The organism is Pseudohongiella sp. O18 (assembly GCF_021729085.1).
In the GTDB taxonomy this organism is placed as follows: domain Bacteria; phylum Pseudomonadota; class Gammaproteobacteria; order Pseudomonadales; family Pseudohongiellaceae; genus Pseudohongiella.
In genome coordinates this window covers 115,344-172,114 of sequence record NZ_JAJSAR010000003.1, presented here as the reverse complement: position 1 = coordinate 172,114, position 56,771 = coordinate 115,344, and the positions used below count along the sequence as shown (strand labels likewise).

Below are 56,771 nucleotides of genomic sequence, written 5' to 3'. Positions count from 1 at the left end.
CATTCGCGTCCGTCGAATACATCATGCGTGATGTGGAATTTGGCTGGTTGATCCGCTATATCCACTCCACAGGTGCGTCCGCATTCTTTATTGTGGTCTATCTGCACATGTTCCGCGGTCTGATGTACGGCTCCTACAAAAAGCCGCGAGAGCTGATCTGGGTATTTGGCATGGCCATCTACCTGATTCTGATGATGGAAGGCTTCATGGGCTATGTTCTGCCCTGGGGTCAGATGTCCTACTGGGGTGCCAACGTGATTGTATCCCTGGTAGGCGCTATTCCGGTCATCGGTGAAGATCTGCTTGTATGGGTTCGTGGTGACTTCCTGATTTCCGGTGCGACACTTAACCGATTCTTTGCTCTGCACGTGGTCGCACTGCCGATAGTCCTGATCGCGCTTGTTGTACTGCACCTGCTGGCTCTGCACGAAGTGGGATCCAACAACCCAGACGGTATCGAAATCAAGAAGAACAAGGATGCCAACGGCATTCCTGTTGACGGCGTGCCTTTCCACCCGTACTACACGGTCCACGATCTGGTCGGTATTACCGTCTTCTTCTTCGTGTTCTGTGCAATCATCTTCTTTGCTCCGGAGATGGGTGGCTACTTCCTTGAGCCGCCAAACTTCCAGGAAGCAAACCCGCTGGTTACGCCTGAACACGTGCCGCCAGTGTGGTACTTCACGCCTTTCTACTCCATGCTGCGAGCAGTGACAGTGCCTCTGTTTGGCATTGACGCGAAGTTCTGGGGCATGATCGTAATGTTTGGTGCTATCGCCATTCTGTTTGTGTTGCCCTGGCTGGACAGAAGCCCGGTGAAGTCAATCCGCTACAAGGGCTGGTACAGCCGAATTGCGCTGCTGATTTTCATCTCCAGCTTCCTGATTCTGGGTTATCTCGGTACGCTGGGTACAAGCCCGGCGCGAATTGCCCTGGCTCAGTTCTGTACGGTGCTGTACTTCCTGTTCTTCTTCCTGATGCCCTGGTATACGAAGAAGGAGCAGGTGTTCCCTGAGCCGCAGCGTGTCACAGGGCGCTGGATCAGCAACAAGCAGCTGGTCATCACCCTGGCTCTGCTGGCGTTGCTGGTTGTTGTGCCACTGAAAGCTGTGGGTGCCGAGTCCTCCAACGTTCATCTTGATGAGATCGAGCTGGACCTGCGTGATGAAGCATCGCTTCAAAACGGCTGGAAAACCTACATGAACTACTGCCATTCCTGTCATTCGCTGCAGTACGCGCGTTACGAGCGTACAGCGACTGACCTGAATGTACCCAACAATCTCGTAATGGATCACCTGATCTTCGGTGATGCCGCTATCGGTGATCTGATGGAAAACGCCATGCCCGCGGACCGCAGCAACAACTGGTTTGGCAAAACGCCACCAGACCTGACGCTGATCGCCCGCGTGCGCAGCCCGGAGTGGCTCTACACCTACATGCGCTCGTTCTACGAGGATGAGGCGCGTGTATATGGTGTCAACAATAAGGTGTTTGCTAACGTTGGTATGCCCAATGTGCTTCACAGCCTGCAGGGTGACGTAATCTGCACGAATAATGCGGAGTCACCCGATCAGTGCGAACTGGCTCATGTCGAAGGAACCGGTGAGCTGACGCCTGAAGAGTTTGATACCGTGATACATGACCTGGTGAACTTCCTGTATTACATCGGCGAACCAGTGCGTCTGAAGCGTCAGGCCATCGGTGTCTATGTACTGGGATTCCTGGCATTGCTGTTCATCCTGGTTGTGCTATTGAACCGTGAATACTGGAGACGTATTCACTAAAAGCCCATGCACACGTGTGCAGGCTGACGGTATTATTTGAGGAAGCAATTTATGGGTGTTGTAGCTAAGCGCTCTTCCATGACGTTTTATTCTGATGGCAACAGTCAATACAGTCATCGAGTGAGAATCGTGCTGGCGGAGAAAGGTGTCACCGTTGAGACAATCAGCGTGGATCCAGCCAACCCGCCTGAAGACCTGTCTTCCCTGAATCCGTACAACAGCCTGCCCACGCTGGTAGACCGGGATCTGGTGCTGTATGAGGCGAACATCATGATGGAATATCTTGATGAACGCTTCCCGCACCCGCCTCTGTTTCCGGTCTATCCAGTTGCACGTGCCCAAAGCCGCCTCTGGATGTATCGCATCCAGCGCGACTGGTGTGCGGTGGTGGACGAGCTGTCAGTGGGCAAGGGTACCGCTGCGCAACAGGAAAAAATGCGCAAGGAACTGCGTGAAAGCCTGATTTCCATCGCTCCAATCTTCTCGGAAAAGCCCTTTTTCATGAGTGACGAATTCACCATCGTGGACTGCTGTGTCGCGCCGATTCTGTGGCGGCTTCCGTCGCTGGGTGTGGATCTTGGCAGCCACAAGGCTGTCCAGCCGCTGTTGGAATATCGCGCTCGTCTGTTCTCACGGGATTCGATACGAAGCAGCTTGTCGGATCAGGAAAAAGAGATGGTATAGGTCCGTTTATGGCCATGACTTCCAGTCGTCCGTATCTGTTACGCGCCTTGTACGAATGGATACTGGAAAACGAATGTACACCATACATCGTTGTGAACGCCTACGCTGAGCATGTGCAGGTGCCGCAGGAGTATGTAAAAGATGGCCAGATCGTCCTGAATATTTCTCCAGCTGCGGTTCATGCCCTGCAGATGAACAATGACGCAGTGGACTTTAACGGCCGCTTCGCAGGTATTCCGACGCCAGTATATGTGCCCGTTAGTGCGATTATGGGTATTTATGCCAGAGAAAATGGCCAGGGCATGGTATTCGAGACTGAGGTTCCATCGCCGCCGCCACCTGATGCGCCAGTATCGGATGACTCTGGTAAAGCCGGCAAAGCCAAACCCGCCGGCGCACCCAAATCAGAGGGTAAGCGCCCATCACTGCGGGTCGTCAAGTAAGCCTTTAGATTAGCTGTTTACAGGTATTCGAATACCGTCACCACGCGCTGAACACCACCTACACTGCGAGTGAGGCTGGCGGCGCGGTCTCCTTCTGAGCGATCAACAATGCCCATCAGATAAATCGTGCCGTTATTGGCGACCACTCGAATCCGGTTGGCATTCACATCGTCGTTGGCAACCAGCTGCGTGCGCACCTTGGTAGCCAGCCAGGAATCATTGCCTCGCGCCAGCATGCTGCGGCTGCCAGCTACTTCCAGTTCGTTGTGAACTCTGCGAACGTGCACGCTGGCATCGGCGGCGATGCGGGCGGCCTGCTCTTTTAGCGCCTCGGACTGGACCTGACCAACCAGCAGCACAACGCCGTTGTGACTTGTGACGTCAAAGCTGGCATCACGGAACTGTGGTTCCTGGGATCGCATATTGACCGCTACCTTGGTCTCAATCGATTCGTCTTCAACGATGGTGCCGGCGGTCCGCAGATACGGATCTTCCTGCAGTCCCTGGTCTCCCGTGGTTTGCGTCAGAATGGTTGTACAGGACATCATGCTCAGTATCAGGCCCATGCATGCAAAATGTTTAAGGCTCACAGTTCTTCTCCAAATATCTGAATATCGATCAAGTCGCAAAGGCAATGGCAAATAAGTACCTGAATCTCGAAACACCGGTGTGAGTGTCTGGACGGTGCCCGTATTTCGTACGACTCAGAGTTTAACACTTCGGCCAGTCCAGCGCTCTGCTCACCACTCAGCAGTATGACGGTCAAACTCCGGTCGTTGGCTGCAGTGATGGCCTCTCTCAGGTTGGCTGCCTCGGCATCGCCACCAAATATAACCAGGACATCCAGTGGCTGCGAGAGAGTCCGAATCTGTTGCGCGTAAACCGATGCCGAATCGTGGTTTTGGTACAGCCCGGTCAACTGTGTCGCATTGGCGCTCAGACAGATGGCAGGCAGGCCTGGCCGCTCGCGGATAAACCGGTTGACCAGTGCCTGTACAAAATACTGCGACAGTGCAGCGCCGCCGCCGTTGCCGCAAGCCAGTATGCGGCCACCCTGCAGTAATGCACCTGCCAGCGCCTCGGCCGCCTCGGCAATCGGGTTGGCCAGCATATCGTGGGCTTCGCGCAGTTTGTCGGTACCCTGTTGGAAGTGCTGTTGGATGCGTAGCTGCAAACTCATTGATAATACCCGGCGTCGATGGTTCTGATGTTAAGTCTGATGGCCGTCCTGAGCATTCTACCGGAATGTGCTTTCAAGGTGAGTCTCACGCAACAAGAAAATTGGTTCTTGAAGTAAATTACGTCTGGATTGCGTTTTTAATCCATTCAAACTGATAGTTGCCGGCGGAAGCGGACGAGATGCCCAGCACATCGATCCTGCATCTTGCTGAATTGCTTATCTTATTTCGTTGCAGATAATACAGGGCAGTTTTAATGATACGTTGCTGCTTCTTTCGATTGATACTGCTTATCGGATCAACGAAGCTGGTGCGGCTGCGGAAGCGGACTTCGATGAACACCACTGTGCCCTCATCCATCATGATCAGGTCGATTTCTCCAACCCGGCAATAAAAATTCTGTTGGACGAGTTGCAGGCCTTGCTGATCAAGCCAGCTGGCGGCGAGAGATTCCAGTTGGTGACCAGCCTGACGGCGGTCTGCAGGCTTAATAACATTATTTCTTGTGGCTGACATCCATGTCCTCCAGTATTGATTGGCGCTGCTCCGGGCGCTTACTCCATTAGTTGCTCGGCAGGTATGATCTGCGGAACGTTGTCGTCGAATTGTGCGACGACCAGGTCGCGCGCGATACTGCCATCAGCTCTCATGTGGAGCATTCCGGTTACGCCCTGAATGCGGGTTTCTGGAAAATTGGCGAGCTGGCCGGTGCGCGCGTGCAGTCTGAATGCATCAACTCCCATGGCGCGCAGTCGCTGCACAGCAGCCGGCGCACCTGGCCAGGTCTGTTGAGCCTGTCGATGGGCCGGGTCAGCCGTGCCCAGCATCCATGGTGCATCGATGAAGATGACATCATTGAGGTCCCGGTTGGCAACGGCGTTGAACTCGCCATTGAAGATTGATGGCATCGCAAACACCGGAAGGTCGCCAGCGAAATGAAAACCAAGGGTGGATTTAAGCTGTCGACCCTCGCTGGGGTTGCCCTGCATAAAAATGAAGTCTGTGTCCTGGCGCCGGCGGGGGATGAACTCCATGTCCTGCCTTGGCAACACACTCAGCAATCTTTCTGCGCGCGCCTCGCTGGCATCTATGTTCAAAAGCTGTCTTATGGTGTCTGAGTAGGAGCCAGGTCCACCATAAGTGGCAGAGCTGGTCACGCGTCCATTCTGTTGTTGCCACTGCAGCGTAAAGAACTCCCGGAAACGCTGGTACTCGGGCCCGGCAGGGGTGAGCAGGGCGGCTGATTGATGGCCGGCCATGGCGGCCAGTCTGGCGATCTGTCTGATTTCATCTTCGGGTGCCAGGCCGAACTGATAGAAGCCAGCGGGATTGATGACACCCTCATCACCATAATTTAGTGCCAGTGTCGGGATCTGGAGCGAGGCCTGCTGCTGCAGTTGTCGCACTGACTCTTTGCGCAACGGGCCGACCACCAGATCCACGCTGGCTTCAACTGCCTGCTGGTACAGAGGCAGCACGTCAACGACTCCACTGGTGTCAATCACGGTGACATCGGGGACCTGTTGCTGCTGGGCCACAGCCTCGTAATACGCGGCCAGAAAGCCCTCTGCGACCGCCTGACCGGCAGCCTCGGCCAGAGGTACCATCAGGGCGATACGCTGCGGTTTGTCACGGATTAACTGCACTGTATAGGCCAGGGACTCAGGCAGGCGGCCAGCGGCGCGGTGTTGGGTCCAGCGCGCCTGCCAGCGATTAACGGCTTCGACCTGTTCCTCTATATTGTCCTCGCGCGCGTTTACGACTGTGACCAGGTCGATCCAGCCGCGCAGCTCGTAGGAGTCGATAATGTTGCGCTGGGCGTTGAGGCTTTCCTCGGGTGCGGCCGACAGTATCTGCCAGATGCTGTCGATGTTCTCACCCTGTTCTGAGGCGGGCAGCATCGGCGCGACGCGGGTCAACTCCCTGGCGGCCGCCAGGTACTGGTTCAAAGTCAGGTAGAGATCGGCTCGACCGCGCATGAAGGCGATGCGCGTGTCAGTGGGCAGTTGGCTCACATCCTGTTGCTGTTCAAGCAACTGGGCAGCCGTTGCTGTATCGTTTCTGGCAAGCGCCAGGCGTGCTTGCAGCAGCAACTGGCGAGCTTGCAGTTGTCCGGACAACGGTCGAGTGTCAACAGCTTCCAGCAATTGCGCTGCAACTTCGCTGTCACCGTTGTCGAGCGCGTCGGCGGCAGCCTCCATTAACAGGATCTGAGCTTCTGGTCCGTCTGTCTGTGCTGCCTGTTGCAGAATGATGTCCAGCTCTCCCACTGCAGCTGGCATGGACGTTTCCGTGACAGTCTGTTCCGGCCGCGTATTGTCGGAGATCGGATCTGATGCACAGGCAGCCAGAATTCCGAGCGAGATGATCAGAAGGGGGCGGTGGGGTAAAAGTGTGCGGACAGTGACGGTCATAAATGCGGGCTGCTATGATAGGCGTTCAGAAAATTTAGTCGCTAGTGTCTCGAATAATGCGTTATATCTAGGCGTAAATAATCATAGCAGGCGCTGATGCCGGATGCGACATAACGCCTTCTCAAAAGTCAGGAGTTGCCATGGAAAACGCAAATGCTTCGGCAGTTGCCAAATCGACACTGTACGTCGTTGCGACACCCATAGGCAATCTGCAGGACATAAGTCAGCGGGCGATAAGCGTACTGCAGGGCGTGGATGTCATTGCCGCTGAAGACACCCGCCATAGTGCCCGCCTGTTGCAACACCTGGGAGTTTCCACCCGTATGGTCGCCTATCATGATTTCAGCAATGAAAGGCAGGAGGCTGCGCTGTTGCAGAGACTGGTAGAAGGGCAGTCTATCGCGCTGATCTCGGATGCTGGCACGCCGCTGATTTCCGATCCTGGTTACGGGCTGGTGATGCGCTGCCGGGAGCGCGGTATCGCTGTGGTGCCGATTCCCGGGGCAAGCGCGCTGATTGCTGCATTGAGCGTGGCAGGCGCACCCAGTGATCGATTTGTATTTGAGGGGTTTGCTCCGGCCAAGTCTGGCGCGCGACAAAAATACTTTGGTGCTCTGGCTGACGAAGCTCGCACGCTGGTGTTTTATGAGTCGCCCCACCGCATTCAGGCATCCATCAACGATATGGCTGCCGCGTTTGGGGGTGATCGCCAGGCGGTGATCTGCAGAGAGCTAACCAAAACCTGGGAGACCGTGCACGGTGATTCACTGGCGAATCTGTGTGACTGGCTGGCCGATGATGATAATCAACGCAAAGGCGAGTTTGTTGTCATTGTGCATGGAGCTCCCAGGCCTGAAGCTGCAGAAGTGGACGGGAACGCGCAGCGGGTAATGGGAATACTTGCGCGGGAGTTACCGCTCAAGCAGGCGGCTGCCCTGGCATCTGAAATCACCGGAGCCAAAAAGAATGCGCTGTATCAGGCGGGTCTGTCCATGGCTGCTGAATCGCAGCAGGACTAGCACCTGCTTATGGCTTTTTCACCCATTGCCCATTCGCATCTTCGACATAATGACCGGGCCGTGTCGCCTGCACCGCGCGCGCGTAAGCGAGCTGCGCGACTTCATTGACACTAATGTTGTTCTGTTGCGCGATTTGCTCGTAACGTTCGCGCCGTTGCCGATTGACGTTTTCAACCAGCGAGACCAGTTCGGGCGACACGCGCTCGGCGACAAAGCCGATATAACCATCGCTTTTTTCGCCAATCAGACCGTCGGCTTTAGCCTGGTCCAGTGTCTGTGCGCTGGCGATGCTGCCTACAGCTAGCAGACAGCTCATCAGTATCAGCTTCACAAGTATTTTCAAATGTCGGCGTGCATACATATTTGTGGCTCCAGTAAAGACGTGTGATCAGCAGCTGCAGTTATCAGAACAGATCGCTGTCTTCGGAAAAAATATCATCGAGTTCGCGATCAACCCGCACGCGTACCTCATGTTCAATGCGGACATTCAGGTTTATCGTGATCGGCTCTGTGGGCGCAGCGACCTGAACTGTCGGAGTGCATGCCACGGGCACGCCCAATACGGTGCCCGCAATCAGCAGGCTCATCCGGAAATTGCCGAGCTGGCGTGTAATCGCGCTGATATCCATGTTCAGATTTACCTCCGTTGCAGATGATCGCTTAGCGCATCCTGAACGGAACGCCCAGCCTGCAGGCTGCTTAATAGTTCAGGAACATTATCCGCTATGGTCAGGTTCAGATTAATACGTTGGCCGTTGTTGAGCAACGGGCTGATGCCCTGCAGGCTGATGTCCAGGTTCAGGTCGCCGGTTGCAGAATAGTTGATGGTGGCATCCAGCGAGCTGTAGTCGTAACGCTGCAATGCCTGATTGACCAGCTCCATATTCTGGTTGCTGCCGCCGAATCGCCCGCCCCGATAGCGAATGGAGCCGCCAGGCGGAATTGAGGTGACCTTACCGCCATTGATTACAGCGGTCGTATTGAGCAGTTCAACTGGAAGGCGGCCATCCAGGCGGCCTGTGGCCTGAACCTGTTGATAGGCACTCAGGCCCAGTATCCGGGCGACATCGATACGCTGCAGCTGAATCTCGAAGTGCTCGGGCGTGCCCGGCTGCCAGTTGATCTGTTCAGCGCTGACGATGCCGTCAAAAACCGTGGCCTGGGGGCGTATCAACTGCACGCTGGAATTGCGTGTATCCAGCGTAAAACGGGTGCTTAGATACTCCAGTTCAATACCGGGATCAACGGCGGTAAGGGCTGCAGAACCTGGCTCGCGGGTGCGGAGCTGCCAGTCAGGCAGCAGCTCTGCTTTCATGTAAACGCCCAGCCGTGTGAATACGGTATCGCCAAAATAACCACTGAGATTCTGTGCCTGAACATCGATCGGGCCCTGCAGTTCAAATTCGCCTCCAGCCGGGCGGAGCCACGTTAACTGTGCCTGTGCTGCCAGCTGACCGGCAATGATATCGGTTTCGTCTGGCAGCGAAACGAGAGCAGACAGGGGAAACAGTTCGGTGAAAACAAATCCATCCGTCGTGAATTGGCCGCTACCTCTGCCAGTGCTTATTTCGTGGCTGGCATTTATCTGCAGGCTTCGGTCGGCCGGCAGATGGGCGCTTGCATCGATCCGCAGTTCATCGCCGGTTCGGGAAACGGCCAGATCAAGCTGAACGGGCATCGATTGCAATGGCAGTGGGGGCAATGACAGGGAGTCGGCCTGCAGCGAAAGCGAGGCTGTGAATTGGCTGGCGCTGACCCAAGCTGCCCGGATCGGTTGTGTCCAGCCGAACCGCAGAGGGGTCGGATCTGATGAGCCCGGCAATAGAATCTCGGTATTGACCGAGCCGCCACCGTTCGCAACGATTTGACAGATGCCAGTGCGAGCACAGTCGACACTTACGCGGCCAGTTTGCAGGGTGCCTTCAGTCAGGCTGTCTTCGCTTTGCAAAAGCGTGACCCGGATGTCATCGATTCTGACAGCCTCAACGCGGCGCGCAATCAGGCTGGCCCAGCTGTAGGTCAGCTCAACCTGATTAAGAGTCATCTCAATTGCTGGCTCGCTCAGCACCACGCTTATGCTATCGATTGTGGCGTGTTGTGTGTCGGCGTTCAGTCCGGACATTGCAGTGATATGCGCCGGCTGGTTGCGAAGCGCTCTGTCCAACAAAGTGTTGGCGATTTCAGTCTGGTATTGATGGAGTAGAGCGCCGACGGCAATAAGTAGCAGCAAAGTGCCTGAAAGCGGGATCAGCCAGCGGCGGGTGGTCCGCCCTGTCGTTTTTGGTGTCTGGATATCCCTGTCGTTCATGCCAGTGCTCGAAGATCATCCCCTGGAATTTCAGTTTGCCATGCGGGAGGCGCGAAGGCTATGACATGCATATTGCGGTTCTGCCTTTAATTCCGCTTGAGTTTGCCAGGGGACTCACTTAAGCTGCGCTGCGAGTTGGCCAGACAGTCGCTGCCGTCATCCGCTTTTGCAATCGTGCAATCGATCGCAGAGGCCGCCGGTGGAGGAAAGTCCGGGCTCCGCAGAGCAGAACGCCAGGTAACGCCTGGGGGGTGAAAGCCCACGGAAAGTGCAGCAGAGAGTAGACCGCCGGTACGTCACTTCGGTGTCGAGCCGGTAAGGGTGAAAGGGTGCGGTAAGAGCGCACCGCGCGACTGGTAACAGTTCGTGGCACGGCAAACCCCGTTCGGAGCAAGGCCAAATAGGAACCCAATGGTGTGGCTCGCACTGGGTTCGGGTAGGCTGCTTGAGGTCAGTAGTGATACTGATCCCAGATGAATGACTGTCCCCGACAGAACCCGGCTTATCGGCTGACTCGTTTGTTTTTCCGCTTTTGCGGCCGTTCTACAGCACTGTAGAGCGGCTGCAGATGCCGGCCAAGGCCAATTCTGGCTGACTTTTGGAACTCCTGGTTACACGCCTTCCTCACAATCTACTTTAAGTTAATTTTATAGCTTTTTGATAATAAGTTTCTTTTGCTGAGACCTGCTCTCCCACTTCAGCTTCGAGTCATTTTTCCTTGAAATTTCAGGCGCTTCTAGCCGCCAAAAAGTACAAATAGTGCTTGCGCTGGGCTATTTGTGTGCATATAGTGTCGCAATGTGGAGTTTAGTGGGTCAAAGTGTGGTTCAGTGGGGAATTTTGCAGGTCCTGGATCGTTAGACTGATCTGACTGGCAGGAGCGAGCGGCGTGTTCAGAGGTGTGAATACAATCAACCTGGATGCTAAAGGGCGTATGGCGATGCCAGCGCGCTACCGCGAACTATTGTCTGACAAGTACGCCGGCCGGCTGGTGGCGACTGTGGATTTCTCGGGTCAATGCCTGCTGCTTTATCCCATTGATGAGTGGGATGTCATTCAGCAGAAGGTTGAGGGTCTGTCCAGCTTTGATCGTGCCAGTCGGCAGGTTCAGCGAATGCTGATTGGTCACGCGCATGATGTGGAAATGGATGGTAGTGGACGGATTTTGCTACCGCAGATTTTACGTGCCCGGGCGCAGCTGGATAAGCATGTGGCGCTGGTCGGTCAGGGCATGAAGTTTGAGATCTGGAGCGAAGAACGTTGGAACGAGCAGGCGGACAGCTGGTTCTCCGGTGATACCGGACAGGATGAGCTGCCGTCGGAATTACTTAGTCTGTCACTCTGATTGGTGTGATGGACATGATGTCTGAGCGGTGTGCTATGACTGCAGCGCAGGTACATGAAACCGTGTTGTTGCATCCGGCAGTGGATGCACTGGTGACAGACTGCGCCGGATTTTATGTAGATGGAACTTTCGGGCGTGGCGGTCATTCGCGGCTGATTCTAGAACGACTTAATGAAAACGGGCGATTACTGGGTATCGATAAAGATCCACGAGCGATTGAGGTCGGCAGGGATCTCGCTGCCAGTGACGCCCGTTTTGTCATCCGGCAGGGCACTTTTTCTGACATGGACGACTGGGTCAGTGAACTTGGTATGCAGGGAGATGTGGCCGGAATTCTGCTGGACCTGGGTGTGTCGTCCCCACAGCTGGATGACGCCGAGCGCGGTTTCAGCTTTATGCAGGATGGTCCGCTGGATATGCGCATGAACCCAAATGAAGGAGAAAGCGCAGCGCAATGGCTGGCGCGAGCGCCAATGGAAGATATCGCCAACGTGATGTATCAGTTCGGCGAGGAGCGATATTCGCGGCGAATTGCCAGAGCAATTGTTGAACAGCGCGACCTGGCGCCTATAACGCGAACGCTGCAGCTGGCAGAAATTGTGAAGAAAGCCAATCCAGCCTGGGAAAAGCATAAGCATCCGGCGACCCGCGCCTTTCAGGGTATCCGGATCTATATCAATCGCGAGCTGGAGTCATTGCAGTTACTGCTGGAGAAAGCGGTGGCAATGCTTCGTCCAGGTGGTCGGCTCGCAATCATCAGTTTCCACTCGCTGGAAGATCGGTTGGTGAAGCAGTTTATAAACAAGCAAAGCAAGGGCGATGACTACCCGCGCGGTTTGCCGATACCGCAGTCCGCGTTGAACCCTACACTCAAGAAAGTGGGGGGTGCGGTCAAACCGACAGCCCGTGAGATCGAGGCTAATCCTCGTGCCCGCAGTGCTGTTTTGCGAGTTGCGGAGCGCCTCGACTAAAACAAAAAAACAGACAGGAAATCCAAATAAAAGACACGATGTCATGACAACAGCAAACCAAAAAACAGCAAACCGGCAAGAAAAGGTTACTCCAGTGCAACGCTGGCTGGGCCTGTTTGTGCCTGCCAATCTGCTGGTGATGGGGCTGGCGACAGCGGTTTTATTGACGGCGCTGGCGGTTGTTGTCTACACGTTTGAATCCCGGACCGTCTTCTTTGCATTGCAGGAGGAGCGTGATCTCTACAACCAGCTTGATGTGGAGTGGGGGCAGTTGCTGATCGAGCAAAGTACCTTCGCGCTGGAAAGTCGTATCGAGCAGGTGGCCGTGGAGCAGTTGGGCATGAAGGTGCCTGACTGGTCACAGATTGTGGTTGTTCAGGATCGTTCGCTAAATGAGGTGGGCGATGAGTAATCCGGAACAAAAAAGCATCACTCAATCCTGGCGCATCTGGCTTGTCTGGATAGCGCTGGCTGTCGCCATGCTGGCAGTTGTCTGGAAGTTGTTCACGCTTTTGCTGGTGGACGGCGATTTCCTGCAGGGGCAGGGCGACGCCCGTACTATCCGCACCGAGCCGATTCTCGCGCACCGCGGGATGATCGTCGATCGCAACGGCGAGCCTCTTGCCATAAGCACGCCGGTATCCACTATCTGGGCCAATCCGCGCGAACTTTCCCCTGATGAAGCTGATATTCGGCGTCTGGCAGAAGCGGTCGGCATGGATGCAGAAAGCCTTGTCGCTACTGTAATGGACAATGCAGAACGAGAGTTCATGTACGTTCGCCGTCGAATGCCACCAGCAGAGGCGGAGGCCGTGCTGGCGCTGGACCTTCCGGGTGTCTACGCAAGACAGGAGTATCAGCGCTACTATCCGCAGGGCGAGGTCACGGCTCATGTCCTGGGGTTCAGTAATATTGATGATATCGGCCAGGAAGGTATTGAGCTGGCCTACGATGACTGGCTCAAGGGTGTGCCTGGCCGCAGGCAGGTGATCAAGGATCGTCGTGGCCGCATCATCAGTGAGCTGAATACAATCGAGCCGGCGCAGCCTGGAAAGACATTGCAGCTCAGCCTGGATTTTCGACTTCAGAATCTTGCCTATCGTGAGCTCAAAGCGGAATACATTTACCGACGTGCGCGTTCTGCTTCTGCAGTTGTTCTGGATGCCCGCAATGGTGAAATTCTGGCCATGGTCAATCAGCCGTCATTCAACCCACACAATCGTGGCGCCATCACGGATTTTGGCGCCTTGCGCAACCGTGCTGTGACGGATTTGTTTGAACCGGGATCGACCCTGAAAACATTTACCGCTGTGGCCGCGGTGGAGTCCGGTCTGTATGACCGCAACACCCTGATCAATACCAGCCCGGGTCGCATGCGTGTAGGGCGCGACTGGGTGGAAGACCGTGGTCTTAATTTTGGTGAGATTACACTGGAAGAAATGCTGGTCAAGTCCAGCAATATCGCATCGGCCAAAATCGCACTGGCGCTTGGCCATGAACCGCTGCGTGATGTGTTACTGCGTGTCGGATTTGGCGAAAGCCCTGCCAGCGGCTTCCCCGGTGAGCGCGTGGGTGTGATGCCCGATCATCGTATTTGGCACGACATAGAGGTCGCCACGCTGTCATTCGGCTACGGCATCTCCACATCCGCACTGCAACTGGCGCAGGCATATTCGGTTATTGCCAATGACGGCGTCCGGCGACCGGTTACCGTATTAAAAGACGGCAATAACGTTGATGGAGCCATTGCCGGGCAGCAGGTCATCGATCGCAATGTGATCGCTCAGGTTCAGGACATGCTGCGCTCGGTTGTCGACCCGGAAGTCAGTGGCTCCGACAGCTCGCTTGTACCGTTCTACTCTGTAGCCGGTAAAACCGGTACCGCCAGAGTCGTCGGGCCCAATGGTTACGATGCCAGTCTGCACAATTCGATGTTTGCCGGTTATGTGCCAGCAGATGATCCGCGCATTGTGGTTGTCATCATCATCAATGAACCGCAGGGTGCACAACGCTACGGTAGCCAGGTGGCTGCGCCGGTCTTTGCGCGGATCGCTAATGGCGCCATGAGAATTCTTGAAGTAAGTCCAGACAAAATTGATTCATCCAATGTCATGACGCTGACGGCCAGGTGATGTCATGAATACTCTACAGAAATCAATGAAATCGATAACACTGGGTGAACTGGTCGGCGATACGCTGCCAGCATACGAAACGCTGCTTGCTCCATTCGCGTCGATCAATGTGGAAGGCTTGACTCAGGATAGTCGTGCCGTCCAGCCAGGCCACATTTTTGTCGCCCTGTTTGGCAAGAATCACGATGCACGTGACTACATCCCGGTGGCTATCGATCGCGGTGCTGTTGCCGTACTGGCCGACGCTGGAGGCGAGTGGCAGGGCATTCAGACTATCGATGGTGTGCCAGTCATCGCCATCGACTGCCTGCGCTATCAGCTCGGCCGCCTGGCGGCGCGCTTTTATGGATATCCGTCGGATAAGTACACCGTTGTTGGTGTCACCGGCACCAATGGAAAAACCAGCTGTACGCAGTTTATAGCTCAGATTCTGACGGGCCTTAACGCCAGCTGTGGTGTTGTTGGCACTCTTGGTTTTGGTGTGTATCCGAAGCTGCACGACACCGGTTACACAACACCGGACGCGATTGCACTGCAATCAGCGCTGGCTGATCTTGCCAGTTCCAATGCCCGATTTGTGGCGATGGAGGTCTCATCGCAGGGCCTGCACCAGTATCGAGTGACAGGTGTATCTTTCCGCGTCGCGCTGTTTACCAATCTTACCCGTGACCACCTGGATTATCACGGCAGTATGCAGGCATACGCTGAGGCCAAGCGCCGACTGTTCGAGTATGAAGGCTTGCAGGCCGGCGTAGTCAACATGGATGACAGCTACGCGGTGATGATGCTGAACGCAATGCCACGACAGGCCCGCTGCATCACTTACAGCCTGGGAAATCGACACGCTGATGTTTACGCTGAAGCGCTGACTTTTACGCCTCAGGGTTTTGCTGCCCGGGTTCATACTCCATGGGGCAGCGCTCAGATTTCCGGCAGTCTGCTTGGTGCATTCAACTTCAGTAACGTGCTGGCTGCACTGACGGTGGTGATGACAGCGTCAGGCGAATTTACGCTGGAGCAGGTGGCAGCGCAGGTGGCAGCCTTGAAGCCAGTGAACGGAAGGATGGAACTGATTGGCAGTGCCGCAGGCGTTTCTGCAGTAGTGGATTACGCACATACGCCGGACGGCCTGAAGTCCGCCCTGGAGGCGATGCGTCAGCACGCCAATGGACGGATCTGGTGTGTTTTTGGTTGTGGTGGCAATCGTGATCAGGGCAAGCGGCCGCTGATGGCTGAAGTGGCGGATGAGTTGGCGGACGAGATCATCGTTACTGATGACAATCCCAGAAATGAAAATGCAGACGACATCGTGCGGCAGATCATGTTGGGCTTTTCTGACCCGGATAGTGTTCGTGTCGAGCGGGACAGGGGCAAAGCAATCAGCCTGGCAATTACTCTGGCCAAACCTGGTGATCTGGTATTGATCGCGGGAAAAGGTCACGAATGTTATCAGGATGTGGCAGGCCAGCGCATGGCATTCAGTGATGCCGCGCAAGTACGACTGGCCCTGCAGAAGCGCGCACAGCATACAACAGACACTAAAGGTAATCAGCCATGATTGGCAGCATTCGGTTATCAGACATCGCCACGCAGATGGATGCCCAATTGATTGGTGAAGACGTCAGTTTCACGGCCGTCAGCACAGACTCGCGTACCCTGAAAACTGGAGAGCTGTTCATTGCCTTGACCGGGGCAAGTTTTGATGGTCACCGATTCGTTCCGCAGGCTGTCGATCGCGGTGCTGTCGCAGTGGTTGTATCGGCCAGACAGAGCGTTGATCTGCCGCAACTGCTGGTCGACAACACGGAGAAAGCACTGGGTTTCATTGGCAGCCTGAATAGACAGAAGTCCGGGGCGACCGTGATTGCATTGACTGGTAGTCAGGGCAAGACCAGTGTCAAGGAATTCACCGGAGCAATTCTGAAGGCTGAGTTCAATGTGCTGGTCACCCAAGGAAACCTGAACAATACGATAGGTGCCCCACTGACCCTGCTGAGACTGGACAAGGGACATGATCGTGCTGTGATTGAGCTGGGTGCCAATGCCGCTGGCGAAATAGCGTGGACAGCCCGCATCACTGATCCGCACATTGTGCTGATCAATAACGCCGCTGAGACACATCTGGAGGGCTTCGGCAGTCTGCAGGGTGTCGTGCGGGCCAAGGGTGAAATCATTGATTCCGGCAAATCAACGCACACCGTGATACTCAACGCTGACGATGATAATTGTGAGGCTTGGTATGATCGCGCTATGGCAGCGGGTCGTCAGGTTCGCCTGTTTTCAATAGCCAAACCGCAAAAACCCAGGGTTGATTATCAGGCGCTCAATATTCAGGCTGATGCCGACGGATCACGCTATACGCTCACTACGCCCAAGGGATGGGTGGATTGCTTCATACCGATGCCGGGTCGGCATATTGTTGCAAACGCTGTTGCAGCTGCTGCGCTTGCGGTTGAGGCCGGCGCCAGTCTGGAAAAAGTCGCAGAAACGCTGGCATGCGTTAAACCCGTGCCAGGTCGACTCTATCCACTGATGGGTGTACAGGGAGCCCGCCTGCTGGATGATTCCTATAACGCCAGTCCATCGTCGTTCAAAGCCGCCATAGACGTATTGGCAGATGTTTGTCATGCCAGTCAGCGGCGGGCTGTAGTGATCATGGGTGACATGGCGGAACTCGGTGACAAGGCAGAAATGCTGCATGCAGAGATCGGTAGTTATGCCCGTGAGCATGGCGTCAATCAGGTATGGACTGTGGGTGCCTTCAGCGGTCTGGCGACGCAGGCGTTCGGGGACGGTGCGCATCATTTTGACAGTCAGGAATCGCTTTGTGTCTACGCTCGTGAGGCGATGGCCAACGATATGGTGGTGCTGGTGAAAGGTTCCAGAAGCGCAGGGATGGACGCCGTTGTGGCACAGCTGACAACAGGAGGACCGCACTGATGCTGGTACTGTTAGCCGAATATCTTATGCAGTACAACAGTGGCTTCGCAGTGGTGCAGTACATCACAGTGCGCGGCATTATGGGAATACTCACGGCGCTTATCGTGTCGCTGCTGGTAGGGCCCGCAATGATCCGCAGGCTGAACCGTTACCAGATTGGCCAGGTGGTGCGCACTGATGGTCCAGAGAGTCATTTCAGCAAGGCTGGCACGCCGACCATGGGCGGTGCGCTGATTCTGGTTGGCATAGCCTTCAGCACATTAATGTGGGCAGATCTGCGCAATCATTACGTCTGGGTCGTGATGGCAGTAACCCTGATGTTTGGTGCCATTGGCTGGGTCGATGATTACAGAAAAGTCATCCGCAAAAATTCGCGCGGTCTGCCTGCCAAGTGGAAGTATTTCTGGCAATCGGTGGCTGGCCTGGGGGCTGCGCTGTATTTGTATCTGAATGCCACTGACCCGGTGCAGACAGCCTACATCGTGCCGTTCTTCAAGGATGTCGCGATAGACGTAGGCCTGTTGTATGTCGTCATCACCTATTTTGTAATCGTAGGTTCCAGCAATGCAGTCAACCTGACTGATGGACTGGATGGACTGGCAATTCTGCCGACTGTGATGGTTGGCGGCGCTTTGGGCATTATTGCCTACCTGGCGGGCCATGCGGAATTCTCTGTTTATCTTCATATTCCGTTTATTGCCGGTTCTGGTGAGCTGGTCATATTCTGCGGGGCGCTGCTGGGTGCCGGTCTGGGATTCCTCTGGTTCAACACCTACCCAGCGCAGGTGTTTATGGGTGACGTGGGTGCTCTGGCGCTGGGCGCTGCACTGGGCATCGTGGCCGTCATCGCGCGCCATGAGATCATTCTGTTCATCATGGGCGGCATATTTGTCATGGAAACGGTGTCCGTCATTCTGCAGGTAGCTTCCTACAAAATGACCGGAAAACGCCTGTTCCGGATGGCGCCTATTCATCACCATTTTGAATTGAAAGGCTGGCCAGAGCCGAGAGTTATCGTGCGGTTCTGGATTATCACAGTCATGCTGGTTCTGTTCGGACTGGCAACTTTAAAACTCAGGTAAGGCCAAGAGGTCATGGCAGTGACATCAGCTCAGGTGGAAAAGTACAAGGTCATCGTCGGTCTGGGCAAGACTGGGCTGTCCTGTGCGCGTTACTTTCACTCCACTGGTCAGGCCTTTCGTGTTGTCGACAATCGCTTCAGCCCTCCCTGCCTGCCCGAATTCGAAGTCGAGTTTCCATTTGCTGAAGTCAGTCTTGGAAATTTTGATCAGCAGCTGTTGCTGAATGCTGAAGAGATTGTATTGAGTCCAGGTGTCGGCCTGAAAACACCAGAGATCGCCGCTGCTATTGCAGCTGGAGTGCCCGTTACTGGTGATATCGATATTTTCAGCCGCCAGGCGACAGCGCCGGTAGTTGCTGTAACGGGCTCTAACGGCAAGAGCACGGTCGTAACATTGCTTGCAGAGATGGCTCGCGCAGCCGGTATGGAAGTGGGAGTAGGCGGCAATCTGGATGGCAGGGCCAGCATGCCCGCGCTTGATCTGCTGCGACTGGGCCCGCGTGATCTCTATGTCCTTGAGTTGTCAAGTTTTCAGCTGGAAACCACACAGAATCTTCGCGCGGAAGTAGCGACCATACTCAATTTGAGTGAAGACCACATGGATCGCTACGAAAGCATGGACGAATATAAAGCTGCAAAACAGCGGATCTACCGTGGCTGCCACCAGGTCGTGGTCAACACCGATGACGCGGCAAGCGAGCCCGAAGGTGAGACGCAGTTCAGTCGTCGATTCACTTATGGTTTCAGTGAGCCCGCTGAACAGCAGATGGGTATCACCATGCATGAGCGCGAGCCATGGCTTGCGATGGGCGAACATCTCGTCATGCCGGCACGTGATGTGCGTCTGGTAGGGCGACATAACCTGGCCAATGTGATGGCTGCCTACTGCCTTGGCTTTGCTGCCGGAATACCGGAATCCGCCATGATCGCGACCCTGCGCGAGTTTGCCGGGCTGCCGCACCGCTGCCAGTTGGTCCGCTCCCTGCGCGGGGTCGATTACTACAATGACTCCAAGGGAACCAATGTGGGTGCCACCCTTGTGGCGATTCAGGCAATCGCCGAACGAACACGCGGTGAGTTGGTACTGATCGCGGGCGGTATCGGCAAGGACCAGGACTTTTCTCCCCTGCTGCCGTCACTGGATCGTTTCGTCAAGCGAGTCATCCTCATTGGCAAAGACGCGGACAAGCTGGCAAGCGTGATCGGCAGTGCCGTCGACATCATGCGTGCATCGAGTATGGAAGAAGCAGTTGCTGAAGCCGCTGAAAGTGCCAATAGTGGGGATGCTGTGCTGCTGTCGCCAGCCTGCGCCAGCTATGACATGTTCAAAGACTTTGCACATCGTGGCCGGGTATTTGCGGCCGCTGTGGAGGCGCTGTCATGAGTACGCTGATGACAAGAAGCCGCGGTGCCGTTCGGGTCGCTGCCAGAGAGCCGGCACAACCTGTCAACACAATGCTGTTGATGATGTTGATGCTGACCGGCATTGGCCTGGTCATGATGACTTCAGCCTCGATGGAAATAGGCAACAGTCAGATGGGTGACCCTCTGTATTTCTTCAAGCGCCAGGTGTTTTTTATTGTCGTGGGTCTTGGCCTGGTGGCTGTGGCGTTAAAAATACCGATGCGGCTCTGGTACCAGGCGAGCGCGCCGCTTCTGGCGGTAGCCATCCTGTTGTTGATTCTGGTGCTGATTCCGGGCGTGGGTACTGTCGTCAACGGCAGCGCACGTTGGCTCGACCTGGGGTTCTATCGTCTGCAGCCGTCGGAGATGACCAAAGTATTTATGGTCTTTTTTATGGCAGCCTTTCTTTCCCGTCGCCGGGAGGAAGTGCAGCTGAGCTGGTCTGGATTTCTAAAGCCGATGGTCATCATGGGTGGCGCAGTTGTCTTGCTGCACTTCGAACCTGATCACGGCGCAATGGTCATTCTGATGGCCACGACGTTCACACTGCTTTTCCTGGCGGGCGCCAAACTGCACAGATTCATGTTCCTGGTGATGCTGTGCTTTGCAGCATTTGCCTGGCTGGCGATCAGCAAACCTTACGTCATCAATCGCCTGACCTCGTTCCTCAATCCATGGGCGGCCGAGTATGTATATGGCGAGGGATATCAGCTGACTCAGGCATTGATTGCCTTCGGACGTGGTGAGTGGTTTGGGGTTGGACTTGGTAGCAGTATTCAGAAGCTGTATTTCCTGCCGGAAGCGCACACCGACTTCGTGTTGTCCATTCTAGCCGAGGAGCTGGGACTGGCGGGTGTTCTGGTCGTGCTGTCGCTGTTCTGCGTGCTCATTCTGACCGCATTCCGGGTAGGCCGCGCTGCCGAGGCGCAACAGAATTATTTCAATGCGTATGTGGCATACGGTCTGGCCATGATTTTTGCGACACAGGTGTTTATCAATTTTGGGGTGAATACCGGTCTGCTGCCAACCAAGGGGCTTACGCTGCCATTCCTCAGTTATGGTGGCAACAGCCTGTTGATCAGCTTTTTTATGATCGGGGTGCTGATGCGCATCGACTATGAGCTGACAAATGGCAGTTCTGTAATTGAACAGGAGGATGCTGCATGACGCACCCATCTGTTCTGATCATGGCAGCCGGCACCGGCGGTCACATTTTTCCAGCACTGGCTGTGGCCAGAATTCTTCAGGCCGAGCAGTACCAGGTGCACTGGCTCGGCACGCCAGCCGGCATGGAAAATGATGTGCTGTCAGGAACTGACGTGCAACTTCATAAACTGCCAGTCAGTGGTCTGCGTGGCAAAAGTCGCCTGTCGATGCTCAAGGCTCCTTTTATGCTGATGAGTTCCGTGTGGCGTGCTGTTCGATTGCTGCGTAGTTATCGTCCCTGCTGCGTTATCGGGTTTGGCGGCTATGTTGCCGGTCCTGGTGGTGTGGCGGCCTGGTTGACGCGTACGCCGCTGATCATTCATGAGCAAAATGCGATTGCCGGGACTACCAACCGACTGCTCGTACCATTCGCGAAAAGGGTGCTTGAGTCATTCCGCGGAACATTCCCGGGCAGCAGCAAGACGATATGCACCGGGAATCCTGTACGCGCCGACATCGCCAGGATGTCGGTCAGTACCGACCAGTACGACGGTCAGCGTGAGCTGAGGTTGCTGGTGTTGGGTGGCAGTCTGGGCGCCGCCTGGTTGAACTCGGTGATGGTCGAGTTTGTGTCGCGTACAGCCGATGCCAATATAAAAGTCTGGCATCAGTGCGGCAAACAGAAATTTGTGGAAACCGAGCAGGCGTACGCCAGTGCCGGACTTTCCGGATCTGATAGGGTCCGCCTGATGCCATTCATTGATGATATGGGTGAAGTGCTGCAATGGGCAGACCTGGTAGTCTGCCGCGCTGGCGCCGGCACCCTGGCCGAGCTTGCTATCGCTGGCCTGCCTTCGGTGTTGGTGCCGTTCCCGCATGCGATTGATGATCATCAGACAGCCAATGCAAAGCATCTGGTTGAAGCGGGCGCTGCCGTTATGTACCAGCAGAAAGATTTGAATGTTGACATGTTAGTGGCGCTTTGCCGCGAGTTTCTGGCGGAGCCTGCCCGTCTGGCGGAAATGGCAGTTGCTGCGCGACGTGCGGCTATGCCTGATGCAAGCCAGCATGTTGCTTCGATTTGTAAGGAGGTCTGTCATGGATAGTCATCGCTCGCGTTATTACCAGGTTCCTGAGATGCGGCGTATCAAGACCATCCACTTTGTTGGTATTGGTGGTGCCGGCATGTGTGGTATCGCTGAGGTGCTGCTGAACCAGGGTTATCGGATCAGTGGCTCCGATATCAAGTCATCAGCTGTCACGGATCGCCTTGATCAACTGGGAGCGACCATTTTTATCGGTCACACCAGCAGCAATGTCAAAGATGCCGATGTGGTTGTTTACTCCAGTGCTGTCAACAAGGAGAACCCCGAGCTCGTAGCAGCCAAGCAGAACGGCAAACCAATTATCCCGCGTGCAGAAATGCTCGCTGAACTGATGCGGTATCGTCACGCCGTGGCGATTGCCGGCACTCATGGCAAAACGACTACAACCAGCCTGGTCGCTTCCATCTTTGCGCAGGCTGATCTGGCGCCGACCTTTGTTATCGGTGGCCGACTGAACAGCGCAGGCGTGAATGCGGCGCTGGGTGAAAGCCGGTATCTGGTCTGTGAAGCTGATGAGAGCGATGTGTCATTCCTCCATCTGCAACCTATGGTGGCAGTTGTCACAAATATAGACGCCGACCACATGGGTTCCTATGACGGCGATTTCAACAAGCTGAAAAGTTACTTTATTGAGTTTCTTCACAATCTGCCTTTTTACGGTCTGGCGGTGCTCTGTATTGATGACCCGGTAGTGCGCGAAATTCTGCCGCGTGTCGCCCGCCCGGTGATTACCTACGGGTTCTCGGATGATGCGGACTATCGCGTTGCCGACTGGAGTCAGCAAAAGCAGCACACCCGCTTTGTGGTGCATCGTCCCGATGGTCACGATGCCTTGCCAATCAGCATGTCCATACCCGGGCGTCACAATGCCCTGAATGCTGCCGCGGCGATTGCGGTGGCGACTGATGAAGGTGTCGACGACGAGTCGATCTGCTCCGGCCTGGCTACCTTCCAGGGTGTCGGGCGGCGCTTCGACATTCAAGGCGAGTTCGAGATTGCCGGTGGTGGCAAAGTGATGTTGCTGGATGACTACGGTCATCACCCAAGCGAAGTCGCAGCGACCATTGCAGCACTGCGGGCTGGCTGGTCGCAGGCGCGTATCGTGATGATCTATCAGCCACACAGATACACACGGACCAAAGACCTTTACGAGGACTTTGTTACCGTGCTGTCAGAGGTCGACGTGTTGTTGATGCTCGATGTTTACTCGGCTGGTGAAGAGGCAATTCCGGGCGCTGATTCGCGCAGCCTGTGTCGCAGCATTCGGATGCGGGGCAAGATTGACCCGGTGTTCGTCAAAAGCGAGGGCAGTGTCCGGGACGTTCTTAAAGATATCGTCAAAGACGGTGATGTTGTGATTACACAGGGCGCTGGCAGTGTCGGTGCACTGGCCAGGGCTCTGGCCGAGCAAGGGTTGATGTAATGAGTGATATGAGTCGTTTTGGCAAAGTGGCAGTCCTGATGGGCGGCAAGTCGGCGGAAAGGGAAATTTCTCTTCTCAGTGGTCGTGCTGTGCTTGATGGCCTGGTGCGCGCTGGCGTCGACGCAATCGGCATTGACGTCGATGACAGCCTGCCTGCTCAGCTGCTGGATAAAAAGATCGACCGTGTATTCAATATTCTGCATGGCCGCGGAGGTGAAGACGGAAAGCTTCAGGGCATGCTCGATCTGATGGGTATCCCGTATACAGGCAGTGGTGTACTGGCATCTGCGCTGGCAATGGACAAAGTCAAAACCAAATGGATCTGGCAGCACAGTGGTCTGCCAACGCCAGCCAGTGCCGTCCTTGATGAGGCAACTGACTGGCAGGGACTGGTGGACAGTTTTGGAGAGCTGGTGGTGAAGCCCTCACATGAAGGCTCCAGTATAGGAATGTCCATGGTCGCCGATGCCGGCGCGCTGAAAGCTGCTTTCGATAAAGCCCGTGGTTTTGACACTGAAGTCATGGCAGAACAGCGTATCCGTGGCAGAGAGTTTACCGTCCCGATTATTCGTGGTGAGGTGTTCCCGGCGATCGAAATGTCCACTCATCACGAATTCTACGACTACGACGCCAAGTACAAGTCCAACGATACAAAGTATCGCTGCCCAGCGCCGCTGAGCGATGAAAAAAGCGATGAGCTGGCACGACTTTGTCTGAGAGCTTTCGAGGTGCTTGGCGCTAATGGTTGGGGACGCGTTGATGTCATGCAGGACGGCGACGAGAACTTCTGGCTGCTGGAGCTGAACACAGTCCCAGGTATGACAGACCATAGTCTCGTGCCACTGTCCGCCAAGACAAACGGGCTCAGTTTTGAGCAACTGGTAGTTCGAATTCTGGAGACTAGTCTGTGACCGGAAATCGTCGATCAACATCATTTTCTGCATACTCAGCCAGTGCTGACGTGCCGCAGGACTTTGCGCCAATTCGGGCAGAGAGTGCAGCCAGAGGAGCCTCTGCAGAGGTGTCGGCTGATGATGTGAAGCGTCGCAAACCATGGTGGTTGCTGGCTCTGGCGCTTCTGGGCTTGGCTGTGGTGCTGGCCAACCACTATCGGGGCATCATCTCCGATACCGTGGCGGAGTACGCCGCACTTGTGCCTGATTTGAATATTCCGGTGATCAACATGCCGGAGTTTGATCGCCCTGTCATAAACAGAACGATCAATACCGTGCGAATGGAGTCGCCACTGACAAACGTTACCGAGCAGGAGGTGCGAAGCCTGCTTGCACGATACACCGAGTCCGGATTTCTGGGGGTGGATGTTCAGGATTTGAAGCAGGAGCTTGAGCAGAATCCCTGGATACATCATGCCAGCGTTCGTCGGGTCTGGCCGGACGCGCTGGTAATTCGACTCGAAGAGGAGCAGGGAATTGCGCGCTGGGGTGAAAGTGACCTTCTGAATATCGAAGGTGAAATATTCAGTGCGCCGTGGCGCGGCGGAGAATCTGAGTTGCCGGGGCTGTCGGGTCCGCAGGGTATGGAGTCTCAGGTTTTGCAGCGCTACCGCCAGTATGCGGACATGTTGGCGGGTATTGGAATGAGTGTAGAGGCTGTTGCACTGGACGAGCGCGGGTCCTGGCAGATAGAAACTGCCGACGGCCTGACGCTGAAGCTGGGTAGAGCTCAGGCAGATGAGCGGCTGGCACGATTTGTCTCAATTCATAATCGGGGCATGGCTGCAGAAATAGCCGCAGCCGACATTGTCGACTTGCGGTACAACAATGGATTTTCAGTAAGTAAACGCTCGGCACCCACCGATACCGTGGCGAGCCGATAGGCAGGTAAAAGTTATGAGCGCTGCAGAGAACAGCAACATGATCGTAGGTCTGGATATAGGTACATCCAAGGTTGTCGCCATTGTGGGTGAGATCAAGGCCGATGGTGCGCTGAATATTGTTGGCATAGGCAGCCATCGCTCGCGCGGACTCAAGAAGGGCACGGTCGTCAATATTGAATCAACGGTTGAATCGATTCAACGTGCCGTGGAAGAAGCTGAATTGATGGCAGGCTGTCGCATTCACTCGGTTTACGCGGGAATCGCGGGTAGTCATATTCGCAGCATGAACTCACACGGAATTGTTGCCATCCGTGACCGGGAGGTCACTCGCGCTGATATAGACCGCGTCATTGATGCTGCACAGGCGGTTGCCATTCCGGCTGATCAGCGCGTGCTGCATATTCTGCCGCAGGAATACATTATCGACTCTCAGGAAGGCGTGAAAGAGCCGCTGGGCATGTCTGGTGTTCGCCTGGAGGCAAAGGTGCATCTGGTAACCTGCGCCATCAACGCTGTCCAGAATATCGAGAAATGTATCAAGCGATGTGGTCTGCAGACTGAAGAAATCATTCTTGAGCAGCTGGCGTCCAGCTACTCGGTATTGACAGAGGATGAGAAGGAGCTGGGCGTCTGCCTGGTGGATATCGGTGGCGGCACGACAGATATCGCAATCTTTACAGAAGGCGCCATTCGTCACACAGGCGTGATTGCTGTTGCCGGGGATCAGGTCACCAACGACATTGCCATGGCGCTGCGTACCCCGACTGATAACGCCGACGAGATCAAGATCAAGTATGCATGTGCGCTCACTCAGCTTGCCAGCGCCGGTGACATGATCAAAGTGCCAGGTGTTGGTGAAAGACCAGCGCGTGAACTTTCCAGACAGGCACTGGCAGAAGTAGTCGAGCCACGTTATGACGAACTGTTCACGATGGTGAAGGCCGAACTGCAGCGCAGTGGCTATGAGAATCTGATGGCTGCCGGTGTTGTACTGACTGGCGGTACCAGCAAGATGGAAGGCGTCATTGAACTGGCTGAGGAAATTTTCCACATGCCGGTCCGGCTTGGCATGCCGCAAAGTGTTAAAGGTCTTTCCGATATTGTACGCAACCCGATTTACTCCACAGGCGTTGGTTTGTTGATCTGGGCAATGAAACAGCAGCAGCACCAGGAAAGGAGTCACAAGCCGGTTCCGGTCAAGGAGCCGAAAATCAATGTGTTGAAGCGAGTCAAAGACTGGTTGAAAGAAAATTTTTAGAAATGAACGTTTTAAAACCGATAAATTCTTTTTGATGTAGAAATGGGGGCCAATATGTTTGAACTATTAGAAAGCGTTCCGCAAAGTGCAGTCATCAAAGTGGTTGGTGTTGGTGGGGGCGGCGGAAACGCTGTTCGCCACATGATCGCGAATCAGGTTGAAGGCGTTGAGTTTGTGTGTGCCAACACTGACGCACAGGCATTGACTGATGTGCACGCCAAAACACTGCTGCAACTGGGCAGTACGGTAACCAAGGGTCTGGGCGCTGGTGCCAACCCCGAAGTTGGCCGCCAGGCTGCACTTGAGGACCGAGAAGAAATTGCGGAGATCCTCAGCGGTGCCGACATGGTGTTTATCACCGCCGGCATGGGTGGCGGTACTGGTACAGGCGGCGCGCCGATCTTTGCTGAAGTCGCCCGAGAGCTTGGTATTCTTACAGTGGCGGTGGTTACCAAACCATTCCCGTTCGAGGGGCGCAAGCGTTCCCTGATCGCTGAACAGGGTATTCAAGAGTTGTCCCAGCACGTCGACTCGCTGATCACCATCCCCAACGAAAAGCTGCTGGCGGTGCTTGGCAAGCAGGCTTCGCTGCTGGAAGCATTCAAGGCGGCCAACGATGTGCTGCTGGGAGCTGTGAAAGGCATCGCTGATCTGATCATTCGTCCCGGTATGATCAACGTGGACTTCGCGGATGTGCGTACCGTGATGTCTGAAATGGGTATGGCGATGATGGGTACCGGCTACGCAACCGGTGAAGACCGGGCACGCGAAGCAGCTGAAGCAGCCATCCGCAGCCCATTGCTGGAAGACGTAAACCTGCACGGGGCACGCGGTATTCTGGTCAATATCACGGCTGGTGAGAACATGTCACTTGGTGAGTTCTCGGAAGTGGGCGACACCATCTCTGAATTCGCCTCCGATGACGCAACAGTCGTGGTTGGTACGGTAATCGATCCGAATATGACTGACGAAATCCGTGTCACTGTCGTGGCCACTGGTCTGGGTGAGATTCGCGCCGCAGAGCAGCGTCCTACCAAAGTGGTGGATAACACCCGTGCGGTGGCATCTGGCGCGAGCCAGCGCAGCGCGGAGCGGGCTCCAGAGCGCCCCATGGCAGCACGTTCGCGACCGGCAGCGACTGGTCACACGATGCCAGGCAGCAGCTTTGCCAAGGCTGTGGGTGCTGAGGATGGTATGGATTACCTGGATATTCCTGCTTTCCTGCGTCGCCAGGCCGACTAAGCCCGGATGGACCCGGGAGGTGGCTCCGCCCGGGTCCAGATTTGCGCCAATTCAACATTTGGGTTATTTGTTGATCTTTGCTATCATCCGGCGAAATACCATTCCCGGAAAAATTTCCCGATATGTTGAAACAGCGCACCTTAAAAAATGTCATCCGAGCCACAGGCGTTGGCCTGCACACGGGTGAAAAGGTCTATCTTACGCTCCGACCTGCACCGGTCGACACTGGCATTGTGTTTGTAAGGACAGATCTTGAGTCGCGCCCCCACATTCCGGCTCGCGCTGAGCTGGTCGGCGATACGACGCTGTCAACCTGTCTGGTCAAGGACGGGGTACGGGTTTCCACCATTGAACACCTCATGTCGGCCATGTTTGGCCTCGGCATTGATAACGCCTACGTTGAAGTCAGCGCCGGCGAAGTGCCGATCATGGATGGCAGTGCGGGCCCATTCGTATTCCTTATTCAGTCTGCTGGTATCGAAGAGCAGGATGCCGCCAAACAGTTTATCCGCGTGACCAAGCCGGTAAAACTTGAGGAAGGCGACAAATCAGTCAGCATCGAGCCATTTGATGGCTTCAAGGTAAGCTACACGCTGCTGTATGACCATCCCGTATACCGGCGCTATACCAAGTCCGCAACTATCGATTTTTCCAGCACTTCCTTCGTCAAGGAAGTCAGTCGGGCGAGAACCTTCGGCTTTATGCATGAGTTTGAAGAGCTGCGGAACCGTAATCTGGCGCTGGGTGCAAGTATGGACAATGCCATTGCCGTTGGCGATTACAAAGTCCTCAATGAAGATGGCCTACGCTACGAAGACGAATTTGTTAAACACAAAATCCTCGACTCTATCGGCGACCTTTACCTGCTGGGTTACAGTCTGCTTGGTGAATTCAAGGGCTACAAGTCAGGCCACTCGCTGAACAACAAGTTGCTGCGAGCCTTGCAGGCCAACCCGGACAGCTGGGAGCGAGTCAGCTTTGACTCGGAATCACAGGTGCCGATTTCCTACATCAAACCGGTGTTAGCCGCCTGAGCGACAATGACACGATGACACCGACCTCTCTATGAAACTGATTCTGGTAAACCAACGCTACGGACACAGCCGGACTATTGTGATCCGGGGATGGCTCAAGGGGCTGCTGTCGCTGTGCCTGCTTGGTGCGCCTGTAGCGCTGGGTTACCTGGGTTATCAGCTGGCGGTCAGTGATTCCGACGCCAATCAGCTTGTCAGCCAGGAAGCTACCGAAAAGTGGCAGCAAAAACTGGATGAGCAGTCCCAGACGCTTGCCCAGTTGAAACGTAACGCCGAAGTGCAGCTCGAAGCGCTGACCACCCGCCTGGCAACGCTGCAGGCGAGAATGCTGCGCCTGGACGCACTGGGTGAGAGACTGACCACGGTCGCAGATCTCGATACCAGTGAGTTCGACTTCAGCCAGCCACCAGCGGCCGGCGGCATCCTGATCAGTGATTCCGGCACGGTCTCGACCCCCGACTTTCTGTTTGCCATTGATCAGCTGGAAAATGATATTGCGCGTCGCAGCGAACAGCTCGAGACGCTGAGCCAGCTCATTAATGGTCAGCAACTCCTCAAAGAAGCGGAGATCGCCGGACGTCCGGTGCGCAGCGGTTGGCTGTCCTCGGGCTTTGGTCGCCGGGCCGACCCATTCACTGGTGCCATGGCCTGGCACAGTGGTGTCGACTTCGCAGGCGCTGCCGGTGGCCCAATTGTATCAGTCGGTGCGGGAGTGGTTACTTACGCTGGTGACCGCGACAATTACGGACTGACTGTTGAAGTTGATCATGGAAACGGTTACCTGACACGCTACGCGCATGCGAAAGAACTCAAGGTCGAAACGGGTGACATCGTTACCCAGGGCCAGACCATCGCATTGATTGGCAGTACCGGTCGATCAACCGGCCCGCATGTCCATTTCGAGGTTTACAAGAACGGTCGCGTCGTTGACCCATCCTCTTATATCCGCCGCACACACCGCTGACGCGGTACTCAGACATTCCCTTATTTAACAATGCCGTCGCCCCTTGATGAGCCGGCGCCGTATACCGTCATTTACGATTCAAGCAGGACACCATGAGTACATCATTTCTAAGCAGAATTTTTGGTAGCAGCAATTCCAGAAAGTTGAAGAAGCTGCAAAAAACTGTCAGGCAGATCAACAGCCATGAGTCGGAGCTGGAAAAACTGAGCGATGCCGAGCTGCGTGCCAAAACGGAAGAGTTCAAATCGCGTTACGATGGCGGCGCGTCACTGGACAGCCTGTTGCCCGAGGCATTTGCGGTGGTCCGTGAAGCCAGTAAACGAACACTTGGCCTGCGCCACTTTGACGTACAGATGATTGGCGGCATGGTGCTGAATCACGGCGATATCGCAGAGATGAAAACCGGTGAGGGCAAAACCCTGGTGGCTACGTTGCCTGCCTACCTGAATGGTCTGACCGGTGAAGGCGTCCACATTGTGACGGTCAACGACTATCTGGCCTCTCGTGACGCCAACTGGATGCGCCCGTTATATGAGTTCCTGGGTCTGACCGTTGGTGTCATCAAGAGCGGCCAGCCGCCTCAGGAAAAACGCGAGGCCTACCAGGCATCCATTACTTACGGCACCAACAACGAGTTTGGCTTTGACTACCTGCGCGACAATATGGCGTTTCGCGTTCAGGACAAGTTCCAGCGTCAATTGAATTTCGCCATCGTCGACGAAGTGGACTCCATCCTGATCGATGAGGCGCGAACTCCTTTGATCATCTCGGGTGCGGCAGAAGACAGCTCACGCCTGTACCAGACCATCAACTCTTTGGTGGACAAGCTTGAGAAAGGCGATGCTCCGGTTGAAAAGACACCAGGCATCTCCCTGGAGCGTGAGGAAAAGGTTGAGTCAGGTCACTTCATGGTGGATGAGAAGACCCGACAGGTGGAGCTGACCGAAGCAGGTCATGAACATCTTGAACAACTGCTGTCCGAGCGCAACCTGCTCAAAGAGGGCGAGAGCCTGTATGCGGCTGCCAACCTGGGCCTGCTGCACCATATCCATTCTGCGCTCAAGGCGCATTATCTGTTTAACAAAGACGTTGAGTACATCGTCAAGGAAGGCCGTATTGTGCTGATCGACGAGCACACTGGCCGCACCATGGAAGGGCGACGACTGTCTGAGGGTCTGCATCAGGCCATCGAGGCGAAAGAAGGGCTGGAGATCCAGAGTGAGAGTCAGACGCTGGCATCCACCACCTTCCAGAACTACTTCCGTCTGTATCAGAAACTCTCCGGGATGACCGGTACTGCTGACACGGAAGCGTTTGAATTCAAGCAGATCTACGATCTGGAAGTTGTCGTGATTCCACCCAACAAACCCATGCAGCGACGCGACATGAACGATCTGGTGTTCATGAGCATGGAAGAAAAATTCGAGGCGATTGTCCGCGATATCAAGGAATTCAGTTCACAGGGCGCGCCGGTACTGGTGGGTACTGCCTCAATTGAAACCTCGGAATTGCTGTCTGCCTTTCTGAAAAAAGAAAAGGTGCAGCACGAGGTCCTCAACGCCAAGTTTCACGAAAAAGAAGCGCAGATCATTGCGCAGGCGGGGCGACCGGGAGTCGTCACCATTGCAACCAATATGGCAGGCCGGGGTACCGACATTGTACTGGGCGGCAACTGGGAAGTTGAAGCGGCTGCAGCTGGGGAAGTGACGCCGGAACAGCGCGAGAAACTGAAAGCAGAGTGGCAGCAGCGCCACGACCAGGTGCTGGAAGCGGGCGGCCTGCATATTATCGGTACTGAACGTCACGAATCACGTCGAATCGATAACCAGTTGCGCGGTCGAGCTGGTCGTCAGGGCGACCCGGGCTACTCACGTTTTTATCTGTCGCTGGAAGATAATCTGATGCGTATTTTCGCGTCAGAGCGCGTGAAGAACATCATGCAGGCGCTGGGTATGGAGCGTGGCGAGGCGATTGAGCATGGCATGGTCTCCAAGTCCATTGAAAAAGCGCAGCGCAAAGTGGAAGGTCGAAACTTCGATATCCGCAAACAGTTGCTTGAATACGACAACGTGGCGAATGACCAGCGAACCATTGTCTATCGTCAGCGCAATGAGATCATGGCCAGCGACGACATCAGTGAACTGGTCAGCAACATGCGCGATGACGTGGCGGATGAAGTGATCAGCAGCCACGTACCGCCGCAGAGCATATTTGAGCAATGGGATATCCCGGGTCTGGAAAAGGCGATTGAAGCAGAGTTTGCCATTCACCTGCCGATTGCCCAGTGGCTGGAGGAAGACGAAAAGCTTTACGAGGAAACCCTGCGCGAAAAGATCAAGGTGGCGCTGGCGGATGCGTATACGCAAAAGCGCAATACAGTCGGAGAGAAAATGCAGTTGCTGGAAAAGCAGATCGTACTGCAGATTCTCGATACGCTGTGGAAGGAGCATTTGCAGGCGATGGACCATTTGCGCCAGGGTATTTCCCTGCGTGGTTACGCGGGCAAGAATCCCAAGCAGGAATACAAACGCGAGGCATTTGGGCTGTTCCAGAGTCTGCTGTCTCGCCTGCAGCACGATGTGATCCGCTTCCTGAGTCATGTGCAGGTGCGTTCGCCAGAAGAGATTGATGCGATTGAGCGCGCCCGTGAAGCAGAGCGTGCCAAAGAGAAAATGCAGTTCGAGCACTCAGAGGCGAATGCCATGCAGGCCGCAGCTGCCGCAGAAGGAAGGGCACAGGAAAACAATGATGACCAGCAGTCACCATTTGTGCGCGAAACGCCGAAGCTGGGCCGAAATGATCCCTGTCCCTGTGGCTCGGGCAAGAAATACAAACAGTGTCACGGCCGATTAAGCTGATAACCCAGGAAGGGTGCCCGCTGGTCGGGCTGATGATTGTGTTCACGAACAGAAAAAACGTCAGGGTGTAAGTTATGGCAACTGGAAGTCATGAGCTGGGTCAATTATTGCCGGTAGACGGCATCAATATCGCTACTGTCTGCGCCGGCGTGCGCTACAAGAACCGCCGCGACCTCGTGTTGTTTGAACTCGCCGAGGGCACTCGCACGACGGCTGTCTTCACGCTGAACGCGTTTTGCGCGGCACCGGTTACGCTGGCGCGTCATCATATCGCCAGCGCGAAGGGGGATATCCGCTATCTGCTGGTCAACACCGGCAATGCCAATGCCGGCACAGGCCCGCAGGGTATGAAAGACGCGGAAACCTGCTGTCACGCTGTTGCCGGGCTCACGGGCGTTGCGGATCATCAGGTATTGCCGTTTTCCACCGGTGTTATTGGTGAGCGATTACCGGCTGAACGCATTGTCGCAGCACTGCCAGAGGCCAGACAGTCGCTGGTGGCTGACAACTGGCTGGCAGCTGCCAGCGGTATCATGACGACAGATACGCGCCCCAAAGGCATCTCTACTGTTGTTGAACACCAGGGCAAACGCATAACCCTGACGGGTATCACCAAAGGTGCCGGTATGATCAAACCCAACATGGCGACCATGCTGGCCTTTGTTGGAACCGACGCGGATATCGAGTTGCCTCTGCTGCAGTCGCTGCTGCAATCGGCGGTCACCTATTCGTTCAATCGCATTACCGTGGATGGTGATACCTCTACCAATGACTGCTGCACACTCAGTGCCACCGGCAAGAGCGGTGTCAAAGTCAGTGAGGCAGATCCGGCACTGCTGGATGCGTTCACAACCGCGCTGCATGAACTTATGATCGGGCTGGCAAAACTCATTATTCGTGATGCAGAGGGCGCCACCAAGTTTGTCACTGTTGATGTTCGTGGTGGCGGCACGGTTCAGGAATGTCTCCAGGTAGCCTACGCAATAGCTGAGTCGCCACTCGTTAAAACTGCGCTGGCCGCCTCGGACCCGAACTGGGGCCGTATTCTGGCAGCCATCGGTCGGGCTGGCGTGGAGAGTCTGGATGTCACTAAAATCGATATCTGGCTTGGCGATGTGCAGATCGTTGAAAAGGGTGGTCTGGCGCCTTCCTATACTGAAGAGCAGGGGCAGCGCGTCATGAACCAGGTCGATATCACACTGACCATCAGCCTGGGTCGTGGTGACGTCAACGAGCAGGTATGGACCGCCGATCTGACAGAGGAATACGTGCGTATCAACGCTTCCTATCGCAGCTGATCAGTCAGCTGCGAGCAGGCAGTCATTCCTGCTTTCTGTACATACTGATGCCGGCGATGCCTCTGGCGCCAGCCTGCTTTGCTGTTTCCAGATCGGCTAACTGCATTCCCCCCATGGCGTATACTGCCGCAGGAAAATCGCTCGCCAGCTGTGAGAATGCCGGCCAGCCCGTGCCCGGCTTGCCGGGATGACTGGTGGTTGGCAACACGGGTGATACGATGGCAAAGTCCACCGCAAGTTCTGCAGCATGATGCAACTCCACTTCTGAATGGCAGGATGTGCCCAGTAGCAGATCGTCAGCCCGTTCCAGTTGATGCCCGACTGGTATCTCTTTCGCTGCATGGCTGTTCAGATAGAAGCCGGCGACATGCAGCGGAAACTTTTTCGCCAGCTGCAGCGTTTCGGGGTGACTGTTTAAATCGGTATCCAGCAGGAATCTGACAGGCTGCGTATCAGTTGCATTGTGGCTGTACCGCTGGATTAGTTTGCTCGCCATGGCGCAGTAGTTTGATGGCGACGGATCTGAGTCGGTTCTGCGCAATCGGACAAGTGCTGAGTTGGCCAGTGCGCCGGTCGGCAGCGGTTCTGCAGCAGGAGTGCCACAGTCGTAAATCATGACATGATCGGGAAGGTGCAATGCACGTATGATGGCTCGATTGGCGGCCGGAAACTGATCAGACCGCAGCTCTCTGCGGTCGAGCCAGCGCATAGGCTGGTTCTCCATGCCACGAGGTTCACCTTCAAATGCGATCACTTCATGCACATCAAGTAACACGGATTTGTCCGGGTAATGATGGGTAATTCTGCATAGAGGTTGATGGCTTATAACACGAATATTGAGTTCTTCGAGGAGTTCCCGCGCCAACGCCTGCCCAACGGATTCGTCGGGCTCTACTTTGCCCCCCGGAAATTCCCAGTAACCACCGAGATGCTGTCGCGCGTGCCGCTGGGTAATCAGGATTTTTCCATCCGTTCCCAATATTACACCGACGGCCACGTGAACGGTCGTACTGGTCTGTGCAGTTGCGGTGTCAGTCATTTCGCTCGGAGCTGAAACTGGCCAGGGCGTCAATCTGCTCAGGGTCTACAGGGTCACCGGCAATAGTGTGGCGCTCATTGGCCCACTCGCCGAAGTCAATCAGTTTGCAGCGTTCGCTGCAGAACGGCCGGTATTTGTTTTCCTCTTTCCAGACAACCATACTGCTGCAGGTAGGGCAGTTCACTTTGAGGATTCTTTCAGTCATTGTGTCATTTCCAGATATCTTTGGTGCTGAGCCGTTACAGCGTCTTTGAGTTGATTCAGGTCGCCGTCATTGACAATGATATCATCCGCGCGTTCGATCCTGGCGTGGCGTGCCATCTGGCTTTCCATGATGGCCTTAACGGTCGCTTCACTGCTGTTGTCTCTGACAATCGTGCGTTCGATCTGCAGGGATTCAGGCGCATCTATCAGCAATACGCGTGAGCACAGGCGCTGCTGATCGGTTTCCAGCAGCAGGGGTGAAGACAGCAGTGTGTACGGCGACGTGCTGGTGGTCAGACGAGAGATGATCTCCTGCCGGATTAACGGATGAAGCAACTGTTCAAGCCACTTTCTTTCATTGTGGTCATCAAAGATTCGCTGGCGAAGCTGACGCCGGTCCAGTTGACCGTCGTCCAGCAGCACGCCATCTCCGAAGTGCGCAACGATGGCCTGCAATGCAGGCTCGCCGGGTTTAACGACTTCCCGTGACAGCTCGTCTGCATCAACGACGGTGATACCCAGTTCGGAAAAGAATCGGGTCGCTGCAGACTTGCCGCTGCCGATACCGCCCGTCAGGCCTATAATCAGACGTTCTGATTCGAGAGTTTGTGTCATGTGCGCCTCCCAGCTTTTTTTAAGCAGCTTTTTGCTGATCGGTTTTTTTGCAGGACATTAGGCGCCCGCGACTGTCAAAAGGTACCACTGATTGATGGCATCGCCCCAGATGAGCGCAAGAAACCCGGCGATGGCCAGATAGGGACCAAACGGCATGGGTATGTTGCGATCCTTGCCGGCGATGACAGTCAGCGCAATGCCAATGACGGCACCTGCGAGTGATGACAGGATAACGATAGTCAATAGATGCTGCCAGCCCAGCCAGGCGCCCAGTGCCGCCAGTAATTTGAAATCACCATACCCCATACCCTCGCGACCAGTCAGCAGTTTGAACGCCCAGTAGATGCTCCAGAGACTGAGGTATCCGATGCTGGCGCCCAGGATCGCCTCAGTGGGTGTTGTTCCCAGCCCAGCCGGAGTCAGGGTCAGGACAAGACCCAGCCACAGCAGGGGCAGGGTAATATTGTCCGGAAGCAGTTGGTGATCAACATCAATGACTGTCAGGCTTATCAGACACCAGGTCATGACCAGCGCAGCAAGCATGGTGGCAGTCGGGCCAAACTGCCATGCAACCAGGCCGGACAGAACGGCAGTCACCAGCTCAACAACCGGGTAACGCCAATGGATGGGCGTCTGGCAATTTGAACATTTGCCTTTCAGCAATAAATAGCTGACAACTGGCACGTTCTGCCAGGGTTTGACCTGCTTTTTGCAGACGGGGCAGTGTGATGCAGGCACGCTCAGGTTGAAAACCTTGTGCTCTGGGGCCGGATCATTGATCTTGAGTGTTTCAGGGTCTGTCTGCAGAAATTCGCAGCACTGCTGCTGCCACTCGCGCTGCAGCATCAGCGGCAGACGGTAAATGACAACATTCAGAAAACTTCCCACCAGCAGCCCCAGCAGTGTTGTCAGCAGAATGGTTGCGAGGGGTGATTGGGCCAACAATTCAAGCAGCGTCATATTGCGCTTCCCAGTGTAAATACGGGTAGATACATCGCCAGCATCAAAATACCAATGACAATGCCGAGAAAAGCCATCAGGCACGGCTCAAGCGAAGCGGTAAACTGCGCGATACGCGAATCCAGCACCTGCTGGTAGTGGGCAGCGCATTTGTCCAGCATGGAGTCCAAAGTGCCTACCTCTTCACCGACCGTGACCATTTGCTCAATCATAACCGGAAACAGCCCTGTCTTGCGAATGCACGACGACAGCGTATTGCCCTGAGAAACCTGGGCAAGCAGTGAGTTCACGGCATTCTGATACACCTCATTGCCGACGGTCGGTGCACTGAGCTGCAGCGCCTCCACCAGAGGTAGCCCGCTACGCAGCGCCACAGTAAGCGTATTGCATAGTCGACTGATGCAGGCCGCTCGGATGGTGGGTCCGATCAACGGGGAATTAATGATGAGTCGATGCCAGGACTGCGTTCCGCATGTCGTCCGCCTGATTATCAGACTTGTTGAAACCAGCACCGTTGCTACGCCAACAGCGATCGACATTCCATGCCGGATGGCAAAATCTGAAACACTCATGACATGCTGAGTCAGCAAGGGCAACTCAGCACCAAACTGTGAAAAACTGTCTGCAAAACCCGGTACCACCTGTGTCAGCAAAATACCGCACACCGCGATGGCCGTCATCAGCACAATCGTTGGGTAGCGCAGCGCCCGCCTGAGTTGCTGGCGTGTGTGCAGCTGGTGCTGCGCAAGACTGACCACGCGCTCTAGCATGGCATCCAGCTGACCAGTCAGTTCACCGGCCTTTAACAGGTTGATTGTCAATCGTTCAAAGCACTCTGGATGTTTCTCCATTGTCTGATGCAGCATGCTGCCGTCTGTGACATCCTGATTCATTGTTCGCAGAATCTGCTGCAGACTCCCTTCATTGCAACTGGCAGTGCAAATCTGCAGGGCCTTGTTAATTGGCAGACCCGCCCTGGCCAGGCTGGCAAGTTGTTCCAGCATCACCATGGTGGCGTTAGTGTCGGGGCGCCGGCGCCAGGGGCTTGCGGCTTTTTCCTCGACACCCTTCAATGGGCTTTTCTGGCGAGACCTGGAAAGCACGTGGGCAGTAATGCCCTGTTTCAAAAGCATCACTTTGGCGTCGCTTGTTGAATCTGCCTTTATCTGGCCAGCCAGGCGGTTGCCCTGAGCATCCTCTCCCTGCCAGCAATATTGCCGACAGCTCCGCTTCAACATACGCGTTCAACCTCTGCCAGACTGGTTATACCAGCGGCGACCTTTTGCAGGGCGGCCTGTCTGAGGTTGATATGTCCTGACTGGGCTGCTGCCTGGCGTATGTCGATGGTACTGGCACCTGCGCTTATCAACGACTCTATATCCCCGGTAATGGGTAACAGCTCAAATATGGCTACCCGTCCGCGATAGCCTTTGTGGCAGGCATGGCAGCCAAGCGCCTCAAAAACGGTGGCGGACTTGATCTGTTCGGTGTTCATCCCCGCAGCAAGCAGCCTGTCAGCGCCATCCTGCCTGCCAGGGTCAATAGCCATCTTGCAGTGTTCACATAGTCGACGGCACAGGCGCTGGGCCACAACCAGCGACAGCGCACTGCTCAGGTTGTAGTGCGCCACGCCCATGTTGAGAAGTCGCCGAACCGTGTCTGCCGCACTGTTGGTATGTAATGTTGACAGCACCAGATGGCCGGTTTGGGCGGCTTTTACGGAGATGTCTGCCGTTTCCTGGTCACGAATCTCACCCAGCATGATGATGTCCGGGTCCTGCCGCAGAAACGCTCGCAGCGCGGTGGCAAAGCCAAGTTCGACGGCAGTATTAATCGCAACCTGGTTCGCGCCGGCCAACGTCATCTCGACCGGATCTTCCACGGTAAAGATATTCCGGTCTCGCTGATTGAGGTGCTGTAGTGCGGCATAAAGGGTTGCGGATTTGCCGCTGCCGGTGGGCCCGGTAACCAGAACCATGCCCTGAGAGCGAGTCAGCGCTTTTAGAAAAACACTGGTTTGCTGCTCATTCATGCCCAGGTTCCGACAGTCCAGTTGTTCGGGGTTGTCGTTCATGATGCGAATGACAATTTTCTCACCCCAGATAACGGGGATGGTGCTGACCCTCAGACCCACCTGTTGCCCCGGGCGGTAGTCAAACTGGATTCGACCGTCCTGTGGCTTGCGGCGCTCGGTGATATCGAGATTGGCCATCACCTTTATCCTGCCGCTAATTCGTGGCGCCAGATAAAGCGCGGTACTTTCGATTACGTGCAATAAACCATCGCAGCGAAAGCGGATGCGGTAGTGGTTCTTGCCGGGTTCCAGATGAATATCCGATGCGCCCGCGTCAATCGCCGCGCTGATCGTCCGGTCAATAAAACGCACAACCGGTGCCTCCTGGTCATCACTGCTTGGTGACTGGTCGCCGCCAGATAGGTGCCGGTCGTCATCCGGACGATCCTGTTCCTGCAGGCTGTTAACCGGGCTGAGCCGTTGGTGCAATTGATCATGGGCTACGATAACAAGCGGCAGTGGAGCGTGGCTGCGCTGCACAACTTCTTCAATGAATGTCACGCAGGCGGGGTCGAAGAAGGCAAGAGTGGGCGTTTCCGGGTGCAACAAAAGTGGCAGGATTTCATGCTGGCGCAATATGTTCAGACTGAGCTGGTATGGCTCAAGCTGACTGTCGTCAGAAACTGATGCACGAATGTTGCTCAGATCGACCCATGGCAATGCCAGTTGTCTGGCAATGAAACGTGCCAGAATATTGGCAGGAATACTCTGGTTGCGTGCAACCAGACTAAATAATGAGACATGCTCCGTTTCCGCCTGGTGCACCATCTCTCTGGCCGCTGCTGATGGCAAAAGACCTGCCTTTACCATGGAATTGGCAATACTCTGGTTGAACATCAGTTCGCCTGTGTGCTGATCGTGGTTCCCTGTTCAGTTGTATAGCAGGCAATCGTCGCGGCTGCTATAAATCGATGAGGAAGCGCTGGCGCTGTTCAGCCATTCCGGAGGTTTACTCGTTCATAGCAGACTTGGTCATCATGGAGGATGGAGTATGGATACAGGAACACTTAACTATTTCACGCGATGTCGTAAGATCATTCGGGCCAGGGGTTTTACCCTGATTGAGCTGATGATGGTGGTCGCCATCGTAGGCATTCTGGCAGCTGTGGCGCTGCCGTCATATCAAAGTTACGCGGCGCGAGCCAGTTTTGCAGAAGTGATCGCGGCTGCGTCGCCAGCGCGGGCAGCTGTGGATCTTTGTGTTCAGTCCCGGGGAGCGGAACAGTGCACGGATATACCTTCCCAGGATGGCTGGTCAGCATCCGGCGGTGTTGACTCGGTCGCTGTCTCCATGAACGAAGAGGATTTTCTGGTGACTGTCACACCTGCCGGGACAGCAGCTGGTATCGCAGCGACAGATACCTACATTCTTCTGGGGCAGGCCGCCACGGGATCGGTGCAATGGCAGACCCACGACGACTCAGGTTGTCTTGGCAGCGGATTGTGCTGAGTAGCTACCGCGTCGGCTGTATTTTTGCTACATTACGGCCTTCCTGAAGAATGCAGATATCTGTTAAGCAACGGTTCAGCCAGATGTTTCTATAGTGAAACTGTCAACGGATCAGACGAATCAAGGTCTACCGTGGTTTAACGGGAACAGAAGACGTAAAGACACAAAGGGTGTCGGAGTAGCAATTATGAATAAGTTCAAGTTTGGTATGTTGTCTGTAGTGTCAGCCGTGGCTGCCGTTGCCGCCTTTGGTCTGAGTGCTCAACCCAAGACAATTGCGGATGGTGTGTATACCGAAGAGCAGGCCGCAGCGGGTCAGCCGATATTTGAAGAGCGCTGCTCAGCGTGCCATAACGCGGACTTCTACAAAACTGCACTGTCCAACCGCAACAACCAGCCGCTGGTGTTCCTGTTTGAAGAAATTCTGGGCACCATGCCGATGGACATGCCCGGCTCGCTGATGGATGAGGACTACCAGAACGTGCTGGCTCACATCCTGCAGATTACCGGCTTCCCGGCTGGTGAAGAGCCCCTGGACTACTACGGTGGCAGCATGGAAACCGTCGTAATCATTCCGCCGGAGTCCTGATCCGCGATTCCAGCTAATGTCTCCGCCGGCCTGACCCTCGGTCAGGACGGCGGAGACAGCCTGATCCCAACCCTGGATAACCTGGCGTCAGCTCCGAGTCAGGCTCCCGATCTCCTGAGCGCCATCCAGCGCGGGCATCACATCTCCGATCTTGATCGCTCAGAATCTGCTCAAGACTGCTGCATCGTCAGTCGCATGGATAGATCAATCGCCCGCACATCCTTGGTCAGGGCGCCAATTGAGATGTAGTCAACGCCAGTCTCGGCAACCGTTACCAGAGTATCGCGGTTGATGCCTCCTGATGCTTCCAGCTTGCAACGCTGGTTTCCGCGATCCGCATTGCGGACCACCGCTGTGCGCATATCTTCCAGCGAGAAGTTATCCAGCATGATGATGTCGGCGGCCGCGTCGGTGGCCTGTCTGAATTCCTCCAAAGACTCCACTTCAACTTCAACCGGCCTGTCTGGGGCGATCTGGCGGGCCTGCTGCACGGCTGCGGCAATCGAGCCACAGGCACTGATGTGGTTTTCCTTGATCAGGAACGCGTCATACAGGCCCATGCGGTGATTCCCGCAGCCCCCTGTTCTGACGGCGTATTTTTGTGCGGTGCGCAGCCCCGGCAGGGTTTTTCTGGTATCGAGCAGGGTTACGCGGGTATGGGCTACCAGCGCGGCATACTGACGAGCAAGCGTGGCTGTGCCGGATAATGTCTGCAGGAAATTGAGCACACAGCGCTCGGCAGTCAGCAGCGCGCGCGCAGGACCTCTCAATGACAACATGGTCTCATTGGCCGCGATCTCATCACCATCCTGCTTGTGCCAGGTCGCCTTGATGTCCGGGGAGACCTGGCGCAGGGTTTCCTCTGCCCACGCAATACCGCAAACAACTGCCGGCTCCCGGCTGATCACTCGCGCCTGGGCGGCTGTACCGGCGTCAATGAGCATTGCCGTAATATCACCGCTACCGATATCTTCCTCAAGCGCTCGAGTGACGCAGCTGCTGATATCGCTGGGGAGTGTCAGTGAATCCAGACTCATGTCGATTTACCTGTCGGGTGCTATACTGGTGCGCGACTTTAGCATATCTGACAGGAGTCATGCTTGATAGCAGACCATTGGCTGGCGGATGTCACGCAGGTGCAATCGCCCAATTGCAGTGATCGCCCGGCAGGCGAAGAAATAAGCCTGCTGGTGATACACAATATCAGTTTGCCACCCGGTGAGTTCGGCGGTCCGTGGATCGACAAGCTGTTCACCAATGAGTTGCCACCCGATGCGCACCCGTACTTTGCAGACATTGCAGCCCTGCGTGTGTCTGCGCACCTGCTTATCCGGCGGGATGGGGCTATCATTCAGTATGTGCCGTTTAACAGGAAAGCATGGCATGCGGGACAGTCCTGTTTCGAGACGCGAGAAAACTGCAACGAGTTTTCAATTGGCATCGAGCTAGAGGGATGTGATGATCAGCCCTTCACAGATGAGCAGTACGATCGCCTGGCCACGGTGACGCGCTATCTGATCTCTCACTACCCGGCAATCGGCTCTGGGCGTATAGTAGGGCACAGTGATATCGCTCCAGGCCGCAAGACAGACCCAGGCCCCCACTTTGACTGGACACGTTATCTGGCCAACTGCCTATGAAATTCCTGACAATTCTGATCGTCCTGTTATTGAATCACTATTGGCGTCGCGATCGCCATCTGGCCGTGGATTCCTGGTTTGTCGCCTGGCAGCGCTGGCTGCTGAATCATCGCCATCGCCTGCCGGAGTGGCGGGCACTGATTCCGGCGATGGCGGTTATCCTGCCGCTGTTGCCATTGTTGCTGCTGATCTGGCTCGCCCAGAGTGTTTTCTTTGGCCTGCTGACGCTGGGTATCCATGTGCTGGTAGTGCTTTACTGTTTCTCGCGACATAACCAGGACCTCCTGGTGGAGCAGTACCTGGAGCTTTGGGAGGCGGGTGACTTCGAAGCCGCCTGCCAGATGGTCGAGCCGCTGGTGCAGGAGGCTGGTGAGCCCGCGGCTGATGACTACGCGAGAATCCATAGCCAGTTCATGACATACCTGCAGCGCACGGCATTACGAAAGCTGTTTGCCGTGCTGTTTTTCTACTTCCTGCTCGGGCCAGCCGGCGCGCTCGCCTATTGTCTGCTGGTGGCCATGTTCCGGGACGGTCGCCTGCTGGATGACGTGGACGAATTTGCCCTGTTCGAGCGCACGCTGGCGGCCGTTGAGTGGGTGCCGGTTCGTGTTCTGGCATTCAGCTTCGCCCTGGCTGGTGATTTTGTTGGTGCCTTCAGGGCATTGCGCAATCATTTCTGGCAGGCACCGGATCTGCTTGCCAATTTTTCGTTGCTGGCGGCGGCGACCGACGGTGCCGCGGGTCTGGATGACGTGGAGGCAACTGCTCAGGAATCGAGGCTGCGGGCTGCGCACCAGCTGAAGGCACTGCAGGATCTGTTGCTGCGCACTCAGGTCGTATGGGTCATTGTGTTGTCCATGCTGGTTTTTGTAGTCTAACTACAAAAATGCCGTGTCCGACTTGAAATCTGCGTCGCCAACGGGTAGCATTTGCCGCCAGATGTAATTGATTTACAAAATTGCCGGCATTTATTCAGAAGTGACCGGCAACCGTCACATAATCAAAACCAACCGACAGAATATGACGCATATGACCGACCTTAATGATGATCTGAACCCTACCGAAACCGAAGAATGGCTTGACGCCCTTGGCGCAGTGATTGAGCACGAAGGCTCCAATCGGGCACACTTTCTTCTCAATCGTCTGACCGATAAAGTATCTCGAGTCACCCAGACTCTGCCCTATGCTTCGGTTACCACGCCGTATCGCAATACCATCTCGTCCAAAGACGAAGACCGTATGCCTGGCGACATGTTCATGGAGCGTCAGATCCGCGGCATCATCCGCTGGAACGCGCTGGTGACGGTAATGCGCGCCAACCAGGACAATTCCGATCTGGGTGGCCACATTTCCACTTTCTCCTCATCGGCGACACTGTACGATGTAGGTTTCAACTATTTCTTCCGCGGTCCAACCGAGAATCAGGGCGGCGATCTGATTTACTTCCAGGGACACTCCGCGCCGGGTATCTACGCGCGATCCTACCTGGAAGGCCGTATCACCGAAGAGCAGCTGGACAAGTTCCGTCAGGAAGTGGACGGCAATGGTCTGTCTTCCTACCCGCACCCCTGGCTGATGCCTGATTACTGGCAGTTCCCGACCGTTTCCATGGGTCTGGGGCCGCTGCAGGCAATTTATCAGGCTCACGTCATGAAGTACCTGTCGGCGCGTGGTCTGCTGGAACACGAAGACCGCAAAGTCTGGGCATACCTTGGCGACGGTGAGATGGATGAGCCGGAATCACTCGGCGCGATCAGCAAAGCCGGTCGAGAAGGCCTGGACAATCTGATTTTTGTCATTAACTGTAACCTGCAGCGACTGGATGGCCCGGTGCGCGGTAATGGCAAGATCATCCAGGAACTGGAAGGTGTATTCCGCGGTGCCGGCTGGAATGTCATCAAGGTAGTCTGGGGTCGTCACTGGGACGCACTGCTGGCTGCCGATAAAGACGGTATTCTGCAGGCGCGCATGGACGAAGTCTGCGACGGTGAGTATCAGAACTACTGGGGGCGTGGTGGTGCCTACACGCGTGAGCACTTCTTCGGCAAGAGCCCCGAACTGCTGAAAATGGTTGAGCACCTGTCCGATGACGACATCATGGCGCTGAACCGTGGCGGCCATGACCCGTTCAAAGTGTATGCGGCGTACAAGCAGGCCGTAGAAACCAAGGGCAAGCCCACCGTGATTCTGGCCAAGACCGTCAAGGGTTACGCCTTTGGTTCGGCTGCAGAAGCGCAGAATGCCGCCCACCAGACCAAGAAGCTGGACATTGAATCGCTCAAGCGCTTCCGCGACCGTTTCAATATTCCGATTCCTGATGACAAGCTGAAGGATCTGCCTTACTACCGACCTGAGGAAGACTCGCTGGAGCTGCGCTACATGCGCAAAATGCGGGACGCACTCGGCGGAGCAGTGCCGCAGCGCCGGGCGCAGAGCTACGCGCTGCCGGTGCCGGATATCAGCGCATTCGACGCTCAGCTGAAAGGCACTGGTGAACGTGAAATCTCCACCACCATGGCCTTCGTGCGCATGTTGAACACACTGTGCAAAGACAAGGAAATCGGCAAGCGAATTGTACCGATCGTGCCTGACGAAGCTCGTACATTCGGTATGGAAGGCATGTTTCGTCAGCTGGGTATCTACTCCGCCGTGGGGCAGCTTTACGATCCCGCCGACTCCAATCAGGTCATGTACTACCGCGAAGACAAGAGCGGTCAGATGCTTGAAGAGGGCATTAGCGAAGCCGGTGCATTCTCCACATGGCTGGCGGCCGCCACATCTTACAGCGTCAATGATTACCCATTGATTCCGTTTTACATCTACTACTCCATGTTCGGTTTCCAGCGTATTGGCGACCTGGCCTGGGCAGCTGGTGATTCGCAGGCGCGTGGTTTCCTGATCGGTGCCACCGCTGGCCGGACAACATTGAACGGTGAAGGTCTTCAGCACCAGGACGGACATAGCCATCTGCTGGCTTCCACGATTCCGAACTGCGTGACCTACGATCCGACTTACGCCTATGAAATGGCCGTGATCATTCAGGACGGTCTGCGCCGGATGTACCACGAAAAAGAGTCCGTGTATTACTACATCACCAGCATGAACGAGAACTATGTTCATCCGGAGATGCCCAAAGGTGCCGAAGAAGGCATCATCAAGGGTATGTACGTGCTGGAGGACAGCAAGGCGAAAGAATACAAAGTCAGTGGCAAGGCCCTGACCGACAAGCCATTGCGCCTGATCGGCAGTGGCACAATTCTGCGCGAAGTACGTGAAGCTGCAGCAGTGCTGCGCAGCACCTACAAAGTGCCGGTCGAGGTATGGAGCGTCACCAGTTTCAATGAGCTGCGGCGCGATGGTATCGACGTCACACGCTGGAACATGCTGCACCCTGGCAAAAAGGCTAAAGTGCCTTATGTCACCAAATGTCTGCAGGACGGACAGGGTCCAGTGATTGCTGCCACCGACTACATGCGCATTTACGCTGACCAGATTCGCGAATACGTGCCGGCATCTTACCGGGTGCTGGGTACTGACGGATTTGGCCGCAGTGATACGCGTCAGAATCTGCGAAGGTTCTTCGAGGTGGATCGTAACTACATCGTGCTGGCAGCACTGACAGAGCTGGGCAAAGAGAATCTTGTCAGCGCCGACGTGATCAGCAAAGCCATCAAGGAAATGGGCATCGATACCGACAAGCCCAACCCGATGACGGTGTAATGGTCAGAAACAATAAGAATCTGAATTGAACCTAACGTTCAGGAGCATGCCAAGTGGCTGTAGAAAGTATAAAAGTCCCCGACCTGGGGGACACCAAAGACGTAGAAGTTATCGAGATACTCGTCAAGGCAGGGGACACAGTCGCGGAGAACGATTCGCTGCTGGTGCTTGAGAGTGACAAGGCAGCGATGGAGATACCGTCGCCGAAATCGGGTGTCATCAAGAGTATCACTGTGAAAGTTGGCGACCAGGTCAATGAGGGCGATGAAATCGTCACCATGGACGTCGAGGGTTCCGCCGATTCTGATGACAAAGGTGCTGAGGCTGACAAGGCTGAAGCTGCCAAGTCAAAAGATGAGTCCGGGAAATCCGAAGCCGCTGACAGTTCAGAAACCGCCGACGATAATGAGCCGGCTGATGAATCTGGAGGCAGTGACAAGCGCGTCGAGACAATCAAGGTGCCTGACATTGGTGGTGACAGCGATGTTGAAGTCATCGAGATCCACGTCAAGGAAGGCGATGAGATTCAGAAAGAAGACGCTCTGATCACGCTTGAGTCCGACAAGGCTGCCATGGATGTTCCGGCACCACAGGGTGGCGTTGTTAAATCGCTGAAGCTGAAGGTCGGTGACAAAGTTTCCGAAGGCTCCGCAATTCTGGAGCTGGAAATTGCAGGCGTTGCGCCGGCAAAGAAAGCCGAAAAGGCGGATGCCGACAAGCAGGACAAGAAGTCAGAGAGCAAATCGTCTTCAGAGCCGGTGAGCCAGCCGTCCAGCCCAAGTGGGTCGGGTGACAAGAGTCTGGCTCGCAAACAGGCGGAGTTCGCTGAAGAAGTAGCCAGCCGCAACGACGGTAAGGTTTATGCTGGCCCGGCGGTAAGAAAGCTGGCCCGAGAACTGGGAGTGGATCTGACCCAGGTGCAGGGCACCGGCGCTAAAGGTCGTATCCAGAAAGAAGATATCCACTCATTCGTCAAAGCACGCCTGAGCGCTCCCGCGTCTGCCAGCATGTCTGGTGGTGGTGCTGGCATTCCCGCGGTACCGGATATCGATTTCAGTCAGTTTGGCGAAGTTGAAGAAGTGCCAATGAGCAAGCTGCACAAGGTCACGGCGGTCAATATGCACCGCAACTGGCTGAATGTTCCTGCCGTTGCACAATTCAATGAAGCCGACGTCACTGAGCTGGAAGAATTCCGCAATGCCCAGCGCAAGGAATCTGACAAGCGTGGTGTCAAATTGACGCCGCTGCCCTTCCTGCTGAAGGCCTGTGCCAAAGTATTGGACGAATACAAGCAGTTCAATGTGTCGCTGCATTCCTCTGGTGAAAAACTGATTCAGAAGAAGTACATCCACATCGGTGTGGCTGTTGCCACCGAAGCCGGTCTGGTAGTGCCAGTGCTGCGCGATGTTGACAAGAAGTCGATCTGGCAATTGTCGGCTGAGTTGGCTGAGCTGACTGACAAGGCCAAGCAGCGCCGTCTGACCAAAGAAGACATGCAGGGTGCCTGCTTCACCATTTCAAGCCTTGGCGCATTGGGTGGTACGGGATTCACACCGATTGTGAATGCACCGGAAGTAGCAATTCTGGGTGTATCAAAAACCCAGGTCAAGCCAGTGTACATCAACAATGAATTCGTACCGCGCCAGATGCTGCCGTTCTCACTGTGTTACGACCACAGGGCGGTCAATGGTCTGGATGCGGGCCTGTTCGCAACGCGTCTGGCAGAACTGTTGTCAGATATTCGCCTTTTGATGATGTAAGACGGTAACTGCCAGAAAACAAAAAAGGGGCCTTCAGGCCCCTTTTTTTGATTGGGAGCGGCGCCCGTGGCCCCGTTCCCATCGACTCTATAGCAATCAGTCGTCACGACCTGCGTGCTCGCGTGCGATTCTCAGGTTAGCTTCAGTGCTGCCGGAGATACCAGCATCGCCCCAGTAGCCCACAGTGGGGAACAGGAAGCCCTGATCCAGTCGTGCCTGAATGTCGCTGGCATTGGTTGTGATGCCACATGGCACGTTATGCTGTATGCAAAGCTCTACGACAGAGTCAATCGCTGCCTGGACTTCCGGGTGACTGCTGGGCAGGCCCATGGACATGGACAGGTCAGCCGGTCCAACAAAGACCGCACCAACGCCAGGTGTGGTAATGATGTCTTCAGCGTTTTCTACGCCTGCGACTGATTCGATCTGCATGACAGCCAGCAATTCGCCCTGTGGGTTCAGTGGCCAGGTGTCAGCGCGCTGTACGTAGTCAGCTGCACCCCAGTACCATGAGGCAACACCCGGAGAGGAACCACGAACACCCGCTGGTTCCGCAATCTCAGAGCCGCGTGGCTGCGGATAGCGCATTGCCTTGACCGCACGCAGTGCCTCTTCACCGGTCTCGACGTAGGGGAACATGATGCCAAACGCGCCGATATCCAGGATCTGTTTTACCAGCCACTCTGGATCATTGCGACCATTCGCAGGCAGTCGAACGATTGGCGTCGTCCGCATTTGTGCATTGCCCTGACGGACGATCGAGAGTTTATCCGTCATGCCAAGCAGAAACTCCTGCAGAGTCTCCATGTCATGTGCCGTGTGCTCCATGTCGATAAGGATATAGTCGAGGTTGGAGCGTGCCAGTGCGCGCGCATTGGCCAGTGAAAAATTACCAGTGAACAGGCCGAAAACCGGTTCTCCGTTTTCCAGTGTCTGAATGCTGCGATTAAGTCGCACATCATCCTGGGCGAGTACTGGCGTTGCGGCCAGTCCAGCGACTGTCAGCACGGAAAAAAGCGCGGAGAGACATGTCTTTCTCATTGTTGGGTTCCTTGAATGTTACAGCTGTAAAGGTTTGTAATATTTTGAAATAACAACAATTTCTGTTGAATCGGCAGGAGAGTAAACCACACTGAGCGTTTAATCAATCATTCGCTGCAATTGGCTGGCTGGCGCCGGGACACAGTATCAGGCAGGGAAAAACAGACGCCGCTCAGGCGTGACAATCATGTCGACACGACACTCAAATGCGTCAGACAGAGTGGTGCTGTCGAGGACTGACGCTGTATCGCCAAATCGATACCCCCCTTTGCCATTGAGTAGCAGTACATGAGTACAAAATCGGGCCGCCAGGTTGATATCGTGGGTGGCCATGATCAGCGCGGTGTTATCCTGTGATACTCGCTCGCACAGCAGATTCAATGCCTGAATCTGGAATGCGATATCGAGGTGATTGCTGGGCTCGTCCAGCATGAATACCCTCGGTTGTTGTGCCAGCACGGCAGCGATCGCAACACGCTGGCGCTCGCCACCGGAGAGCGTGTGAATGTCGCGTGTCGCCAACGAGCTAAGATTCAGCAGTTTGAGTGACTGCTGCACAATGTCGTGATCCTGCCGTGACTCCCAATGCCATTGCCGGGCATGTGGCAGACGCCCCAGCATAACCACTTCATAGACTGTCGCTGGCATCGGTTCCGCCTCGTGCTGAAACAGCATGCCGCAAAGCCGCGCGGTCTGCTGACCAGACAGTTCCCTGAGGTCAAGGCCCTCGAAACTGACTGCCCCTGCAGTGACTGGCTGGAGTCCACACAGTGTGTGTAGAAGCGTGGTCTTGCCGGTACCGTTCTTGCCAAGAATTGCCAGTCTCTCGCCGGCATTCAATGACAGTGAGACTGGTTCGCAGAGAATGCCGCCAGGCGAGCAAAGTGACAGTTCTGATACAGTGAGCAGCGGACTTTTCATGATGTCTCCCGTCGGTAGCCCCGGTGCAGAATGACCAGAAACAGAGGAACACCTATCAAGGCTGTCAGAACACCTACCGGCAACTGCTGGGGCGCCACTATGGTGCGAGCCAGCGTATCAGCAAGCACCAGGAAGCTGCCGCCCAGGAACAGCGAGCCAGGGATCAGCCAGCGATGATCTCTGGCTCCAAGCAGACGCAGCATGTGTGGCACAACCAGGCCGACGAATCCGACAGAACCAGCCACAGTCACCGCAGTGGCTGTCATTAGCGCTGCCGAAAAATAAAGTATCAATTTTAGTCGAGCGACATTGACGCCAAGTGCTGCCGCAGAAAGGTCGCCGCGTGACAGAGCGTTCAGGTGCCGTGCCTGACTAAGCAGTATCGCCAGGCCACCGATCAGTATCAACAGGTGCCACAGGTTCGGGCGGCTCTGACTAAGATCTCCCATCAGCCAGAACAGCATGCTCTGTACGGTATTGGCCGTGCTCGTGGTCAACAGTATGTTGATCAACGCGCCCCATCCGGCTGATACCACAACACCGGTCAGCAGCAGCCGGGTTGATGACCAGTGCCGACTGCGGGCAGCCAGACCAAATACCAGCAGCACGGAAAACATGGCGCCAGCAAAGGCCGCCTGAGTCATCCACAATGCGGCCGCCCCCAGTGTAATCGCTATCAGTGCTCCCACTGCAGCGCCGCCGGACACGCCGAGAATATAGGGGTCGGCCAGCGGGTTGCGCAGCAGGACCTGCATAACGACGCCCGATAAAGCCAGCAGGCCTCCACACAGGAAAGCCGCAAGAGCCCGTGGTATACGTATATCCCAGACGATCAGGCTGCTGGCATTTCCGTCTGGTAGTCGCACCGCCTGCCAGAGTTCTGTCATCGATAGCGTCACACTGCCCGTGCCGACTGCGACCAGCAGACTGACCACGCTTAGCAAGATCAGGGCAGTTATCAGGTACATATGGCGCTTCACGCCTGGAGGAGACATCGGCGTCATGTTTGGTCCGCGCTTTTTTCAAGGGCCAGCACCTGATCCAGTACCGACTGGTTGCGGGGGCAGGGCAGATTCTGTGCGCTTGCCATCTCACAGAGGTAGCCGTTCAATTCACGAATTTCAGTCTGTCTGCCATGCCGAATGTCCTGATGTGTGGATGAGTGATTGCAGGCGGTAATGGTCAGCACCTGTTCGACGGCGCCGTACAGGTCGGCGACAGCAGGCGCCGTGTCGATGCGCACCAGCAATTGCGAAATTTCTGTGCAGAGGCTGTGCAGTTCCGCCAGATAGTCAGGGTTGGACAGCAATTCACCATTGCGACAGTTGTGGATAGCCGTCAGTCCATTAATCGCGCAGTTGATCGCAAACTTGCGCCACAGACGCTCAACAATCTGTTTGTCCGGGTGAATGTTCATTGACTGCCAGGGCAGGGGCAAGCTGTCTCTCGACAGGTAAGACGAGTCCTGGTTTGCCTGCTCCAGTGGCCCCACCCATGCCTCGCCGTGCCCGGCATGCACCACATGAAACGGGGCACGTTGCCAGGCACCGTGGCTGGTACTTAATGCGCACAGATTGCTGTCCGGGTACTGACTCATTATTTGCAGTTGCGTGCGGATGCCGTTCTGCAGCAAGACAATCGGAGCATCCTTCGCAATGGCGTGCCATACGCCTTTCAATGCACTGCAAGTTTCGTGTGCCTTGGTGGCCAATAACAGCCCTTTGATCATGGTGCCGTCGTCGGCCGACTGCTGATCCTTATTTACAGCACCAGGCCCGAGCCTTTCCGCCACTGTCGCCGTGACGGGATAATGCGTCGAGCGACCGTCGACTTCCAGCGTCAGGTAACCTTGAAAATCGGCCAGCGTTTCTTTATTGCGCACAATCATTTGCACGGACCCCGGCCCCAGCGTCTCAAGCAGTCGGCATGCCCATAAACAGCCCATGGCGCCTGCACCCAGGACGTGCCACTGAGGGGCGCTGCTGGTCTGGTCTGATGTGGGGAGGATATGGACTGGCTGCGACATGATGATAGTATAGGCGCCATTGTCGAGATTGTCGTGAGGACAGGGGTTTTTATGCCATCGTTTGATGTTGTATCTGAAGTGGATCTGCCGGAAGTACGCAATGCTGTTGACCAGGCGAGCCGTGAGGTCGGCACGCGCTTCGATTTTAAGGGTGTGGATGCAAGTTTCGAGCTTAAGGAAGCCGAGATCACACTGTCTGCTGAATCAGATTTTCAGGTCCAACAGATGCTGGATATCCTGAAAGGCAAACTGGTAAAGCGCAATGTTGATATCAAAAGCATGCAGGAAGGCGAAATCGTTGAAACCGGCAGAAAGGCCTCCATGCAGGTAACCATTCAGCAGGGGATTGACGCGGATACTGCGCGTAAACTCGTCAAACTGATCAAAGACGAAAAAATGAAAGTCCAGACTGCCATTCAGGGCGACAAGCTTCGAGTGACTGGAAAGAAACGCGACGATCTCCAGGCAGTGATTGCCATGCTGCGGGAAGCGAAGATCGATATTCCACTGCAGTACAATAATTTCCGGGATTAAGTGTTTAGTCGCCAATCCTCAGACGGTCAGGTGACTTCCATGCGGGAGTCCCTGGCCCAGTTGCGCGATCGACGTTTTATCGCGATCTTCCTGCTGGGTTTTTCAAGTGGTTTTCCCTGGGTATTGCATGGCTCGGTATTAACGCTGTGGATGCAAAGCGCTGGACTTTCGCGCTCTGCCATTGGTTACATCGGTGCTGTCGCGACCGTGTACGCCATCAATTGGGCCTGGGCGCCCATGGTCGACAAACTTCGCCTGCCCATTCTTTATCGATATTTTGGCCAACGACGCAGCTGGATATTGCTGACTCAGGCGGCCATCGCCTGCGCCATTCTGGTTCTGAGTACCGGCGATCCGGCGAGCAACCTTTGGCTGATCAGCATCAGCGCACTGGCTGTGGCGCTGTTTTCTGCTACGCAGGACATAGCGGTAGATGCCTATCGAATCAGTATTTTCAAACGCGAAGAAATGGACGAAAAAATGCCATTTGCCGCCGCCGTCACTACTACAGGCTGGTGGGCAGGCTATGGCTTTATCGGCGGGGCGTTTGCGCTGGCGCTGGGCGGAGAAACCATCGGTCTGGAGTGGCCGCAGGTGTATCGCACATTGCTGTTCTTGTACCTTCTGTTAATGGCCTGTGTGGTTCTGATCAGGGAACCCGATGAAGAAGTGGAGGCGTCTGCCAGGACGCTGCAGGCGCCCAGGGCCGCACCCTCAGCCTTGCGAGCACTCATTAACGGGTTTACAACCTACGTGGTGGGGCCGTTCAGGGAGTTCTTTGTTCGATGCGGCTGGAAGCTGGCCCTGTCGATTCTGGTGCTGCTGCTGGTGTTCCGGCTGGGTGATGCCATGCTGGGCCGTATGTCGCTGGTTTTCTATGTCGAGATCGGCTTTACCCGAGATCAGATAGCCTTTTATTCCAAGTTTTTTGGTGGCGTCATGACCGCCCTGTTCTGCCTGGGCGGTGCACTGATCAACACCCGTTATGGTGTCATCAAAGGGCTGATGGTGGGTGGTGCGGCCATGGGGGCCACCAACCTGATGTTTGCCTGGCTGGCGCTGGCCGGTCCAAGTATTCCCATTCTGCTGGCAACCCTGGTGCTGGATAACTTCACTGGCGCCTTTGCCACCGTCGCGTTCATATCATTTATTTCCTATTTCACCAGCCGGACTTACACCGGAACGCAGTACGCCCTGATGTCATCGGTGTCGAACTTTGGGCGCACCACACTGGCAGCCAGCAGTGGCCTGATCGTGGATTCAATGGATGGAAACTGGCCATTGTTCTTTGTGATGACAGCTGCGATGGTGATTCCCGGCCTGTTGATGTTAGGCTGGATAGGCAAGCAGATTGATCAATACAAAGAACGTCAGGATGCCCTGGCCGAAGAGAATGCCTGATGAGAATACCGTTTTTAGCGCTGGTCGTTGTCCCACTCGCCGAGCTTTACCTGCTTTTCGCAGTGGCTGACCTGATCGGCGGGCTGGCGACGCTGGCACTGGTGATACTGACTGCGGCGGTTGGCCTCAGCGTGTTGCGTTATCAGGGCTTCAGTACCCTGAACCGCGCCAATCAGCGTATGGCCGCCGGGCAACTACCGGGTCAGGAGATTGTTGAGGGAATGATGCTGGCGGTCGCTGGTGCGCTGCTGCTGACTCCCGGCCTGATAACGGATACGATTGGGTTTTTGCTGCTGACTCCAGTTGTGCGCAAGCGACTGGCGAAACGCGCGATCAGCAAAGGCAGCGGCTTTTTTGTTGGCGGCTTTACGTCCGGCACCCACTGGCAGTCCGGGCCCTCAAACAGTCGCGGCCAGGGCGACATTATTGATGGTGAGGTTGTGGACCGGGACGCGCCGCCGCGAGACTCGACGCTTGAGCACAACAGCGACGATGAACGCTTTCGCCATTAAAACCCCGATGCAAACCTGCGACTCCGGCCCATAAGCGTTACTCAGAAAAACCCGCAAAAAGTTTAAAAATTTTTTGCCCCAGCCATTGAAATCCTGCCGGTCATCCCCACATACGCTGTCACAAGGTAGTAAGTTTTGCCGGCCTGGCACCGCCAGTCTGGCGATTTTCAACATCGATAATCAATGTTTCAGTCAGGAGAGTACGAATAATGAACATTCGACCTTTGCAAGACCGTGTTGTCGTCCGACGCAAGGAAGAAGAGACCAAGACAGCAGGCGGTATTGTTCTGCCGGGTTCTGCAGCCGAAAAGCCGGCTCAGGGCGAAGTGCTGGCAGTGGGTCCTGGTCGCATTCTGGAAAACGGTGAAAAGCGTCCGGTCGACGTAAAAGTGGGCGATGTCGTGGTCTTTGGCAAGTATGCCAGCAACACCGTAAAGATCGGCGATGAAGAGCTGCTGATCCTCAACGAAAACGAAATTTATGGCGTGATTGAAGGCTAAACACCTGACTCAGAGGTACTCCTGAGTCACTCGCAATCACACTTTGTTTGTATTCTGGATTTAAAAGGAAACATAGAACATGGCTAAAGACGTAAAATTCGGTGATCCAGCCCGTCAGAAACTGCTGAAGGGTGTTAACGTACTGGCAGACGCAGTCAAGGTAACCCTGGGCCCCAAAGGCCGTAATGTGGTGCTGGACAAGTCTTTTGGCGCACCTACCGTAACCAAGGACGGCGTATCTGTAGCTAAGGAAATCGAACTGAAGGACAAGTTCGAGAACATGGGCGCGCAGATGGTGAAAGAAGTCGCTTCCCAGACCTCCGATGTGGCTGGCGATGGTACGACCACTGCAACTGTTCTGGCTCAGGCGATTCTCAACGAAGGCCTGAAGTCTGTCGCCGCTGGCATGAACCCAATGGATCTCAAGCGCGGCATCGACAAGGCTGTAAAAGCTCTGGTTGAGGAAATCGGCAAGATCTCCACGCCCTGCACCGACTCTCGTTCCATCGCTCAGGTTGGCACAATCTCTGCCAACTCTGACTCCGATGTCGGCAAGATCATTGCCGAAGCAATGGAAAAAGTGGGCAAAGAAGGCGTCATCACTGTTGAAGAAGGTTCCGGTTTCGACAACGAACTGGACGTGGTTGAGGGTATGCAGTTCGACCGCGGTTACCTGTCTCCCTACTTCATCAACAACCAGGACAACATGAGTGCGGAGCTGGAAAATCCGTACATCCTGCTGGTTGACAAGAAAATCTCCAACATCCGCGAAATGCTGCCGCTGCTGGAAGGCGTAGCAAAGTCCAGCCGTCCGCTGCTGGTAATTGCTGAAGACGTCGAAGGTGAAGCGCTGGCAACACTGATCGTCAACAACATGCGCGGCATCGTCAAAGTGGCTGCGGCCAAGGCGCCTGGTTTCGGTGACCGCCGTAAGGCCATGCTGGAAGACATTGCTGTGTTGACTGGCGGTACCGTCATCAGCGAAGAAGTGGGTCTGAGCCTGGAGCAGGCTGACCTGTCACATCTGGGCAGCGCCAAGAATGTCACGCTGTCCAAGGAAAACACCACCATCGTTGATGGCGCAGGCGACAAGAAGGCCATCGAAGCGCGTGTGAATCAGATTCGCAAGCAGATCGAAGATACCTCGTCTGACTACGACAAGGAAAAGCTGCAGGAGCGCGTGGCCAAGCTGGCTGGCGGTGTTGCGGTCATCCGTGTTGGCGCCGGCACTGAAATGGAAATGAAAGAGAAGAAGGCTCGCGTGGAAGACGCGCTGCACTCAACTCGTGCTGCGGTAGAAGAGGGTGTTGTTCCTGGCGGTGGTGTCGCACTGGTTCGTGCGCTGCAGGCCGTTGAAGGCAAGCTGAAAGGCGACAACGAAGATCAGAACGTGGGTATCGCGTTGCTGATGCGTGCTGTTACTGCTCCGCTGCGTCAGATCGTACGCAACGCCGGTGATGAGCCATCAGTTGTTCTCGACAAGGTGAAGTCTGCCACTGGCAACCAGGGCTACAACGCAGCCACCGGCGAGTATGTAGACATGGTTGAAGCGGGCATCATCGACCCGGCCAAAGTGACTCGCAGTGCATTGCAGGCTGCCGGCTCCGTGGCTGGCCTGATGATCACTACTGAGTGCATGATCACTGAAATCCCGGAAGAGAAGCCTGCTGCTGCTCCTGATATGGGCGGCATGGGTGGTATGGGCGGCATGGGCATGATGTAAGCCCGGCTTCCTGAGCCAACAAAAAAGGGCCAGCGCTTTTGCGCTGGCCCTTTTTTTTTGCCTCGTTGAAAAAGGCCCAGAAAGGGCCTTTTCGTTTATGGTTCGCGGGTTCCGTCGATTTCGACAACAACACGACGATCTGGCTGCAGACACTCGATGGTTGCGGCATTGCTGCCCAGACCACGGCAATCAG

The 56,771-nt window shown here is 55.4% G+C and carries 52 protein-coding genes, 1 other RNA gene and 2 pseudogenes (2 of these 55 cut by a window edge); 36 read left to right on the top strand and 19 right to left on the bottom strand.

What is annotated here, in order from left to right; genetic code table 11:
* From LVD14_RS15590 to LVD14_RS14535, 4 genes and pseudogenes are all read left to right on the top strand, one after another.
* Window positions 1-1,034 (top strand): annotated as a pseudogene (locus LVD14_RS15590) (cytochrome b) (its annotated part extends 154 nt beyond the left edge of the window); the annotation flags it as partial.
* A 165-nt stretch (window positions 1,035-1,199) separates the two neighbouring features.
* Window positions 1,200-1,784, top strand: coding sequence for a cytochrome c1 (locus LVD14_RS15585; protein WP_411268297.1), 585 nt, complete (start codon window positions 1,200-1,202; stop codon window positions 1,782-1,784).
* Window positions 1,785-1,835: 51 nt separating this feature from the next.
* Window positions 1,836-2,468 (top strand): glutathione S-transferase N-terminal domain-containing protein, encoded by a 633-nt coding sequence (locus LVD14_RS14540; protein ID WP_237134841.1) that lies wholly within the window; start codon window positions 1,836-1,838, stop codon window positions 2,466-2,468.
* A gap of 14 nt (window positions 2,469-2,482) precedes the next feature.
* Window positions 2,483-2,911: a ClpXP protease specificity-enhancing factor gene (locus LVD14_RS14535; protein ID WP_237135002.1), complete on the top strand. Its 429-nt coding sequence runs from the start codon at window positions 2,483-2,485 to the stop codon at window positions 2,909-2,911.
* 17 nt (window positions 2,912-2,928) lie between these two features.
* Here LVD14_RS14535 and LVD14_RS14530 read toward each other — a convergent pair whose 3' ends face one another.
* The 4 genes from LVD14_RS14530 to LVD14_RS14515 form a co-directional block, all read right to left on the bottom strand.
* Window positions 2,929-3,501, bottom strand: coding sequence for a BON domain-containing protein (locus LVD14_RS14530; protein ID WP_237134840.1), 573 nt, complete (start codon window positions 3,499-3,501; stop codon window positions 2,929-2,931).
* Window positions 3,498-4,091, bottom strand: a complete 594-nt coding sequence (locus LVD14_RS14525; protein ID WP_237134839.1) for an SIS domain-containing protein — start codon at window positions 4,089-4,091, stop codon at window positions 3,498-3,500. Before LVD14_RS14525 ends, LVD14_RS14530 begins: the two co-directional genes overlap by 4 nt.
* A 118-nt stretch (window positions 4,092-4,209) precedes the next feature.
* Window positions 4,210-4,605 carry a YraN family protein gene (locus LVD14_RS14520; RefSeq protein ID WP_272907352.1) on the bottom strand — a complete coding sequence of 132 codons (396 nt, stop codon included), beginning with the start codon at window positions 4,603-4,605 and terminating at the stop codon, window positions 4,210-4,212.
* A gap of 38 nt (window positions 4,606-4,643) precedes the next feature.
* A complete protein-coding gene (locus LVD14_RS14515) occupies window positions 4,644-6,503 on the bottom strand; it encodes a penicillin-binding protein activator (protein WP_237134838.1) in 1,860 nt (619 codons plus the stop codon).
* Window positions 6,504-6,643: 140 nt separating this feature from the next.
* Here LVD14_RS14515 and rsmI point away from each other — a divergent pair, with 140 nt between their 5' ends.
* Complete coding sequence (rsmI, locus tag LVD14_RS14510) at window positions 6,644-7,522, top strand: 16S rRNA (cytidine(1402)-2'-O)-methyltransferase (RefSeq protein ID WP_237134837.1); 879 nt, start codon at window positions 6,644-6,646, stop codon at window positions 7,520-7,522.
* A 7-nt stretch (window positions 7,523-7,529) separates the two neighbouring features.
* On the opposite strand, the gene LVD14_RS14505 is transcribed toward rsmI, so the two are convergent.
* The 3 genes from LVD14_RS14505 to LVD14_RS14495 all read right to left on the bottom strand — a co-directional run bounded on the left by LVD14_RS14505 (window position 7,530) and on the right by LVD14_RS14495 (window position 9,830).
* A complete protein-coding gene (locus LVD14_RS14505; protein WP_237134836.1) occupies window positions 7,530-7,838 on the bottom strand; it encodes a YdbL family protein in 309 nt (102 codons plus the stop codon).
* An 88-nt stretch (window positions 7,839-7,926) separates the two neighbouring features.
* Window positions 7,927-8,109: a YnbE family lipoprotein gene (locus LVD14_RS14500; RefSeq protein ID WP_237135000.1), complete on the bottom strand. Its 183-nt coding sequence runs from the start codon at window positions 8,107-8,109 to the stop codon at window positions 7,927-7,929.
* A 50-nt stretch (window positions 8,110-8,159) separates the two neighbouring features.
* A complete protein-coding gene (locus tag LVD14_RS14495) occupies window positions 8,160-9,830 on the bottom strand; it encodes a YdbH domain-containing protein (protein ID WP_237134835.1) in 1,671 nt (556 codons plus the stop codon).
* Window positions 9,831-9,961: 131 nt separating this feature from the next.
* Between LVD14_RS14495 and rnpB the strand changes: the two genes are divergently transcribed.
* The 20 genes and pseudogenes from rnpB (at window position 9,962) to argJ (ending at window position 33,869) form a co-directional block, all read left to right on the top strand.
* Window positions 9,962-10,351, top strand: an RNA gene (gene rnpB / locus LVD14_RS14490) — RNase P RNA component class A.
* A gap of 368 nt (window positions 10,352-10,719) precedes the next feature.
* Entirely contained in the window at window positions 10,720-11,175 is a 456-nt protein-coding gene (gene mraZ, locus LVD14_RS14485) for a division/cell wall cluster transcriptional repressor MraZ (protein ID WP_237134834.1), read from the top strand.
* A gap of 35 nt (window positions 11,176-11,210) precedes the next feature.
* The gene (gene rsmH / locus LVD14_RS14480; RefSeq protein ID WP_237134833.1) at window positions 11,211-12,146 is read left to right on the top strand and encodes a 16S rRNA (cytosine(1402)-N(4))-methyltransferase RsmH; all 936 of its coding nucleotides are present in this window, start codon (window positions 11,211-11,213) and stop codon (window positions 12,144-12,146) included.
* Window positions 12,147-12,189: 43 nt separating this feature from the next.
* A complete protein-coding gene (gene ftsL / locus LVD14_RS14475; protein ID WP_237134832.1) occupies window positions 12,190-12,558 on the top strand; it encodes a cell division protein FtsL in 369 nt (122 codons plus the stop codon).
* Complete coding sequence (locus tag LVD14_RS14470) at window positions 12,551-14,278, top strand: peptidoglycan D,D-transpeptidase FtsI family protein (RefSeq protein WP_237134831.1); 1,728 nt, start codon at window positions 12,551-12,553, stop codon at window positions 14,276-14,278. The genes ftsL and LVD14_RS14470 overlap by 8 nt, the downstream gene beginning before the upstream one ends.
* A 4-nt stretch (window positions 14,279-14,282) precedes the next feature.
* The gene (locus LVD14_RS14465; RefSeq protein ID WP_237134830.1) at window positions 14,283-15,836 is read left to right on the top strand and encodes a UDP-N-acetylmuramoyl-L-alanyl-D-glutamate--2,6-diaminopimelate ligase; all 1,554 of its coding nucleotides are present in this window, start codon (window positions 14,283-14,285) and stop codon (window positions 15,834-15,836) included.
* The gene (locus tag LVD14_RS14460) at window positions 15,833-17,218 is read left to right on the top strand and encodes a UDP-N-acetylmuramoyl-tripeptide--D-alanyl-D-alanine ligase (protein ID WP_237134829.1); all 1,386 of its coding nucleotides are present in this window, start codon (window positions 15,833-15,835) and stop codon (window positions 17,216-17,218) included. The genes LVD14_RS14465 and LVD14_RS14460 overlap by 4 nt, the downstream gene beginning before the upstream one ends.
* A complete protein-coding gene (gene mraY, locus LVD14_RS14455) occupies window positions 17,218-18,300 on the top strand; it encodes a phospho-N-acetylmuramoyl-pentapeptide-transferase (RefSeq protein WP_237134828.1) in 1,083 nt (360 codons plus the stop codon). The genes LVD14_RS14460 and mraY overlap by 1 nt, the downstream gene beginning before the upstream one ends.
* 12 nt (window positions 18,301-18,312) lie before the next feature.
* Window positions 18,313-19,683 (top strand): UDP-N-acetylmuramoyl-L-alanine--D-glutamate ligase, encoded by a 1,371-nt coding sequence (gene murD, locus LVD14_RS14450; protein WP_237134827.1) that lies wholly within the window; start codon window positions 18,313-18,315, stop codon window positions 19,681-19,683.
* Window positions 19,680-20,870, top strand: a complete 1,191-nt coding sequence (gene ftsW / locus LVD14_RS14445) for a putative lipid II flippase FtsW (protein WP_237134826.1) — start codon at window positions 19,680-19,682, stop codon at window positions 20,868-20,870. The genes murD and ftsW overlap by 4 nt, the downstream gene beginning before the upstream one ends.
* Window positions 20,867-21,955 carry an undecaprenyldiphospho-muramoylpentapeptide beta-N-acetylglucosaminyltransferase gene (gene murG, locus LVD14_RS14440; protein ID WP_237134825.1) on the top strand — a complete coding sequence of 363 codons (1,089 nt, stop codon included), beginning with the start codon at window positions 20,867-20,869 and terminating at the stop codon, window positions 21,953-21,955. The genes ftsW and murG overlap by 4 nt, the downstream gene beginning before the upstream one ends.
* Window positions 21,948-23,378, top strand: a complete 1,431-nt coding sequence (gene murC / locus LVD14_RS14435) for a UDP-N-acetylmuramate--L-alanine ligase (RefSeq protein ID WP_237134824.1) — start codon at window positions 21,948-21,950, stop codon at window positions 23,376-23,378. The genes murG and murC overlap by 8 nt, the downstream gene beginning before the upstream one ends.
* Window positions 23,378-24,289: a D-alanine--D-alanine ligase gene (locus tag LVD14_RS14430; protein WP_237134823.1), complete on the top strand. Its 912-nt coding sequence runs from the start codon at window positions 23,378-23,380 to the stop codon at window positions 24,287-24,289. Before murC ends, LVD14_RS14430 begins: the two co-directional genes overlap by 1 nt.
* Entirely contained in the window at window positions 24,286-25,215 is a 930-nt protein-coding gene (locus LVD14_RS14425; protein WP_237134822.1) for a cell division protein FtsQ/DivIB, read from the top strand. The genes LVD14_RS14430 and LVD14_RS14425 overlap by 4 nt, the downstream gene beginning before the upstream one ends.
* A gap of 13 nt (window positions 25,216-25,228) precedes the next feature.
* A complete protein-coding gene (ftsA, locus tag LVD14_RS14420; RefSeq protein WP_237134821.1) occupies window positions 25,229-26,473 on the top strand; it encodes a cell division protein FtsA in 1,245 nt (414 codons plus the stop codon).
* A 54-nt stretch (window positions 26,474-26,527) separates the two neighbouring features.
* Window positions 26,528-27,530 (top strand): annotated as a pseudogene (gene ftsZ / locus LVD14_RS14415) (cell division protein FtsZ); the annotation flags it as partial.
* A 307-nt stretch (window positions 27,531-27,837) separates the two neighbouring features.
* Window positions 27,838-28,749: a UDP-3-O-acyl-N-acetylglucosamine deacetylase gene (gene lpxC / locus LVD14_RS14410; protein WP_237134819.1), complete on the top strand. Its 912-nt coding sequence runs from the start codon at window positions 27,838-27,840 to the stop codon at window positions 28,747-28,749.
* 31 nt (window positions 28,750-28,780) lie between these two features.
* Entirely contained in the window at window positions 28,781-29,713 is a 933-nt protein-coding gene (locus tag LVD14_RS14405; protein ID WP_237134818.1) for a M23 family metallopeptidase, read from the top strand.
* A gap of 92 nt (window positions 29,714-29,805) precedes the next feature.
* Window positions 29,806-32,571, top strand: coding sequence for a preprotein translocase subunit SecA (gene secA, locus LVD14_RS14400; protein WP_237134817.1), 2,766 nt, complete (start codon window positions 29,806-29,808; stop codon window positions 32,569-32,571).
* A 74-nt stretch (window positions 32,572-32,645) separates the two neighbouring features.
* On the top strand, window positions 32,646-33,869 hold the full coding sequence (gene argJ / locus LVD14_RS14395; RefSeq protein ID WP_237134816.1) for a bifunctional glutamate N-acetyltransferase/amino-acid acetyltransferase ArgJ: 1,224 nt from the start codon (window positions 32,646-32,648) through the stop codon (window positions 33,867-33,869).
* Window positions 33,870-33,891: 22 nt separating this feature from the next.
* Here argJ and LVD14_RS14390 read toward each other — a convergent pair whose 3' ends face one another.
* The 6 genes from LVD14_RS14390 to LVD14_RS14365 are packed head-to-tail and all read right to left on the bottom strand — an operon-like array spanning window position 33,892 to window position 39,598.
* Entirely contained in the window at window positions 33,892-34,908 is a 1,017-nt protein-coding gene (locus tag LVD14_RS14390) for a Nudix family hydrolase (RefSeq protein ID WP_237134815.1), read from the bottom strand.
* Window positions 34,901-35,113 carry a DNA gyrase inhibitor YacG gene (gene yacG / locus LVD14_RS14385; protein ID WP_237134814.1) on the bottom strand — a complete coding sequence of 71 codons (213 nt, stop codon included), beginning with the start codon at window positions 35,111-35,113 and terminating at the stop codon, window positions 34,901-34,903. Before yacG ends, LVD14_RS14390 begins: the two co-directional genes overlap by 8 nt.
* Entirely contained in the window at window positions 35,110-35,727 is a 618-nt protein-coding gene (coaE, locus tag LVD14_RS14380; protein ID WP_237134813.1) for a dephospho-CoA kinase, read from the bottom strand. Before coaE ends, yacG begins: the two co-directional genes overlap by 4 nt.
* Before the next feature lie 57 nt (window positions 35,728-35,784).
* Window positions 35,785-36,687, bottom strand: a complete 903-nt coding sequence (locus LVD14_RS14375) for a prepilin peptidase (protein WP_237134812.1) — start codon at window positions 36,685-36,687, stop codon at window positions 35,785-35,787.
* The gene (locus tag LVD14_RS14370) at window positions 36,684-37,925 is read right to left on the bottom strand and encodes a type II secretion system F family protein (RefSeq protein WP_237134811.1); all 1,242 of its coding nucleotides are present in this window, start codon (window positions 37,923-37,925) and stop codon (window positions 36,684-36,686) included. Before LVD14_RS14370 ends, LVD14_RS14375 begins: the two co-directional genes overlap by 4 nt.
* A complete protein-coding gene (locus LVD14_RS14365; RefSeq protein ID WP_237134810.1) occupies window positions 37,919-39,598 on the bottom strand; it encodes a GspE/PulE family protein in 1,680 nt (559 codons plus the stop codon). The genes LVD14_RS14370 and LVD14_RS14365 overlap by 7 nt, the downstream gene beginning before the upstream one ends.
* A 154-nt stretch (window positions 39,599-39,752) precedes the next feature.
* Between LVD14_RS14365 and LVD14_RS15490 the strand changes: the two genes are divergently transcribed.
* Together LVD14_RS15490 and LVD14_RS14350 are read left to right on the top strand one after the other, a co-directional pair.
* Window positions 39,753-40,211 (top strand): prepilin-type N-terminal cleavage/methylation domain-containing protein, encoded by a 459-nt coding sequence (locus tag LVD14_RS15490; protein ID WP_272907351.1) that lies wholly within the window; start codon window positions 39,753-39,755, stop codon window positions 40,209-40,211.
* Window positions 40,212-40,398: 187 nt separating this feature from the next.
* The gene (locus LVD14_RS14350) at window positions 40,399-40,800 is read left to right on the top strand and encodes a c-type cytochrome (protein WP_237134809.1); all 402 of its coding nucleotides are present in this window, start codon (window positions 40,399-40,401) and stop codon (window positions 40,798-40,800) included.
* A gap of 170 nt (window positions 40,801-40,970) precedes the next feature.
* Here the strand turns inward: LVD14_RS14350 and nadC are convergent, their stop codons facing one another.
* Window positions 40,971-41,831 (bottom strand): carboxylating nicotinate-nucleotide diphosphorylase, encoded by an 861-nt coding sequence (gene nadC / locus LVD14_RS14345; RefSeq protein WP_411268296.1) that lies wholly within the window; start codon window positions 41,829-41,831, stop codon window positions 40,971-40,973.
* 69 nt (window positions 41,832-41,900) lie between these two features.
* On the opposite strand from nadC, the gene ampD reads away from it, so the two are divergent.
* The 4 genes from ampD (at window position 41,901) to aceF (ending at window position 47,920) form a co-directional block, all read left to right on the top strand.
* Window positions 41,901-42,440 carry a 1,6-anhydro-N-acetylmuramyl-L-alanine amidase AmpD gene (ampD, locus tag LVD14_RS14340; protein WP_237134807.1) on the top strand — a complete coding sequence of 180 codons (540 nt, stop codon included), beginning with the start codon at window positions 41,901-41,903 and terminating at the stop codon, window positions 42,438-42,440.
* Complete coding sequence (ampE, locus tag LVD14_RS14335) at window positions 42,437-43,318, top strand: regulatory signaling modulator protein AmpE (protein WP_237134806.1); 882 nt, start codon at window positions 42,437-42,439, stop codon at window positions 43,316-43,318. Before ampD ends, ampE begins: the two co-directional genes overlap by 4 nt.
* A 151-nt stretch (window positions 43,319-43,469) precedes the next feature.
* The gene (gene aceE / locus LVD14_RS14330) at window positions 43,470-46,160 is read left to right on the top strand and encodes a pyruvate dehydrogenase (acetyl-transferring), homodimeric type (protein WP_237134805.1); all 2,691 of its coding nucleotides are present in this window, start codon (window positions 43,470-43,472) and stop codon (window positions 46,158-46,160) included.
* Window positions 46,161-46,213: 53 nt separating this feature from the next.
* Window positions 46,214-47,920: a dihydrolipoyllysine-residue acetyltransferase gene (aceF, locus tag LVD14_RS14325; RefSeq protein ID WP_237134804.1), complete on the top strand. Its 1,707-nt coding sequence runs from the start codon at window positions 46,214-46,216 to the stop codon at window positions 47,918-47,920.
* 96 nt (window positions 47,921-48,016) lie between these two features.
* Here the strand turns inward: aceF and LVD14_RS14320 are convergent, their stop codons facing one another.
* From LVD14_RS14320 to LVD14_RS14305, 4 genes are all read right to left on the bottom strand, one after another.
* Window positions 48,017-48,961 (bottom strand): HpcH/HpaI aldolase family protein, encoded by a 945-nt coding sequence (locus tag LVD14_RS14320; RefSeq protein ID WP_237134803.1) that lies wholly within the window; start codon window positions 48,959-48,961, stop codon window positions 48,017-48,019.
* Between the two features lie 147 nt (window positions 48,962-49,108).
* The gene (locus LVD14_RS14315; protein WP_237134802.1) at window positions 49,109-49,882 is read right to left on the bottom strand and encodes an ABC transporter ATP-binding protein; all 774 of its coding nucleotides are present in this window, start codon (window positions 49,880-49,882) and stop codon (window positions 49,109-49,111) included.
* The gene (locus tag LVD14_RS14310) at window positions 49,879-50,886 is read right to left on the bottom strand and encodes an iron ABC transporter permease (RefSeq protein ID WP_317622736.1); all 1,008 of its coding nucleotides are present in this window, start codon (window positions 50,884-50,886) and stop codon (window positions 49,879-49,881) included. Before LVD14_RS14310 ends, LVD14_RS14315 begins: the two co-directional genes overlap by 4 nt.
* Window positions 50,883-51,908, bottom strand: a complete 1,026-nt coding sequence (locus LVD14_RS14305) for a 2-dehydropantoate 2-reductase (RefSeq protein ID WP_237134801.1) — start codon at window positions 51,906-51,908, stop codon at window positions 50,883-50,885. Before LVD14_RS14305 ends, LVD14_RS14310 begins: the two co-directional genes overlap by 4 nt.
* 51 nt (window positions 51,909-51,959) lie before the next feature.
* Between LVD14_RS14305 and LVD14_RS14300 the strand changes: the two genes are divergently transcribed.
* From LVD14_RS14300 to groL, 5 genes are all read left to right on the top strand, one after another.
* Complete coding sequence (locus LVD14_RS14300; RefSeq protein ID WP_237134800.1) at window positions 51,960-52,442, top strand: YajQ family cyclic di-GMP-binding protein; 483 nt, start codon at window positions 51,960-51,962, stop codon at window positions 52,440-52,442.
* A gap of 39 nt (window positions 52,443-52,481) precedes the next feature.
* Window positions 52,482-53,843 (top strand): AmpG family muropeptide MFS transporter, encoded by a 1,362-nt coding sequence (locus LVD14_RS14295; RefSeq protein ID WP_237134799.1) that lies wholly within the window; start codon window positions 52,482-52,484, stop codon window positions 53,841-53,843.
* A complete protein-coding gene (locus LVD14_RS14290; protein WP_237134798.1) occupies window positions 53,843-54,355 on the top strand; it encodes an FxsA family protein in 513 nt (170 codons plus the stop codon). Before LVD14_RS14295 ends, LVD14_RS14290 begins: the two co-directional genes overlap by 1 nt.
* Window positions 54,356-54,564: 209 nt before the next feature.
* Window positions 54,565-54,855: a co-chaperone GroES gene (locus LVD14_RS14285; RefSeq protein WP_237134797.1), complete on the top strand. Its 291-nt coding sequence runs from the start codon at window positions 54,565-54,567 to the stop codon at window positions 54,853-54,855.
* A 79-nt stretch (window positions 54,856-54,934) separates the two neighbouring features.
* Window positions 54,935-56,578: a chaperonin GroEL gene (groL, locus tag LVD14_RS14280; protein ID WP_237134796.1), complete on the top strand. Its 1,644-nt coding sequence runs from the start codon at window positions 54,935-54,937 to the stop codon at window positions 56,576-56,578.
* A 95-nt stretch (window positions 56,579-56,673) separates the two neighbouring features.
* On the opposite strand, the gene LVD14_RS14275 is transcribed toward groL, so the two are convergent.
* Window positions 56,674-56,771 carry the end of an OmpA family protein gene (locus tag LVD14_RS14275; protein ID WP_237134795.1) on the bottom strand. It continues 1,033 nt past the right edge of the window, so 98 of the gene's 1,131 nt are visible here — the last part of the coding sequence; the start codon falls outside the window, past its right edge; the stop codon is at window positions 56,674-56,676.

What these genes read in the sequence shown, in the direction of transcription:
- ampE (WP_237134806.1), top strand. Translation starts at nt 42,437, where the DNA reads ATGAAATTCCTGACAATTCTGATCGTCCTGTTATTGAATCACTATTGG.
- LVD14_RS14495 (WP_237134835.1), bottom strand. Translation starts at nt 9,830, where the DNA reads ATGAACGACAGGGATATCCAGACACCAAAAACGACAGGGCGGACCACC.
- LVD14_RS14535 (WP_237135002.1), top strand. Translation starts at nt 2,483, where the DNA reads ATGACTTCCAGTCGTCCGTATCTGTTACGCGCCTTGTACGAATGGATA.
- LVD14_RS14500 (WP_237135000.1), bottom strand. Translation starts at nt 8,109, where the DNA reads ATGAGCCTGCTGATTGCGGGCACCGTATTGGGCGTGCCCGTGGCATGC.
- yacG (WP_237134814.1), bottom strand. Translation starts at nt 35,113, where the DNA reads ATGACTGAAAGAATCCTCAAAGTGAACTGCCCTACCTGCAGCAGTATG.
- LVD14_RS14290 (WP_237134798.1), top strand. Translation starts at nt 53,843, where the DNA reads ATGAGAATACCGTTTTTAGCGCTGGTCGTTGTCCCACTCGCCGAGCTT.
- murG (WP_237134825.1), top strand. Translation starts at nt 20,867, where the DNA reads ATGACGCACCCATCTGTTCTGATCATGGCAGCCGGCACCGGCGGTCAC.
- rsmH (WP_237134833.1), top strand. Translation starts at nt 11,211, where the DNA reads ATGACTGCAGCGCAGGTACATGAAACCGTGTTGTTGCATCCGGCAGTG.
- coaE (WP_237134813.1), bottom strand. Translation starts at nt 35,727, where the DNA reads ATGACACAAACTCTCGAATCAGAACGTCTGATTATAGGCCTGACGGGC.
- LVD14_RS14430 (WP_237134823.1), top strand. Translation starts at nt 23,378, where the DNA reads ATGAGTGATATGAGTCGTTTTGGCAAAGTGGCAGTCCTGATGGGCGGC.
- LVD14_RS14525 (WP_237134839.1), bottom strand. Translation starts at nt 4,091, where the DNA reads ATGAGTTTGCAGCTACGCATCCAACAGCACTTCCAACAGGGTACCGAC.
- LVD14_RS14515 (WP_237134838.1), bottom strand. Translation starts at nt 6,503, where the DNA reads ATGACCGTCACTGTCCGCACACTTTTACCCCACCGCCCCCTTCTGATC.
- murD (WP_237134827.1), top strand. Translation starts at nt 18,313, where the DNA reads ATGGCAGTGACATCAGCTCAGGTGGAAAAGTACAAGGTCATCGTCGGT.
- LVD14_RS14315 (WP_237134802.1), bottom strand. Translation starts at nt 49,882, where the DNA reads ATGAAAAGTCCGCTGCTCACTGTATCAGAACTGTCACTTTGCTCGCCT.
- LVD14_RS14375 (WP_237134812.1), bottom strand. Translation starts at nt 36,687, where the DNA reads ATGACGCTGCTTGAATTGTTGGCCCAATCACCCCTCGCAACCATTCTG.
- LVD14_RS14370 (WP_237134811.1), bottom strand. Translation starts at nt 37,925, where the DNA reads ATGTTGAAGCGGAGCTGTCGGCAATATTGCTGGCAGGGAGAGGATGCT.
- LVD14_RS14505 (WP_237134836.1), bottom strand. Translation starts at nt 7,838, where the DNA reads ATGAGCTGTCTGCTAGCTGTAGGCAGCATCGCCAGCGCACAGACACTG.
- LVD14_RS14285 (WP_237134797.1), top strand. Translation starts at nt 54,565, where the DNA reads ATGAACATTCGACCTTTGCAAGACCGTGTTGTCGTCCGACGCAAGGAA.
- ftsW (WP_237134826.1), top strand. Translation starts at nt 19,680, where the DNA reads ATGAGTACGCTGATGACAAGAAGCCGCGGTGCCGTTCGGGTCGCTGCC.
- LVD14_RS15585 (WP_411268297.1), top strand. Translation starts at nt 1,200, where the DNA reads ATGAACTACTGCCATTCCTGTCATTCGCTGCAGTACGCGCGTTACGAG.
- mraY (WP_237134828.1), top strand. Translation starts at nt 17,218, where the DNA reads ATGCTGGTACTGTTAGCCGAATATCTTATGCAGTACAACAGTGGCTTC.
- groL (WP_237134796.1), top strand. Translation starts at nt 54,935, where the DNA reads ATGGCTAAAGACGTAAAATTCGGTGATCCAGCCCGTCAGAAACTGCTG.
- LVD14_RS14405 (WP_237134818.1), top strand. Translation starts at nt 28,781, where the DNA reads ATGAAACTGATTCTGGTAAACCAACGCTACGGACACAGCCGGACTATT.
- aceE (WP_237134805.1), top strand. Translation starts at nt 43,470, where the DNA reads ATGACCGACCTTAATGATGATCTGAACCCTACCGAAACCGAAGAATGG.
- LVD14_RS14390 (WP_237134815.1), bottom strand. Translation starts at nt 34,908, where the DNA reads ATGACTGACACCGCAACTGCACAGACCAGTACGACCGTTCACGTGGCC.
- LVD14_RS14295 (WP_237134799.1), top strand. Translation starts at nt 52,482, where the DNA reads ATGCGGGAGTCCCTGGCCCAGTTGCGCGATCGACGTTTTATCGCGATC.
- ftsA (WP_237134821.1), top strand. Translation starts at nt 25,229, where the DNA reads ATGAGCGCTGCAGAGAACAGCAACATGATCGTAGGTCTGGATATAGGT.
- argJ (WP_237134816.1), top strand. Translation starts at nt 32,646, where the DNA reads ATGGCAACTGGAAGTCATGAGCTGGGTCAATTATTGCCGGTAGACGGC.
- LVD14_RS14540 (WP_237134841.1), top strand. Translation starts at nt 1,836, where the DNA reads ATGGGTGTTGTAGCTAAGCGCTCTTCCATGACGTTTTATTCTGATGGC.
- LVD14_RS14310 (WP_317622736.1), bottom strand. Translation starts at nt 50,886, where the DNA reads ATGACGCCGATGTCTCCTCCAGGCGTGAAGCGCCATATGTACCTGATA.
- lpxC (WP_237134819.1), top strand. Translation starts at nt 27,838, where the DNA reads ATGTTGAAACAGCGCACCTTAAAAAATGTCATCCGAGCCACAGGCGTT.
- LVD14_RS14305 (WP_237134801.1), bottom strand. Translation starts at nt 51,908, where the DNA reads ATGTCGCAGCCAGTCCATATCCTCCCCACATCAGACCAGACCAGCAGC.
- LVD14_RS14520 (WP_272907352.1), bottom strand. Translation starts at nt 4,605, where the DNA reads ATGTCAGCCACAAGAAATAATGTTATTAAGCCTGCAGACCGCCGTCAG.
- murC (WP_237134824.1), top strand. Translation starts at nt 21,948, where the DNA reads ATGGATAGTCATCGCTCGCGTTATTACCAGGTTCCTGAGATGCGGCGT.
- LVD14_RS14465 (WP_237134830.1), top strand. Translation starts at nt 14,283, where the DNA reads ATGAATACTCTACAGAAATCAATGAAATCGATAACACTGGGTGAACTG.
- LVD14_RS14470 (WP_237134831.1), top strand. Translation starts at nt 12,551, where the DNA reads ATGAGTAATCCGGAACAAAAAAGCATCACTCAATCCTGGCGCATCTGG.
- LVD14_RS14365 (WP_237134810.1), bottom strand. Translation starts at nt 39,598, where the DNA reads ATGTTCAACCAGAGTATTGCCAATTCCATGGTAAAGGCAGGTCTTTTG.
- LVD14_RS15490 (WP_272907351.1), top strand. Translation starts at nt 39,753, where the DNA reads ATGGATACAGGAACACTTAACTATTTCACGCGATGTCGTAAGATCATT.
- LVD14_RS14460 (WP_237134829.1), top strand. Translation starts at nt 15,833, where the DNA reads ATGATTGGCAGCATTCGGTTATCAGACATCGCCACGCAGATGGATGCC.
- rsmI (WP_237134837.1), top strand. Translation starts at nt 6,644, where the DNA reads ATGGAAAACGCAAATGCTTCGGCAGTTGCCAAATCGACACTGTACGTC.
- LVD14_RS14350 (WP_237134809.1), top strand. Translation starts at nt 40,399, where the DNA reads ATGAATAAGTTCAAGTTTGGTATGTTGTCTGTAGTGTCAGCCGTGGCT.
- ftsL (WP_237134832.1), top strand. Translation starts at nt 12,190, where the DNA reads ATGACAACAGCAAACCAAAAAACAGCAAACCGGCAAGAAAAGGTTACT.
- secA (WP_237134817.1), top strand. Translation starts at nt 29,806, where the DNA reads ATGAGTACATCATTTCTAAGCAGAATTTTTGGTAGCAGCAATTCCAGA.
- LVD14_RS14300 (WP_237134800.1), top strand. Translation starts at nt 51,960, where the DNA reads ATGCCATCGTTTGATGTTGTATCTGAAGTGGATCTGCCGGAAGTACGC.
- LVD14_RS14320 (WP_237134803.1), bottom strand. Translation starts at nt 48,961, where the DNA reads ATGAGAAAGACATGTCTCTCCGCGCTTTTTTCCGTGCTGACAGTCGCT.